The 57,145-nt window shown below is 55.5% G+C and carries 53 protein-coding genes, 1 tRNA gene and 1 pseudogene (2 of these 55 only partly in view); 27 read left to right on the top strand and 28 right to left on the bottom strand.

The genetic code is table 11. The annotated features are described in order from the left end of the window. Together ACEWZM_RS13800 and ACEWZM_RS13795 are read left to right on the top strand one after the other, a co-directional pair. Positions 1-232: the 3' portion of an SMP-30/gluconolactonase/LRE family protein gene (locus ACEWZM_RS13800; protein WP_414006980.1), read on the top strand. Its footprint begins 641 nt before the window's first position; 232 of the gene's 873 nt are visible here — the last part of the coding sequence; the start codon falls outside the window, past its left edge; it ends in the stop codon at positions 230-232. 8 nt (positions 233-240) lie between these two features. Beyond that, positions 241-2,157 (top strand): beta-galactosidase, encoded by a 1,917-nt coding sequence (locus ACEWZM_RS13795; protein ID WP_414006979.1) that lies wholly within the window; start codon positions 241-243, stop codon positions 2,155-2,157. A 93-nt stretch (positions 2,158-2,250) separates the two neighbouring features. Here the strand turns inward: ACEWZM_RS13795 and ACEWZM_RS13790 are convergent, their stop codons facing one another. The 3 genes from ACEWZM_RS13790 to ACEWZM_RS13780 all read right to left on the bottom strand — a co-directional run bounded on the left by ACEWZM_RS13790 (position 2,251) and on the right by ACEWZM_RS13780 (position 5,173). After that, entirely contained in the window at positions 2,251-3,036 is a 786-nt protein-coding gene (locus tag ACEWZM_RS13790) for an ATP-binding cassette domain-containing protein (protein ID WP_414006978.1), read from the bottom strand. A 1-nt stretch (position 3,037) separates the two neighbouring features. Beyond that, the gene (locus tag ACEWZM_RS13785) at positions 3,038-4,159 is read right to left on the bottom strand and encodes an ABC transporter permease (protein ID WP_414006977.1); all 1,122 of its coding nucleotides are present in this window, start codon (positions 4,157-4,159) and stop codon (positions 3,038-3,040) included. Between the two features lie 63 nt (positions 4,160-4,222). Beyond that, positions 4,223-5,173 carry a sugar ABC transporter substrate-binding protein gene (locus ACEWZM_RS13780; RefSeq protein ID WP_414006976.1) on the bottom strand — a complete coding sequence of 317 codons (951 nt, stop codon included), beginning with the start codon at positions 5,171-5,173 and terminating at the stop codon, positions 4,223-4,225. Positions 5,174-5,402: 229 nt separating this feature from the next. Between ACEWZM_RS13780 and ACEWZM_RS13775 the strand changes: the two genes are divergently transcribed. Beyond that, entirely contained in the window at positions 5,403-6,404 is a 1,002-nt protein-coding gene (locus tag ACEWZM_RS13775) for a LacI family DNA-binding transcriptional regulator (RefSeq protein ID WP_414006975.1), read from the top strand. A 66-nt stretch (positions 6,405-6,470) separates the two neighbouring features. Here ACEWZM_RS13775 and ACEWZM_RS13770 read toward each other — a convergent pair whose 3' ends face one another. Genes ACEWZM_RS13770 through ACEWZM_RS13760 form a run of 3 tightly spaced genes read right to left on the bottom strand, consistent with a single transcriptional unit; the run spans position 6,471 to position 9,658 of the window. After that, positions 6,471-7,628, bottom strand: a complete 1,158-nt coding sequence (locus tag ACEWZM_RS13770) for a Gfo/Idh/MocA family protein (protein WP_414006974.1) — start codon at positions 7,626-7,628, stop codon at positions 6,471-6,473. Between the two features lie 11 nt (positions 7,629-7,639). Next, a complete protein-coding gene (locus tag ACEWZM_RS13765; RefSeq protein ID WP_414006973.1) occupies positions 7,640-8,533 on the bottom strand; it encodes a TIM barrel protein in 894 nt (297 codons plus the stop codon). Positions 8,534-8,554: 21 nt separating this feature from the next. Beyond that, a complete protein-coding gene (locus ACEWZM_RS13760) occupies positions 8,555-9,658 on the bottom strand; it encodes a Gfo/Idh/MocA family protein (protein ID WP_414006972.1) in 1,104 nt (367 codons plus the stop codon). 117 nt (positions 9,659-9,775) lie between these two features. Between ACEWZM_RS13760 and iolD the strand changes: the two genes are divergently transcribed. Genes iolD through iolG form a run of 5 tightly spaced genes read left to right on the top strand, consistent with a single transcriptional unit; the run spans position 9,776 to position 15,329 of the window. Beyond that, complete coding sequence (gene iolD / locus ACEWZM_RS13755) at positions 9,776-11,650, top strand: 3D-(3,5/4)-trihydroxycyclohexane-1,2-dione acylhydrolase (decyclizing) (RefSeq protein WP_414006971.1); 1,875 nt, start codon at positions 9,776-9,778, stop codon at positions 11,648-11,650. Then, positions 11,650-12,642: a 5-dehydro-2-deoxygluconokinase gene (iolC, locus tag ACEWZM_RS13750; RefSeq protein WP_414006970.1), complete on the top strand. Its 993-nt coding sequence runs from the start codon at positions 11,650-11,652 to the stop codon at positions 12,640-12,642. Before iolD ends, iolC begins: the two co-directional genes overlap by 1 nt. Positions 12,643-12,655: 13 nt before the next feature. Then, on the top strand, positions 12,656-13,513 hold the full coding sequence (locus ACEWZM_RS13745) for a 5-deoxy-glucuronate isomerase (RefSeq protein WP_414006969.1): 858 nt from the start codon (positions 12,656-12,658) through the stop codon (positions 13,511-13,513). After that, the gene (locus ACEWZM_RS13740) at positions 13,510-14,349 is read left to right on the top strand and encodes a class II fructose-bisphosphate aldolase (protein WP_414006968.1); all 840 of its coding nucleotides are present in this window, start codon (positions 13,510-13,512) and stop codon (positions 14,347-14,349) included. Before ACEWZM_RS13745 ends, ACEWZM_RS13740 begins: the two co-directional genes overlap by 4 nt. Next, positions 14,343-15,329 carry an inositol 2-dehydrogenase gene (gene iolG, locus ACEWZM_RS13735; protein WP_414006967.1) on the top strand — a complete coding sequence of 329 codons (987 nt, stop codon included), beginning with the start codon at positions 14,343-14,345 and terminating at the stop codon, positions 15,327-15,329. Before ACEWZM_RS13740 ends, iolG begins: the two co-directional genes overlap by 7 nt. Before the next feature lie 12 nt (positions 15,330-15,341). Here iolG and ACEWZM_RS13730 read toward each other — a convergent pair whose 3' ends face one another. Further along, positions 15,342-16,526, bottom strand: a complete 1,185-nt coding sequence (locus tag ACEWZM_RS13730; protein ID WP_414006966.1) for a phytanoyl-CoA dioxygenase family protein — start codon at positions 16,524-16,526, stop codon at positions 15,342-15,344. Between the two features lie 95 nt (positions 16,527-16,621). Here ACEWZM_RS13730 and ACEWZM_RS13725 point away from each other — a divergent pair, with 95 nt between their 5' ends. Together ACEWZM_RS13725 and ACEWZM_RS13720 are read left to right on the top strand one after the other, a co-directional pair. Further along, positions 16,622-17,665: a LacI family DNA-binding transcriptional regulator gene (locus ACEWZM_RS13725; protein WP_414006965.1), complete on the top strand. Its 1,044-nt coding sequence runs from the start codon at positions 16,622-16,624 to the stop codon at positions 17,663-17,665. Between the two features lie 219 nt (positions 17,666-17,884). Continuing rightward, positions 17,885-18,847 carry an NAD(P)-dependent oxidoreductase gene (locus tag ACEWZM_RS13720; RefSeq protein WP_414006964.1) on the top strand — a complete coding sequence of 321 codons (963 nt, stop codon included), beginning with the start codon at positions 17,885-17,887 and terminating at the stop codon, positions 18,845-18,847. 392 nt (positions 18,848-19,239) lie between these two features. On the opposite strand, the gene ACEWZM_RS13715 is transcribed toward ACEWZM_RS13720, so the two are convergent. Next, positions 19,240-19,695 (bottom strand): Lrp/AsnC family transcriptional regulator, encoded by a 456-nt coding sequence (locus ACEWZM_RS13715; protein ID WP_414006963.1) that lies wholly within the window; start codon positions 19,693-19,695, stop codon positions 19,240-19,242. Positions 19,696-19,843: 148 nt separating this feature from the next. On the opposite strand from ACEWZM_RS13715, the gene ACEWZM_RS13710 reads away from it, so the two are divergent. After that, the gene (locus ACEWZM_RS13710; protein WP_414006962.1) at positions 19,844-20,278 is read left to right on the top strand and encodes a universal stress protein; all 435 of its coding nucleotides are present in this window, start codon (positions 19,844-19,846) and stop codon (positions 20,276-20,278) included. A 19-nt stretch (positions 20,279-20,297) separates the two neighbouring features. Beyond that, a complete protein-coding gene (locus ACEWZM_RS13705) occupies positions 20,298-21,842 on the top strand; it encodes an alanine/glycine:cation symporter family protein (RefSeq protein WP_414006961.1) in 1,545 nt (514 codons plus the stop codon). Positions 21,843-21,906: 64 nt separating this feature from the next. On the opposite strand, the gene ACEWZM_RS13700 is transcribed toward ACEWZM_RS13705, so the two are convergent. Further along, positions 21,907-24,075 carry a Hint domain-containing protein gene (locus ACEWZM_RS13700; protein WP_414006960.1) on the bottom strand — a complete coding sequence of 723 codons (2,169 nt, stop codon included), beginning with the start codon at positions 24,073-24,075 and terminating at the stop codon, positions 21,907-21,909. A gap of 412 nt (positions 24,076-24,487) precedes the next feature. Here ACEWZM_RS13700 and mscL point away from each other — a divergent pair, with 412 nt between their 5' ends. Next, positions 24,488-24,922 (top strand): large conductance mechanosensitive channel protein MscL, encoded by a 435-nt coding sequence (gene mscL, locus ACEWZM_RS13695; RefSeq protein ID WP_414006959.1) that lies wholly within the window; start codon positions 24,488-24,490, stop codon positions 24,920-24,922. Positions 24,923-25,053: 131 nt separating this feature from the next. After that, positions 25,054-25,860: a mechanosensitive ion channel family protein gene (locus ACEWZM_RS13690; RefSeq protein ID WP_414006958.1), complete on the top strand. Its 807-nt coding sequence runs from the start codon at positions 25,054-25,056 to the stop codon at positions 25,858-25,860. A 64-nt stretch (positions 25,861-25,924) separates the two neighbouring features. On the opposite strand, the gene ACEWZM_RS13685 is transcribed toward ACEWZM_RS13690, so the two are convergent. The 3 genes from ACEWZM_RS13685 to ACEWZM_RS13675 form a co-directional block, all read right to left on the bottom strand. Continuing rightward, a complete protein-coding gene (locus tag ACEWZM_RS13685) occupies positions 25,925-26,452 on the bottom strand; it encodes a GNAT family N-acetyltransferase (RefSeq protein ID WP_414006957.1) in 528 nt (175 codons plus the stop codon). Continuing rightward, the gene (locus ACEWZM_RS13680; protein ID WP_414006956.1) at positions 26,449-26,898 is read right to left on the bottom strand and encodes a YtoQ family protein; all 450 of its coding nucleotides are present in this window, start codon (positions 26,896-26,898) and stop codon (positions 26,449-26,451) included. The genes ACEWZM_RS13685 and ACEWZM_RS13680 overlap by 4 nt, the downstream gene beginning before the upstream one ends. Positions 26,899-27,066: 168 nt before the next feature. Beyond that, on the bottom strand, positions 27,067-27,702 hold the full coding sequence (locus ACEWZM_RS13675) for a class I SAM-dependent methyltransferase (protein WP_414006955.1): 636 nt from the start codon (positions 27,700-27,702) through the stop codon (positions 27,067-27,069). 87 nt (positions 27,703-27,789) lie between these two features. On the opposite strand from ACEWZM_RS13675, the gene ACEWZM_RS13670 reads away from it, so the two are divergent. Beyond that, complete coding sequence (locus tag ACEWZM_RS13670; protein ID WP_414006954.1) at positions 27,790-28,668, top strand: LysR family transcriptional regulator; 879 nt, start codon at positions 27,790-27,792, stop codon at positions 28,666-28,668. 72 nt (positions 28,669-28,740) lie between these two features. On the opposite strand, the gene pheT is transcribed toward ACEWZM_RS13670, so the two are convergent. The 8 genes from pheT to pyk form a co-directional block, all read right to left on the bottom strand. Further along, entirely contained in the window at positions 28,741-31,137 is a 2,397-nt protein-coding gene (gene pheT, locus ACEWZM_RS13665; RefSeq protein WP_414006953.1) for a phenylalanine--tRNA ligase subunit beta, read from the bottom strand. Between the two features lie 89 nt (positions 31,138-31,226). Further along, on the bottom strand, positions 31,227-32,042 hold the full coding sequence (locus ACEWZM_RS13660; protein WP_414006952.1) for a CE1 family esterase: 816 nt from the start codon (positions 32,040-32,042) through the stop codon (positions 31,227-31,229). 131 nt (positions 32,043-32,173) lie between these two features. Beyond that, positions 32,174-32,527, bottom strand: coding sequence for a DUF2513 domain-containing protein (locus ACEWZM_RS13655; RefSeq protein WP_414006951.1), 354 nt, complete (start codon positions 32,525-32,527; stop codon positions 32,174-32,176). A 72-nt stretch (positions 32,528-32,599) separates the two neighbouring features. Further along, positions 32,600-33,673 carry a phenylalanine--tRNA ligase subunit alpha gene (gene pheS / locus ACEWZM_RS13650; RefSeq protein WP_414006950.1) on the bottom strand — a complete coding sequence of 358 codons (1,074 nt, stop codon included), beginning with the start codon at positions 33,671-33,673 and terminating at the stop codon, positions 32,600-32,602. Between the two features lie 216 nt (positions 33,674-33,889). Continuing rightward, positions 33,890-34,255 carry a 50S ribosomal protein L20 gene (rplT, locus tag ACEWZM_RS13645; RefSeq protein ID WP_040181557.1) on the bottom strand — a complete coding sequence of 122 codons (366 nt, stop codon included), beginning with the start codon at positions 34,253-34,255 and terminating at the stop codon, positions 33,890-33,892. Positions 34,256-34,270: 15 nt separating this feature from the next. After that, a complete protein-coding gene (gene rpmI / locus ACEWZM_RS13640) occupies positions 34,271-34,471 on the bottom strand; it encodes a 50S ribosomal protein L35 (protein ID WP_014873788.1) in 201 nt (66 codons plus the stop codon). Between the two features lie 190 nt (positions 34,472-34,661). After that, the gene (locus ACEWZM_RS13635) at positions 34,662-34,883 is read right to left on the bottom strand and encodes a hypothetical protein (RefSeq protein WP_414006949.1); all 222 of its coding nucleotides are present in this window, start codon (positions 34,881-34,883) and stop codon (positions 34,662-34,664) included. A gap of 37 nt (positions 34,884-34,920) precedes the next feature. Then, complete coding sequence (gene pyk / locus ACEWZM_RS13630; RefSeq protein ID WP_414006948.1) at positions 34,921-36,366, bottom strand: pyruvate kinase; 1,446 nt, start codon at positions 36,364-36,366, stop codon at positions 34,921-34,923. A gap of 120 nt (positions 36,367-36,486) precedes the next feature. Between pyk and ACEWZM_RS13625 the strand changes: the two genes are divergently transcribed. Both ACEWZM_RS13625 and ACEWZM_RS13620 read left to right on the top strand, forming a co-directional pair. Next, positions 36,487-37,224, top strand: coding sequence for an N-formylglutamate amidohydrolase (locus ACEWZM_RS13625; RefSeq protein WP_414006947.1), 738 nt, complete (start codon positions 36,487-36,489; stop codon positions 37,222-37,224). Positions 37,225-37,308: 84 nt separating this feature from the next. After that, complete coding sequence (locus tag ACEWZM_RS13620) at positions 37,309-37,626, top strand: DUF1244 domain-containing protein (RefSeq protein ID WP_414006946.1); 318 nt, start codon at positions 37,309-37,311, stop codon at positions 37,624-37,626. Between the two features lie 88 nt (positions 37,627-37,714). Here the strand turns inward: ACEWZM_RS13620 and ACEWZM_RS13615 are convergent, their stop codons facing one another. Continuing rightward, entirely contained in the window at positions 37,715-38,146 is a 432-nt protein-coding gene (locus ACEWZM_RS13615) for a DUF1489 family protein (RefSeq protein ID WP_414006945.1), read from the bottom strand. 186 nt (positions 38,147-38,332) lie between these two features. Here ACEWZM_RS13615 and ACEWZM_RS13610 point away from each other — a divergent pair, with 186 nt between their 5' ends. Next, on the top strand, positions 38,333-40,627 hold the full coding sequence (locus ACEWZM_RS13610; protein WP_414006944.1) for an adenosylcobalamin-dependent ribonucleoside-diphosphate reductase: 2,295 nt from the start codon (positions 38,333-38,335) through the stop codon (positions 40,625-40,627). Positions 40,628-40,920: 293 nt separating this feature from the next. Then, a pseudogene (locus ACEWZM_RS13605) lies at positions 40,921-41,708 on the top strand (IS5 family transposase). Here the strand turns inward: ACEWZM_RS13605 and ACEWZM_RS13600 are convergent. Then, positions 41,700-42,134, bottom strand: a complete 435-nt coding sequence (locus ACEWZM_RS13600) for a hypothetical protein (RefSeq protein ID WP_414006943.1) — start codon at positions 42,132-42,134, stop codon at positions 41,700-41,702. The pseudogene ACEWZM_RS13605 and the gene ACEWZM_RS13600 overlap by 9 nt on opposite strands. A gap of 135 nt (positions 42,135-42,269) precedes the next feature. On the opposite strand from ACEWZM_RS13600, the gene ACEWZM_RS13595 reads away from it, so the two are divergent. Next, positions 42,270-42,452, top strand: a complete 183-nt coding sequence (locus ACEWZM_RS13595) for a hypothetical protein (protein WP_036767062.1) — start codon at positions 42,270-42,272, stop codon at positions 42,450-42,452. Positions 42,453-42,533: 81 nt separating this feature from the next. On the opposite strand, the gene ACEWZM_RS13590 is transcribed toward ACEWZM_RS13595, so the two are convergent. After that, positions 42,534-42,620 (bottom strand) — tRNA-Leu (locus ACEWZM_RS13590). 154 nt (positions 42,621-42,774) lie between these two features. Then, on the bottom strand, positions 42,775-44,448 hold the full coding sequence (locus tag ACEWZM_RS13585) for a peptidoglycan-binding domain-containing protein (RefSeq protein ID WP_414006942.1): 1,674 nt from the start codon (positions 44,446-44,448) through the stop codon (positions 42,775-42,777). Positions 44,449-44,571: 123 nt separating this feature from the next. On the opposite strand from ACEWZM_RS13585, the gene lipB reads away from it, so the two are divergent. Next, positions 44,572-45,243 (top strand): lipoyl(octanoyl) transferase LipB, encoded by a 672-nt coding sequence (gene lipB, locus ACEWZM_RS13580; RefSeq protein ID WP_414006941.1) that lies wholly within the window; start codon positions 44,572-44,574, stop codon positions 45,241-45,243. Positions 45,244-45,294: 51 nt separating this feature from the next. Here the strand turns inward: lipB and ACEWZM_RS13575 are convergent, their stop codons facing one another. Further along, complete coding sequence (locus ACEWZM_RS13575; protein ID WP_414006940.1) at positions 45,295-47,217, bottom strand: alpha/beta hydrolase; 1,923 nt, start codon at positions 47,215-47,217, stop codon at positions 45,295-45,297. 382 nt (positions 47,218-47,599) lie between these two features. Continuing rightward, the gene (locus ACEWZM_RS13570; RefSeq protein WP_414006939.1) at positions 47,600-48,025 is read right to left on the bottom strand and encodes an HIT family protein; all 426 of its coding nucleotides are present in this window, start codon (positions 48,023-48,025) and stop codon (positions 47,600-47,602) included. A gap of 322 nt (positions 48,026-48,347) precedes the next feature. Between ACEWZM_RS13570 and ctaD the strand changes: the two genes are divergently transcribed. The 3 genes from ctaD to ACEWZM_RS13555 all read left to right on the top strand — a co-directional run bounded on the left by ctaD (position 48,348) and on the right by ACEWZM_RS13555 (position 51,752). Beyond that, positions 48,348-50,021, top strand: a complete 1,674-nt coding sequence (ctaD, locus tag ACEWZM_RS13565; RefSeq protein WP_414006938.1) for a cytochrome c oxidase subunit I — start codon at positions 48,348-48,350, stop codon at positions 50,019-50,021. Between the two features lie 159 nt (positions 50,022-50,180). Next, complete coding sequence (locus ACEWZM_RS13560; protein WP_414006937.1) at positions 50,181-50,666, top strand: DUF2244 domain-containing protein; 486 nt, start codon at positions 50,181-50,183, stop codon at positions 50,664-50,666. Positions 50,667-50,966: 300 nt separating this feature from the next. Further along, entirely contained in the window at positions 50,967-51,752 is a 786-nt protein-coding gene (locus ACEWZM_RS13555) for a prephenate dehydrogenase/arogenate dehydrogenase family protein (RefSeq protein ID WP_414006936.1), read from the top strand. Positions 51,753-51,787: 35 nt separating this feature from the next. On the opposite strand, the gene ACEWZM_RS13550 is transcribed toward ACEWZM_RS13555, so the two are convergent. Further along, complete coding sequence (locus ACEWZM_RS13550; protein WP_414006935.1) at positions 51,788-52,261, bottom strand: GatB/YqeY domain-containing protein; 474 nt, start codon at positions 52,259-52,261, stop codon at positions 51,788-51,790. A gap of 208 nt (positions 52,262-52,469) precedes the next feature. On the opposite strand from ACEWZM_RS13550, the gene carA reads away from it, so the two are divergent. Together carA and ACEWZM_RS13540 are read left to right on the top strand one after the other, a co-directional pair. Next, positions 52,470-53,633, top strand: coding sequence for a glutamine-hydrolyzing carbamoyl-phosphate synthase small subunit (gene carA / locus ACEWZM_RS13545; RefSeq protein ID WP_414006934.1), 1,164 nt, complete (start codon positions 52,470-52,472; stop codon positions 53,631-53,633). 255 nt (positions 53,634-53,888) lie between these two features. Then, complete coding sequence (locus tag ACEWZM_RS13540; protein ID WP_414008041.1) at positions 53,889-55,718, top strand: glycosyltransferase; 1,830 nt, start codon at positions 53,889-53,891, stop codon at positions 55,716-55,718. A gap of 6 nt (positions 55,719-55,724) precedes the next feature. On the opposite strand, the gene ACEWZM_RS13535 is transcribed toward ACEWZM_RS13540, so the two are convergent. After that, the gene (locus ACEWZM_RS13535; protein WP_414006933.1) at positions 55,725-56,378 is read right to left on the bottom strand and encodes a GntR family transcriptional regulator; all 654 of its coding nucleotides are present in this window, start codon (positions 56,376-56,378) and stop codon (positions 55,725-55,727) included. A gap of 196 nt (positions 56,379-56,574) precedes the next feature. On the opposite strand from ACEWZM_RS13535, the gene ACEWZM_RS13530 reads away from it, so the two are divergent. After that, a protein-coding gene (locus tag ACEWZM_RS13530; protein WP_414006932.1) for a pyrimidine 5'-nucleotidase crosses the window boundary here: on the top strand, positions 56,575-57,145 show its 5' portion. It continues 71 nt past the right edge of the window; only the first 571 of its 642 coding nucleotides appear in the window; it begins with the start codon at positions 56,575-56,577; the stop codon falls past the right edge of the window.

The following is a 57,145-nucleotide window of genomic DNA, read 5'->3' as shown; positions in this document are numbered from 1 at the left end:
GAATGCCCAATGGGGCGCCGGCCGCGTCGCAGTCTATGCGACCGATGGCACATTGGAAGAAATCTACCCGGTGCCTACCGCTCAGGCGTCTTGCCCAGCTTTAGGCGGGGAAGTTTTCTCGCAACTTTTCATCACAACCGCAGCCTACGGCTTAGATGATCCTGCTGCGGGCAAGACCTATACCGTTCAAACATCGGCCAAAGGCCAACGCGAACACCGCGTCATTCTCTGAGGACCCCCATGCAGCGCACCCTTGGAACCTGCTATTATCCTGAACACTGGCCGGAAGAGATCTGGCACAAAGACGCCACCCGTATGGCTGAACTGGGCCTGACCTGGGTCCGGATCGGCGAGTTCTCCTGGTCAAGGATCGAACCTACTCCTGGCGAGTTGAATTGGACCTGGCTAGATCGCGCTATCGACACGCTGGTATCTGCCGGGTTGAAAATTGTGCTGGGCACCCCGACGGCTACACCGGCCCGCTGGATGGCGGACCGATATCCCGACATGTTCGCGGTGGATCAAGACGGTAAACTCCGTGGCTTCGGCTCTCGCCGTCACTATTGCTTCAGCCACGAGGGATACCGCACCGAATGTCGTCGTATCGTGACGCTGATTGCTGAGCGCTATGGTCGCGGTAGTCGGATTGCAGCATGGCAAACTGACAATGAATACGGATGCCACGATACGGTCCTCAGCTACTCTTCCGCTGCACGCGCCGCATTTACCCGCTGGCTTGAGGCTCGGTATGACAGTGATATCGCTGCGCTGAACCACGCCTGGGGCAACGTCTTCTGGTCGATGGACTATGAGCGATTCGACCAAATTTGCCTGCCGAACCTGACCGTGACAGAACCAAACCCTGCGCATGTACAAGCGTTTCGACGGTTTTCCTCGGATCAGGTGGTCACCTTCAATCGCGATCAGGTCGAGATCTTGCGCGCCCATTCCGACGCACCGATTGCCCATAACTATATGGGCCGGGTGACGGATTTCGATCACTACAAGGTCGGCAATGATCTGGAGATCGCAAGCTGGGATAGCTATCCACTAGGTTTTTTAGAAGATCGAGTGGGTGCCAGTGCTGAGAACCAGCGCCGTTACGCCCGTCAGGGTGATCCTGATTTTCAAGCATTCCACCACGATCTCTATCGTGCCGTTGGGCATGGACGTTGGTGGGTGATGGAACAGCAGCCAGGCCCTGTGAACTGGGCACCCTATAACCCTGCGCCGCTTCCCGGCATGGTGCGCTTTTGGACCTGGGAAGCTTTTGCCCATGGCGCGGAGGCCGTTTGCTATTTCCGATGGCGACAAGCACCTTTTGCGCAAGAGCAACTGCACGCGGGCCTTTTACGGCCAGATAGTGCGGAGGCTCCTGCATTTTCCGAAGCGCAGCAAGTGGCTGAAGAGTTGATAAACGCCCCTGCAGTTGCTCCCTCGCAAGCGCCGGTGGCGTTGATTTTCGACTATGATGCGGAGTGGGCCTGGCAGGTGCAGCCTCACGGTCAGGGATTGAGCTATTTCGATTTGGTGCTTGAGCACTACCGTGCCCTCCGCCGCGCAGGTTTGTCGGTTGACATCGTCCCGCCAACTCTGAGGCATTTTGACGGTTACTCGCTAATCCTTGCCCCCGGACTGATGCATCTAGAAGATGGCCTGCGCACAGCGTTGGCCGCTGCCGAGAGTCAGGTCCTTTACGGGCCACGTACCGGCGCACGGGACGCAGACTTCAACATCCCGACCGACCCACTCCCCCCGGCACTGGCGGATCTGGATATCTGCATCGCCGCCGTCGAAAGCCTGCGACCGGACATGCCTGTGCCACTCGCCGAGGGAAAAGGTGCAGTTACCGGGTATCTGGAAACACTGGATGGACCCGCGGAAGGACTGATCCACGCCGAGAACGGTCCGCGCGTGGCTGTCGCAGCCAACAAAAGTGTCTACTGTGCTGGCTGGCTCGACAGTGCCGGTTTGGACCACCTGATCGCGACGCTCTGCACCCGTGCAGGACTTGCGACACGCAGGATGCCAGCTGGAATACGCGTCCGGCAAACGGGCACCGAAGAGTTCTGGTTCAACCATCTTGACGAACCAGTTGAGACAGAGGTGGGCGTCCTACCACCGGCCGGGGTTCTCCGGCGTCCGCTTGCCGGCTAGGCAAGCCGGATCAAACCCGATCCGATAGCTCGTAACAAAAAGAGAAGACCGCCATAGCATACCATGGCGGTCTTACCGGTTATGAGGCAAATGTTAGACGGTGCCGCCTAGGCTCCCCTCCAGCTTTGCCATTTCCTGACCACCAGCCATCAAATCCTGCAACTCTTCTGGCGTGATTTCGCCTCGTTTCGCTGTACCCAGAGTCTGCCCCCGGTTCAGGACCGTAAAACGATCCCCAACAGCCATTGCATGGCGAACGTTATGAGTGATGAAGACTACAGCAACACCCTGCTTACGAACCTTATCGATGGTTGCCAGAACATTCGCTGTCTGACGTACCCCCAGCGCCGACGTTGGTTCATCCAAGATCAGCACCTTCGCACCAAAATGCACCGCCCGGGCAATGGCTACAGTCTGACGTTCGCCACCGGAAAGGGTGCCAACAGCCTGATCTGGCCCTCGCAGGTTAATCCCCATCTTGCGCATTTCTTCCATGGTCACGCGGTTGGCGTAGTCATGATCGAACAGCTTTAGTGGGCCAATTTTCCTAACTGGCTCATTGCCCATAAAGAAATTTCGACTAACCGACATCAACGGGATCATCGCCAGATGTTGGTGAACTGTTGCGATCCCAGCCGCGATCGCATCACGTGGATCCGCAAAATGCAACGGCAGACCTTCAAACAGAATGTCGCCTTTTGTGGGTTTATGCACGCCGGACATCGTCTTGATAAAGGTCGATTTACCGGCACCATTGTCGCCAAGCAGGCAATGGCATTCACCGGGAAAGATATCCACCGACACTCCCGCAAGAGCAATAACGCTGCCAAAGTGCTTTTCGATACCCTGCATCTGGATCAAGGGTTGAGACATAGACATATCAGCGCTCCCCTGTAATGACGCGGCGGATATAGGTGTTGAGGATGACCGCAAACAGCAAGATCAATCCTAAGAAAACCCGGAACAGTGAGCTCTCAACCCCGGCAAAGAACAGCCCCTGCTGTACAACACCAAAGATCAGAGCCCCAAGTGCAGCCCCAAGAACCGAGCCGTATCCGCCTGTCAGCAAAGCACCGCCGATCACCACGGCAATGATGGCCTCAAATTCTTTCAGAAGGCCACGATCAGACCCGGCACCACCAAATTCCATTACCTGACAAGTCGCGAAAACGGTCGCACAGAAGGCCGTACACATGAACATTAGGATCTTGACCCGGTTCACAGGAACGCCCGAATTGCGCGCGGCTTCTGCATCGCCGCCGGCGGCAAAGATCCAGTTGCCAAACCGTGTCCGGGTCAGGATCACATGACCGATGACGACCAACAAGATAGCCCAGACGATCAGCATCGGCAGGCCATCGACAACCGGCTGGCCCTTGCGTGTGCCACGTTCAAAAACCGCGATCCATCCATTATCACCAAACCACTGGAACAGACCTGTCAGGATTTTGCCCCCGAACAATGCGGCCAGCCAATCGCCTTCAGCAGCGTCTGCAACACCGCCAATAATAGTTTTACGCTCAATGGTTTGTGGCAGGTAAATCGCAAAACCGCGCAGGATGAACAAAAACGCCAGCGTCACGATGAAACTGGGCAATCCGGTGCGTACCACGATGAATCCGTTCAGCGCGCCAATCGCCATCGCCAGTACGAAGGTCACCAGAATGGCCAACCACACAGGCCAGCCAAGCGTGACGCTGAAAATGGCAATCAACATGCCCGCAAACCCGATCATTGAGCCAACGGACAGATCAAATTCACCCGCAATCATCAGCAGGCAGGCACCGACGGCAATGATCATAAACTGCGCCGAGATCTGGCTCCAGTTCATCACCCCTTGGCTGCTGAACATGCCGCTGTCACCGGCAAAAACAAGAAACATTGCGAACACAGAGATGGTACCGATGATACCTCCCAACTCCGGGCGGATCAGGGCTTCGCGGAACTTTGAGCGGCTCTTAATCCGCTCATCATCCGCAAATTGGGTTTGTGCGTCAGACATAGTGCTCTCTCTGAAAAAAAGGGCGGCCGTTTTACAAAGGCCGCCCACCCATAGGGGAGATGATTACCGGTACTCGCCTGCGAACTGTTCCACCTTCTCGAGGCCATCCTTAGTCACGAAACCTGGGCCGGAGTTGATGTTGTTGCCAGGCAGTACACCATACCGATGGTAGTTGGTCAAAACTACGACTGGCAGATACGCTTGCAGGAATGGCTGCTGATCAATGCCCCAGTTAATCACCCCGGATTTCAACCCTTTGACGATTTCCTCGCCCAGATCAAAGGTTCCGAAATAGATGTCGCCAGCCATGCCGTTTTCGTCAAGCGCCAGCATGGTGGGATCTGCGGAAGTCGGCCCGAGGGTCAGAACCGCATCGGTTTCGGGGTTGGTGTTCAGATACGCCAACACGCGGTTTTTGATCTCCGCTGGATCCTGTCCGCTATCAATCATCTGATCGCCAAGCTCAATACCCAAACCGTCGGCAAAACCTTGACAACGCTCGGTCGAAGAAGGTGAGCTAATGTAGTGGTTCACACAAAGGAAGCTGCCAACGCCATCAGCCTTGGCACGCATCCCTGCGGCGTGGCCCGCGTCGTATTCCGGCTGACCGACATACATTAAGGCACCGACTTCACGCGCCTGATCTGGGGTGCCAGAATTCATGATGATCACATCAACCCCACTGTCGACCGCAGCGCGGATCGGACCTGACAGAACGTCGTAGTCAGACAGCGTTGTGATAATTCCGTTGGGACCCGAGGCCGCCGCTTGTTCAATAATCCGGGCCATGTCTGCCAGATCGCCCGTGGGCGGATTGCGATACTCCACCTCAACGTTCATCTGTTCGCCCGCCAAGGCAATACCGTTCTTGATGGTGTTCCACCAGCTATCGCTATCCGGCGCATGGCTGACAAGGATGTACTTCTCACCCTCGGCTGAAGCCGTTGTGGCCAGCATCATTGGCGCTGCTGCTACCGTTGTCGCCAGCATGAATGTTTTGAAGATTGACGTCATTCTTTCCTCCCAAAGTTTTACCGTCATGATCGCGTCCGGGCGGTCCCATTCGCATCGAAGATAAGGATAACCACGATTCCATTTCGTTTGCAACCGGTTGCAATTTGTGTCAGCATTTTTTCTGCTGAAGTCAGGCAGGATCCGCGATAGATGATCTGATCCGGTGCGTGACCGGATGCAAAACATGCGGATGGGCCGATATTGGGCCCCGGCAATGGGAAGATCAGGAATGGCTGTAACGCTAAAAGACGTAGCAGAACGGGCGCAGGTATCGCGATCAGCGGTATCGCGCACCTTTACCGACGGCGCATCCGTATCGGAAAAAATGCGCCGCAAGGTAGAGAAAGCTGCGCAGGAACTGGGCTACAGCCCCAATGCTCTCGCGTCTTCACTAACAACGGGGCGCACCAAACTGATAGGATTGGTTTCCAACAACTTTCACAATCCGATCTTTCTGGAAGTCTTCGACAGATTTACGCGGCGCCTGCAAGACAAAGGACTGCGACCGCTCCTGGTTAACCTGTCAGACGAAACCGATCCGAAAAATTCGGTACGAATGCTGCGACAATATTCTGTCGATGGTGTTGTTGTGGCATCCTCTACGCTGCCACCAGGATTTGCAAAGGCATTTCGCGATGCCGGTGTCCCAGTCGTTCACAGTTTTGGCCGCTCATCTTCCACCCCGCAGGTGCATGTCGTGGGCATCGACAACGTCGAATGCGGGCGCATGGCTGCTCAAACCTTAATCGCGCGTGGTTATCGCAAGCTGGCCTTTATGGGTGGACCGCAAGCCGCGACCTCGACCCAGGATCGTTGTAAAGGGTTCACCAACGAGATGGAGATGCATCCGGAAATCGCGACCTCATACAGCTTTGCCGGCGACTATTCATTCGAGGCAGGTCGCCAAGAAATGTTACGCCTTCTGCAAGAAGACCCGGCAGAAGCCTATTTCTGTGGCGATGACGTGTTGTCCATCGGTGCGCTCAGTGCAATCCGCGAACAGGGGCTAAGCGTACCACAGGATATTGGTGTAATTGGCCTCAACGATATGGAAATGGCGCGCTGGGAGAATATCGACCTCACAACGATCCATCAGCCAATTGAGCAAATCGTCAATTCGTCGATAGAGCTTGTCGTGGCGATGCTTGATGAACCGGACCGCTATCCAGAAGCACGTATTTTTCCATGCCATGTGGTAGATCGAGGCACGCTAAAAGCGCTTGCGACGTAGACAGGGCAAAATAGTAGTAAGAGCACCGACGCCGGCCAGTGTTCTTACATGTTTCAAATTATTCGCTCAACGAAACATCGGTGGGCGGGCATCGACCCAGGCGCCATCCGTTTCACCGCTTTGCGCGACTGCAAAGACGGCTGCCATGGATCGCAACCCGTCCACAGCCCGAGGATAGAGATCTGCAGCAGGATCCATCGGGCGGCCTGCTTTATCCGCACGGATAGCCTCGGCTAGGTCACTGTATATGTTGGCAAATGCGAGTGGCATCCCCTCAGCATGACCAATCGTTACACGGCTGGTACGATCCGCTTCGGAGCTAAGATTTTCTTCACCGCGTTCAATGACCTGCAGCCGCTCACCAAGGGGCATCCAGTAGAGCTGGTTCGGCTGCTCCTGAGACCAGCGCAGGCCGCCTTTTTCGCCGAACACCTGCAACGTCAGCCCGTGCTGACGCCCGATCGCGATCGATGATGTCCAGAGCCGCCCAACCGTACCACCATCAAAGCGCAGATTGACCATAGCATCGTCTTCCAGAACACGGCTTTCGATACAGCTTACCGTATCTGCCGAGAGACGCTCCAACTCCTGCCCGATCACAAAACTAGCCATATGCAGCGCATGAATACCGCAATCGGCAAACTGTGCAGAGACTCCCGCCTGTGCCGGATCATAGCGCCAGCGCACACGTGGGTTATCCGCATCAGCAGCATCTGCGTGGTGCCCATGGGCAAATTCAGCTTTTACAAGCCGGATCTTGCCCAAGTCGCCACGTGTGACCATGGCCTTCATATGACGCACAAGCGAATAACCAGAGTAGCCGTAGTTCACGGCACAAATCTTGTCCTGCGCCTTGGCAATCCTGACGATCTCTTCGCCTTCCTCGACGGTCATAGTCATTGGCTTTTCGCACAAGACGTGAAACCCGGCTTCAAGGAAACTCTTGGTAATTTCAAAATGCGTTGCATTTGGAGTTGCTACCGTGACCAGATCGACCCGGTCATCGCGGGTACGCTCCCCCTCCAGCATTTCCTGCCAATTTCCGTAAGCGCGATCCGCCGCCAGCCCAAGACGCTGGCCATATGCACGCCCCTTCTCTGGACGATGGTCCAAGGCTCCTGCCACAAATTCAAACACGCCATCCAGCCCGGCCCCCAAGCGATGAGCCGGTCCGATTTGACTGCCCTCGCCACCGCCAATCATGCCCCATTTCAGTTTTACCATGGTGCTGTCTCCTAGTTGAAACCGATGGATTCAAGATATTCACGGTTGGCCCCCGCATCACCAAGCGGATCTGGGTCGAGCGTTGGGTCGCAGTCTTGTTCAACAGTGCACCAGCCGGAAAACCCTTTATCCATAAGCAATTGGCCTACCGCAGGGAAATCGACATCCCCGTCTCCGAGATTGCAGAAAATTCCCTGACCACAGGCATCGTAGAAGTTTGACCGATTGGCGATTACATCGGCCTTCACCTTGGGGTCGATGTCCTTGAAATGCATATAGCTGATACGATCAATATGCCGTTTCATAAAAGCTACGGGATCAAATCCAGCATATGAGTGGTGTCCGGTATCAAAACAGATTTTGAGAATAGTTTCGTCGACCTCATTCAGCAGGCGTTCCAATTCCGGTTCAAAGTCCATGAACCCTGCCGCATGGGCGTGGATACCAACCGTCAGCCCGTATTCTTCACTCCCGATCTGTGCGACTGTAGCCAACCGATCTCGAAACGCTATCCATTCTGCAGTCTCCATCTGCTCCGCCTCAGAGGCACGGCCAGCCGTTGGTGCCCGGCGTGCTGAGATGGAATCGATCAGCACCAGATGCTCAGCACCATGCGCTTGCAACGCTTTGCAGGTTCGGTGCGCTCCGTCCAGAACATCATCCCACTGATCAGGATCATGGAAGGCACGAAAAACCACGCCACCAATCAGTTCAAGATCATATTCTGCCAGTGCATCTCGAAGAACAGCGGGGTCTTCGGGCATATACCCGACCGGACCCAATTCGATACCTTTGTAGCCGGCCTTGGCGCAATCCTTCAGAACATTGCGCCAATCAGGATTACGAGGATCCTGCGCAAACTCTACCCCCCATGAACATGGGGCATTGCCAATTCTGATCGTCATTTGCAGTGCTTTCTTAAGTGCTTAATACGTTGATACCGTTTGCCACGACCGTGTCTTAGACGCGGTCATGGCTGCGGCAATCACCTGATTCACGGCCATTCCATCCTCAAATGTTGGCCAAACCGGTGTCTGTGTTTCGATCGCGCGAAGGAAGTCCCGTGCCTCGATCAGGATCTGGTCTTGATATCCGGTGCCGTGGCCGGGGCCCTGGCAAAACGGAAGATAATCAGGGTGCGCTGGACCAGTCAGGATCTTGCTGAACCCTCGCGTAGCGTCGTCTCCTTCGCTCAGATAAAGCCAGAGTGTGTTCTGGTCTTCCTGGTCAAATCGGATCGCGCCTTTTGTTCCCGTTATTTCATAGGCATAACCCATTTTTCGCCCCGTAGCGATCCGGCTGAAAAACATCTGCCCCATTGCACCATTGGCAAAGCGGCACATCAACTGGCCCTGATCATCATTGGTAACGCGCCCGCCGGGTCGATCACTGTGAACGGTCTCCACCTCGGCGATCAACTCAGCAATTGGGCCGATCAATGCCATAGCACCGTTGATCATATGTGGCGCAAGATCCCCCATCGTGCCATTGGCTTCACCCTCGGTCCGCCAGGTCGCAGGGGCCTCCGGATCAGCGTAGAAGTCTTCAGTGTGTTCGCCTCGAAACCAAGTAACATCTCCGATGGTACCGTTTGCGACAAGCTGACGTGCATATTGACTGGCGGGGGTGCGGATGTAGTTAAACCCAACCATATTTGGACATCCCGATGCCTGTGCTGCACCAACCATGGCACGGCTATCGGCTAGTGACGCCCCAAGAGGTTTTTCACAAAACACGGGCTTTCCGAGAGCAAAAGCCGCCTCTGCGACCGCGCGGTGCGTGCTCTGTGGTGTCGCAATAACAATTGCCTCTACATTGGGGTCATTCACTAAGACCTGCCAGTCATCAGTGGCCTTTAGAAAGCCATAGGACTGCCGATACCGCTCGGCACTGTCAGGAGTTGAAGCGCAGACCATTTCCAAACGCGGGCGCAAGGAGGTGTTGAACACGGCCCCCACTGCAGCCATGGCCACAGCGTGGGCCTTGCCCATATAGCCGCCACCAAGAATTCCAATGCCGATTTCGGTCATTCTGGCCTCCCACCCATGAAATTCGATTTGCAACCGGTTGCAAAACTTGTATCTTGGGATTCGACATCTCGCAAGATGAAATCGCTCCGACCACCGACCACCCAGGGATTCCAGCCTATGACCACGCCGCCAAAAACAATAAAACTGACAACCGCTCAGGCCATTATCCGATGGCTCACCAATCAGTTCATTGAAATTGATGGCGAAGAGATGCGTCTGTGCGGAGGTGGCTTTGGCATCTTTGGCCATGGCAATGTCACTTGCCTTGGCGAGGCCCTCTATGAGGCCCGCGACGCGCTGCCACTGTATCGCGGTCAGAACGAGCAAAGCATGGGCTTTGCAGCCGCCGGATATGCCAAACAATGGCTGCGCCAGAGGTTTATGTTCTGCACAGCAAGTGCGGGCCCGGGCACATCCAATCTACTAACCTCAGCCGCATTAGCCCATGCCAATCGCCTGCCGATGTTGATGCTGTGCGGCGATACATTCCTGACCCGCCTGCCGGATCCGGTATTGCAGCAGATGGAGAATTTCGATGATCCAACTTTTGGTGTGAATGACGCGTTCAAGCCGGTGTCGCGCTACTGGGATCGTATCACCCATCCAGCGCAGATCATCCAATCCCTACCAGCCGCCATCGCAACTATGCTAGATCCGGGTGACTGCGGCCCGGCGTTCCTTGGCCTGCCGCAGGATGTGCAGGGCTGGACCTATGACTATCCTGAGGTTTTCTTTGAAAAGAAGACCCATCGCATTCGCCGTGTAACGCCAGATGCTGCCGAAATTTCTGATGCCGCCGTAGCTTTGCGTGAAGCCAAGCGTCCGATGATCATCGCCGGTGGTGGCGTTCAATACAGCCGCGCAGTGGCAGAATTGACCCGTTTTGCCGAAGCCCATCAGATACCCGTTGTTGAAACTATCGCAGGACGTGCGAACCTGCGCGACACTCACCCCCTGAACATCGGCCCGATCGGCGTGACCGGTTCGGACAGCGCAAACGCGATCGCAGCCGAAGCGGATGTCATCCTTGCAGTCGGCACGCGATTACAAGACTTCACCACCGGCTCATGGACCGCATTTGCACAGGATGCGCAATTCATCTCGATAAATGCGGCACGCCACGACGCAGGCAAACACCGTTCACTCCCGATTGTAGGCGACGCCCAGCGCGCTCTTCAGGACCTTGGTGCAGCAAGCGATGACTATTCAGCCCCCTCTGATTGGGTCGCCCGCGCCCAAGAGGAGCGCAGTAGTTGGGTCGCTTATGTCGCTGACAATGTGTCCTACGGTGACAATCGTCCCAATTCCTATGCGCAGGCCATCGGTATCGTAAATGCGCTATGCGATCCAAAAGACCGCGTAGTCGCCGCTGCTGGCGGGCTACCTGCCGAGGTCACCGCGAACTGGAGAACTTTGGAACCCGGAACTGTGGATGTGGAATTCGGCTTTTCCTGTATGGGCTATGAAATTGCCGGTGCCTGGGGGGCTCGCATTGCCCAGTCCGAGCGTGAGCCAGACCGTGATACAGTGGTCTTTGTTGGTGATGGTTCCTACATGATGCTGAACTCAGATATCTATTCCAGCGTGCTCAGCCAGAAAAAACTGATCATTCTGGTGTTGGACAACGGTGGCTTCGCAGTCATCAACAAGCTGCAAAACAATACCGGCAATGCCAGCTTCAACAATCTGCTTGAGGATTGCCCAACCATTCCCGATGCTTTTGGCGTCGATTTTGCCAGCCATGCAGCCTCCATGGGTGCGATCACCGAAACAGTCGCCAACCCAGGCGAGTTGGGCGAGGCTTTCAAACGCGCCCGCAACAATGACCGGACCACGGTGATCGTGATGAAGGTCGATGCCTATGAGGGTTGGACCACCGAAGGTCACGCCTGGTGGGAGGTCGGCACGCCTCATGTCACCAATGACCAAAAGGTGCTGGATGCTCATGTCGAGTGGGAAGCCAGCCGCAGCAAACAGCGACGGGGCGTATAATGAGTACCGCAACGAAGGCAGATACCGATCTGTCGGCTCGCAATTTCCTGGTCATCGGTCGCGTCGGCATGGATCTTTGCCCAACGCCGACGGGCACCGCCACTCGGGATGCTACGGACATGATGGTCGCGATGGGGGGAAGCAGCGCCAACATTGCCGCGGGACTGGTCAGAATGGGATGTAGTGCAGCGCTTGTCACCAGCGTCTCGGATGATGCTGTGGGTTGGTACTGCCTGAACCAATTGGACAACTATGGCGTTGACCGGACTCACGTGAAACGCATCACAGGCGAATACCGAACCTCGCTTGCTGTCTATGAAAGCCGCGTAGAAGACCACCAGAGTGTAATCTACCGTAACAATGCCGCCGATTTTCAGATGACGATCGCAGACATTGAGGCCGTAGATTACAGACAATACAGCGCGTTGATCACCGCTGGTACCGTTTTCGCGGCTGAGCCATCGCGCAGTGCGACGTTCCGATCATTCGAACTGGCCCGTGCTGCCGGCCTGCCAATCATCTTTGATGTTGACTACCGCCCTTACAGTTGGCCCTCACCTGAGGTCGCTGCTGATGTGCTGTCCCGTGCGGGTGCAATGTCCGATATCATCGTTGGCAATGATGAAGAATTCGGTTTTATGGCTGGTGGCATTGACAAAGGGCTAGCTAAAGCTCGGACACTTGCAGAGACCAGCGCGTCTATCGTCGTCTACAAAATGGGACCATTGGGCGCTGTGACCTTTGCCGATGGTCAGGAGATCCGTACCGGCATCTATCCCGTCGAAGCGCTGAAACCCACGGGCGCAGGTGACAGTTTTATGGCCGGCTTCCTTGCCTCACTCTCCGAAGGACGCACTATGCAAGACGCCATTTTGCGAGGCTCTGCCTGTGCATCCGTAGTCGTGGCTAAACCTGGGTGCGCCCCTGCCATGCCCGATCTTGCCGGGCTGGAGGCGTTTCTTGCCGCGCACCCCGGTGCCACCGAAATCTGAAAGGACCCCCGCAATGCATATCGCCCCCCATGACAATCAGAACAAAGCGATCGTCGATGCCGACAATGAACTGGTGCCCCTGAACTATTTTAACATCGTCAAACTCACCAAGGGCCAGAGCTTCGAATACCAGGTGCCTGGCTATGAAACCTGCATCGTACCGGCGACGGGCACTGTTGATATCGAAGTCGAAGGCCTGAGCTATGCGGGTATCGGCAATCGAACTGCCGATGTATGGGGCGGCGAACCCGAAGGTGTCTATATCCCAGTCGGTGCCAAGGTATCGATCACCTGCATCACGGACGCCACGGAGACATTCATCGCCGGGGCGAAATACGACAAGGTCTTGGAGCCTTTTGATGTCCGCGCGGACAATATCGACTTGGTGCAATACGGGTCCGACGACACCAAGACCCACCGCAAGATCAAGCACATCCTTGGACAGAAACAGAACGAAAAGGTCGGACGCCTGCTAGTGTCAGAACTGTTTACCGTCGGTCAGGGTGGCTGGTCCGGTTTCCCCGCGCATAAACATGACACCGACCGCAAAGATGCTGATGGCACCATCATCGAGACCCGCCATGACGAGACCTATAATTTCCGCTTCCGCCCCAACCATGGTTCGGCCGTACAGATCCTACAACGCGAAGAAGGCAAACCCGGCGACGCCTATCAGCTGATGGATGGGTCGACGATTATGATCGACAAGGGCTATCACCCCTGCGCGGTAATGCCCGGCTATGAGATGTATTACTTCACCATCCTGGGTGGCCTGAGCCAACGCAGCCTGATCCAGTATTTTCAGCCGACCCATGCCTATCAGGTTGAAACGATCCCCGGCATCAAAGACATGGTGGCCAAGTTCAAATGACCGTTGCAACTCTTGCTGAAGTCCTGCAACCGGCCTTGCGCGATGGCCATGCTGTCGCCGGGCTGGTGACCTTGGGCTGGGAAGACATGCGGGCATATGTGGCGGCCGCTGAGGTCGAGGGTGTGCCGGTCATCCTACAGGCAGGCCCGTCCTGCCGTGCCCATACGCCCCTACCAATCCTGGGCAAAATGTTCCGTCACTTAGCTGAAGAAGCATCAGTACCGGTGGTGGCGCATCTTGATCATGGGTACACATTGGAGGACTGCCGGATCGCAATCGAAAGCGGCTTTACTTCGGTGATGTTTGACGGGTCGCGCAAAGCTCTGGGCGAGAACATCGCCGAAACTGCGGCCATTGTAGAAATGGCCTATGCTGCGGGCGTTTCCTGCGAAGGTGAAATTGGCTTTGTCGGGTACTCAGGCGGCGCAAGCTCTGCTGGTACGAACCCGGATGAAGCGCGCCGCTTCGCAATGGAAACCAACGTGGATGCCATGGCGATATCTGTTGGGAATGTGCACTTGCAACAAGACAAGGAAGGCGGTTTGGACATTGATCGCATTCGCGCCATTGAAGCCATAACAGAGGTACCGCTGGTCATTCATGGTGGTTCCGGCGTACCTGTGGCGCAACGTATCATGCTGGCACGGCAATCCAGCGTCTGCAAATTCAATATTGGCACGGAATTGCGCATGGCCTTTGGTGCCGCGATGCGCAACGCTGTGAACAGCGATCCGGATCGGTTCGACAGAGTGAGCATCCTGTCCGAAACACATGACCCGGTCGTAGCTGCAGCGCGCCGTGTTCTTCGCGCCTTTAAGGGAGAGACTAAATGTTGAATATCGGCCTTCTTGGTTGCGGGCGCATCGGTCAGGTCCACGCCCGATCTGTCGGACAATTGGACGGGGTTCGCGTTAGCGCCGTCGCCGACGCAATGCCCGAGGCAGCCAATGCGTTGGCCAGCAAGATCGACGCTAACGTGCATGACGCCTCGGACCTGATTAAAAGCGCCGATGTAGATGCGGTCGTGATCGGTACCCCCACCGATACACACTACGACCTGATCCATCAGGCGGCGTCTGCCGGCAAGGCGATCTTTTGCGAGAAACCAGTCGATATGTCCGCCGCCCGCATCCGCGATTGTCAAAAAGTGGTGGCTGAAGCAGGTGTCGCCTTCCTAACGGCTTTCAACCGTCGGTTTGATCCAAACTTTGCCAATCTCCAGCAGCGCTTGCGGGCAGGCGAAATTGGTGATGTCGAGATCGTATCGATTTTGTCGCGCGACCCCTCCCCTCCGCCTATCAGCTATATAAAGACATCGGGCGGATTGTTTCGGGACATGATGATCCATGATTTCGACATGGCTCGTTTTCTCCTAGCCGAAGAACCCGTGCGGGTCTTCGCTGTCGGATCGGCATTGGTTGATCCAGCGATTGGAGAGGCTGGCGATGTCGACACTGCTGCGGTCACCCTGACCACAGCAAACGGAAAGATCTGTCAGATTTCCAATTCACGCCGGGCCACTTATGGCTATGATCAACGCGTGGAAGTTCATGGATCAAAGGGGATGCTTCGCGCCGCGAATATCCTGGAAAACACTGTGGAGGTTGCTGGAGGGCGTGGCTTTCAAACAGCACCCGCACAGCATTTTTTTCTTGAACGCTACGAAGCCGCATATCGCAACGAAATGGCTCGTTTTGTCGATGCGGTTCAGACCGGCACAGCCCCGTCGCCCAGTATCGACGACGGGTTGCGTGCTCAGATGCTGGCCGATGCCGCTGCGAAGTCACTCGAGACTGGCGCACCTGTCGCGCTCTAAGCGAAGGGATTATCAAGCCTGGCGGCGCGTTTCCTGTGCCGCCAGTGCCGCAGTGAAGCGATCAGACGTCCAATCCTCGGCCAGCGCCTGATGAAATAATGCAGCCTGCGTTTGCGGCGCCAGACCACCCATTGGCGGATCGCGATCCAGATTGGATGGGAACGAATATCCCTCGGCGCAGGCCGCAATCGCGGCTGCTTGCTCTGCCCTCGCCATTGCCTCCTTACTGTTCAGTTCGGCCAGCACCGGATAGAGACGTTCCGACATGCCGCGACGGTCCACCGTCTCCATCGCCCGCCCGAATGCTGAAGACACCTGAAGCAGGTTAGCCATGCGCTGGATATCCCTGGATCGGTTGGCACCCGCCGCGTGAAACAACGCCGGATTGAAGAACACCGCATCGCCCTTGCTCAGAGGCAACTGCACACAGTGCTCCTCGAAGTACGCGCGAAAATCTTCGCGACGCCAAGCGGCATAGCCCGCACTGTATAGCTGCGAGAAGGGTAATAGCTTGGTCGGGCCACTTTCGACCGGCATATCCGTGTGTGCCACCGCCCCCTGCAAGGTCAACGCTGGCGAAAGATCATGAACATGAGCCGGATACTGGGCTGATATTTCAGCCGTTTGAAAACCAAGGTGATAGTCACGATGAGCCTGCTGCGCAGCACCGCCAGGACGCACCAGATTGACCTGCGCCGTCATCTGGTAGTTTGGCCCCAGCCATGCTTCGCAGACTGCGGCCAAGGCAACATTTCCAAAGTAGCGCGCGAATACATCAGGCGCAGCGTCACAGAGTTTTTGCAGGGAATTCCAGATCCGGTCATTGGATCCAGCAGTGGTAAAGTGATCCGCACCACCACCATTCCATTGTTTTTCATCAGCAATAATACGGTCATAAACCACGCTGGCCGCATCAATTGGCGAAACATCCTGATAGGCGCCCTTTAGTATGAGAACGCCCGCCCCATGTCGTAGCCCATGTGCCCATTCAGCCATCAATCGCCGACGCGCGCCTGTTTCACTCAGCATCTCGCGAAGTGCGGCCATTTCATAAATTGGTATTTTCTTCTCTATAGCAGCCGCCAGCGGGACGTGACGCGCGTCCAAATCTTGTTGTGTCAAAGCTGTGAAATCATTCAAATCACAGCGCTCTGCCTCGAAATACGCGGGTTCGGTCAAATCTTGAGTGTCTGGCATCGGGAAACATCCTGTTCACGTAGTTTTCAGTGTCACCCACAGACTGCCAATCAGCCCTCTTGTCGTCTGCGATCAGATCCATCAAAAATACATCAATGAGCCATCGCTTCCCGATCAAAGATATCGCCCAGCAGTCCGGTCTGAGCACAGCGACCGTTGACCGTGTTCTGAACCGGCGTGCAAATGCCAGCGCACGCAGCCAGGCGCGGGTGGTCGCGGCCATTGCCGAGCTGGAGGGACAGGAGCAACAGCTGTCAGCACGTGGACGACGGCTCTACTTTGATGTCGTGGTTGAGGCTCCAGAACGGTTCAGTCGGGAAATTCGGCAGGCCACTGAAGCCGTCTTGCCGACAATTGGCCCAGCGGTGATCCGTGCCCGCTATCGCTTTCAGCAGATTATGCCCGCCGACGACTGCGTTACGATCCTACGGAAAATCACTAAACGCGGCAGCCATGGAGTGGTGCTCAAGGCGCGTGATTTGCCGCAAATCAATGCGGCGGTGGCACAGTTACACAACAGCGGCATTCCCGTCGTCTGTGTTTTTACTGATCTGCCTGACGGTGCCCGACGCGCATATTGCGGACCCGACAATTACGCAGCCGGCCAATCCGCAGCCTATATGATCGACAAATGTCTGCCAGACGACCTACCGACGGATGCGACTATACTAACCACTCTCAGCCAGATGGCCTTTCACGGCGAAGATCAACGCTGGCGCGGCTTCAAGCGCCAGATTTCCGAACGCCGCCCTGATCTACGATTGATCACCCTAACCGCCGGTGCAGGTCTGGCTCTGGAGACCGAAGAGTTGGTCCGTGAGCGGCTGTCGGATCCATGCACGGGGCCCATCCTTGGTGTTTATTCGATGGGTGGCGCAAACCGCGCCATTTCGGAACAGCTGGAAGCATTCAACCATCATCCGTGTGCCTATGTCGCGCATGATCTCGACAACGAGAACCTGATCATGATGCGTCAGGGCAAGGTCACGGTGGTTTTGCACCATGATATCGCCAGTGACATGAGAAACGCTTTCCTCAGCTTGTTGCATGCCAACCGTGTCTTGAGTTCTCTTCCGTCGCCGACTCAGAGCCGAATATCAGTGGTCACGCCCTTCGACTGCCCAGAAATTCAACCCTAGCGGCATAACTCCAAAAATTTCCGGACCGTTCAGAAACTCCGGTGCTGACGCATAACATCCCGTCCTAGCCGCAAATGACCTTTTGCATCGGCCCGTGAAACCCATCACCGGCATCCTTTATCGCTTAAGCCAATTTTTTCATCCGAAGCGATGCGATTATTGTTCCTCTTTGGGATCATTCTTGGAATGCTTCCCGAAATAGCCAACAGGGAGAGTGGCATGAAAGTTGGATTTATTGGCCTGGGGAACGTAGGCGGGAAACTAAGCGGCAGCCTGCTGCGCAATGGGATTGACCTTAGCGTCTATGACCTGAACGAAACGCTGGTGGACAATTCAGCCGCGGCTGGTGCAACGGCCGCGAAAGATCCTGCAGAGCTGATGCGCATTTGTGACGTTGTCATCACCTGCTTGCCCTCGCCTGCCGCCTCCGACCAGGTTATGCAGCAGATGCTACCAGAGATCGGCCCCGGCAAAATCTGGATGGAGATGTCCACCACAGACGAGGCCGAGGTCAAACGCCTTGGGGCTCTGGTCGCCGAAGCAGGCGGAGCGACTGTCGACTGTCCGGTCTCAGGCGGATGTCACCGCGCAGATACCGGTAATATCTCAATCTTCGCGGGTTGTGATCGCGGCACCTTTGATCGGGTCGCACCACTGCTAAAGACCATGGGACGGCGCGTTTTGCACACAGGGCCAATTGGCTCAGCTTCGGTTCTGAAAGTGATCACCAACTATCTGGCAACGGCCAATCTACTGACTTGTTGCGAAGCGCTGGTGACCGCCAAAGCCGCTGGCATGGATCTCAATACCGCCTATGAAGCGATCAAAATTTCCTCGGGCACTTCCTTCGTACATGAAACCGAGAGTCAGGTGATCCTGAATGGATCGCGCGACATTTCTTTCACCATGGACCTCGTGTCCAAGGACATCGGTCTGTTTCAGGCCGTCGCAGACCGCCATGATGTGCCTCTGGAAATCAATCCTTTGATGATAAAGATCCTTAAGGATGGGGAAGCCCGTTTTGGCAGCCGGGAACTGTCGCCAAACATCATCAAACGCCTTGAGGAAGCAACAGGGCTGGATATTACTGCTCCCGGCTTCCCGCCCGAAATGACTGATGATGAACCGGAAGAGCCCGGATACGAGGTCATCCCCACAGGTCGAGATAGCGCAACAATCTAATTGGAACCTACGACGTAACAAGGTGGAGCGGCGGATCACCGCCCTCCACCTCTTTACAGTAGTCAATCACCAATGAACTGTTCAGACTTCTCGCTCCACGCGTATAGGGTTCCCCAGATTTGAATGTCCTGAATTGCGCGACGAAAGTTCGTATTCTGGAAAGCACTTGTAGGGACGTCAGCCTCTCCTTCAGGCAGCATTTACCCCGCGTGCCAGCTGATACCGCTATATTGCTCTGCATTTAGAATGTGGAATTCTCAAGTAGGCTGAGACAGCCAACTGCGAGATATTGGACATACGGTCCATCAAGATTGCTCTGACGGGTAAGTCGGGCACAGATGCTATCGCCGCAGTTTTGGCCCTGTTGCGCCGAGCCGCGAGGCTGACCACGCTTAGCCCAGATGATAGCCGCGGAATTCCTTTACCGTGGATACTGCCAGCAACGTCTTCATCTGGGCAACCGATGGAATCTCGGACAATCGATTACGATAGAGGTTCTCATAGGCCTCTGTATTGCTCGCAGCTACCCGCATCAGATAGTCGAACTCCCCCGAAATGAGATGACATTCCAACACCTCTGGCATATGGGCAATCGCACTCTCAAAGGCTTTAATACTCTCACGCTGCTGGCTGACCAGCTTGATTTCGATGAAAATCTGTAGCTCGAGACCGACTTTTTTTCGATCGAGCCGGGCGGCATATCCTTCGATCATACCATTGGCTTCCATCAGCTTGACACGGCGGTGACACGCGGACAAAGACAACCCTACTTTTTCTGATAGGCGAGCCATTGATAACTGACCGTCCTGCTGCAAGGCGGAAAGAATACGGGTATCAAGCGAATCCATCGGAAATTTTCCCAAACAAGGAAACTCACCCACATATTTTTCCGAAATATTCCTGATATGCAAGGAAATCGATAACCTTTCCTATCAAGTGCGCGCTAAAATTGAGACACTTCGTTGCAGGGATGACGTTAACCAAGAGGAGGGGCAGATGGCCTCAAAAATCGTAGTAGGCTACGACGGCAGCAGGAGCGCGCGCACCGCGCTAAATTTTGCGCTGGACGTGGCAAAGGCACAGGGCGGCAGCATCGTTGTCGCGCATGTTCTGGAGTGGTCTCCGTATTCTTTTCTTTCTGCATCTGAGCTGGAAGAGCGCCACAAGCGACGTACAGAAGAGCTGGAACGCGCAAATACAGCGCTAATTCAACCGCTGTTAAAAGACCTGGAAACCAGCGGCGTGAACGTCACTGCGACCGTGAAATATGGCAACATTGCTGAAGTGCTTGTGACAATTTCCAAATCCGAAGGTGCAAACCATCTCGTGATCGGACGCACAGGCCATTCTGCACTGTCGTCGCGCCTTTTTGGTTCCGTAGCAGGCAGCCTGGCACAGGCCGCACCGGTACCGGTTACCATAGTCCCATAACTGATCGACGGGGGTCATCATGAACATATTATCCAAAGCGGCTGTGCTCGCCGTTCCCGGTGCCTTTGCGCTATCGGGCCCACTGATGGCACAGTCCATTGATCAAACGGTCAATGAGCTGTTTGCCAGTTCCACCGGCTGGTTTGTCAATTTCATCTTCAGCCCATTTCCTGGAACCAGTTTTCCGTGGATCGTGGCGTGGCTGGTGGTTGCGGCAACAATTTTCACCATCTATTTTGGACTGATCCAGTTCCGTGCCTTCCCGCATTCCATCTCGCTGGTTAAAGGCGACTATTCAGACCCGAATGACGCGGGCGAGGTCAGCCATTTCCAAGCGCTCGCAACAGCGCTTTCAGGCACAGTTGGCCTTGGTAATATTGCCGGCGTTGCTGTTGCGGTAGGGATCGGTGGACCGGGGGCAACCTTCTGGATGGTCCTTGCAGGCCTAATGGGCATGGCGTCTAAATTCACCGAATGTACGCTGGGCGTAAAATATCGCAATGAATACCCGGATGGCACCGTCTCTGGTGGCCCGATGTACTACATGACCAAAGGCTTTGCCGCGCGAGGCTTGCCAGGCGGCAAATTCATGGCGGTTCTGTTTTCGATTTTCTGTATCCTCGGAGCCTTGGGCGGCGGCAATATGTTCCAAGCTAATCAGGCACATGCGCAGCTGACCAATGTGTTGGGCGACTATCCCGGCTGGATCACCGGCGTCATTTTTGCTGGTGTCGTATTCGCAGTGATTATCGGTGGCCTGAAGTCAATTGCCAGCGTCACGGAAAAAGTGGTGCCGTTCATGGGTGTGCTCTACGTGCTGACCGCACTCGTGATCATTCTGCTGAACTTTGACAAAATCGGTTGGGCCTTCGGCCAGATCTTCGATGGTGCCTTTACTGGTCTTGGCGTTGCTGGTGGCATGGTTGGCGCTCTGATACAGGGCTTCAAACGTGCCGCATTCTCGAACGAAGCGGGCGTTGGTTCAGCAGCAATTGCCCACTCAGCGGTGCGTACCAAAGAGCCGATCACCGAAGGGTTTGTTTCACTCTTGGAGCCATTCATCGACACCGTGGTCATCTGCACCATGACAGCCCTGGTGATCATCATCACTGGTCAGCTGGTCAGTGATCCTGAAACCGGGCTCTATGTGCTGAACGAGGCAGGGAGCGCAATTCAGACCGTTGATGGCAACTCAGGCGTGGCGTTGACTTCTGCAGCGTTCTCTTCATCGTTCGGTTGGTTCAAGTACATACTAGCCATCGCTGTGATCTTGTTCGCCTTCTCAACCATGATCAGCTGGTCCTACTACGGCCTCAAGGCTTGGACGTTTCTGTTTGGCGAAGGCAAGACTACAGAACTGGTATTCAAGGTGATTTTCTGCCTGTTTGTCATTGTCGGCGCAGCCGCTAGCCTTGGCCCGGTCATCGATTTCTCTGATGCCGCAATCTTTGCTATGGCGGTGGTCAATATCGTGGCGCTTTACTTCCTGATGCCCATCGTAAAAGGCGAGCTGAACAGCTACATGGCGCGCCTGAAAATCGGTGAAATCAAGAAATACCAATAAGACAAAAGACCCGGCTGCAATTGGTAGCCGGGTCCCTAAAGACTGCCGCAGATACTCGCGTTGATTAACCTGCCTTGGCCTGCTCAGGAGACAACAGGACACGCGCTTCATGGCTACGCAATGTGCGCCGTGCTGTTGGAAATGCCCTACCCATGGTCACCAGTTCAGGAAAGAGATTGATCAACTCTGATCTCTGGGCCTCGTCCATGCCTGCCAGCGTCAGGTCCCCAGGCTGAAAGCTCTCACTCCAGGCACCATCCACACAGACAATTTCATGGTGATCGAACAAGAGATGAATATAGGTCACGTCCAGTGCCCGGGCGCGGCGAATATTGCGGTCATTAATCAGATGAACCGCAGCCACCAAAACTTCGTTTGATCCGAACAACAATTCAGCACGGCTGCCGGTCAGCAACATCCGGTGCTGTGGCGAAACCGTCAAATCCCGGTTGGGCACGTTTTCTGCACCATCGTTACCCAGCGCCCCAGCTTCGATGACGATTGGCTGGAACTGCGGGCGCCGCGCGAGATCGGCAGTATTGATTGTCCGGCGCGCAGTCCAGCGCACAGTCTGCGGGCCGCCGTCGCGTGTCAGTACACGGTCACCAACTTCCAAGTCCTCAACCGCAACAGTTCCTTCCGGTGTCAGAATACGACTACCCGGCGTGAAGCAAGGAATGACCTCTTCTATGTTGGCGAAGTTCAGTGTGCCAATCAGATCGCCATTGTTGTCTACGACCTCAACCCGACCGTCCTCACGGTCGGCACTGGTATAGATGATCCGAATGTTGCCCATGTCTTTTAGCGCGGAGACATCAAGGCGATCATAGTCGTCGCCGCCTTCGCCGCCGTCGATGCTATCGCCGTTTCCACCAAGGAACAGATCTCGATCATCACCGCCATCAAGGGTATCAGCGCCAGAGCCACCAATCAGCGTATCTGCGCCACTCCCGCCTTTGATGTCATCATCGTCGCTACCGCCATCGAGTGAGTCATTCCCCGCTCCACCACTCAGTTGGTCATAGCCCTCTTCTCCCAACAGCGTGTCATTGCCCACGCCGCTGTTCATCACGTCATCACCTAGGCCACCTTCCCCGTAGAAGGACGATCCTGCAGAACCGCCGTCCAGAAAGTCGTTGCCCTCATCCAGGTAAATGCTGTCAGAATCCTCAGAGACGCCGATAAAGACCAGATCATCCCCGGCGCCGCCGTGAATTTCGTCGTTTCCTTGACTGCCTGCCAGGGTATCGTTGCCGTCGCCGCCCCAGATTGTATCGGTACCTTTGCCCCCGATCAGGGTATCCTCACCAGCTTCACCGTAAATAAGGTCATCTTCATCGCGACCAAAGACATGGTCGTTGCCTTCGCCGGCATGGATCAGGTCGTTGCCATAGAGACCTTCGAGTTGATCGTTGCCATCGCCGCCATAGATCGTGTCATCGCCGTATCCGCCAGTGATTGTATCATTGCCCGCGCCGCCCTCTACGGAATCATCCCCGGTACCGGCGTCAACCGAATCGTTGCCGTCTCCTGCCAAAACCGTGTCATTGCCACCACCTGCTTCAATCACATCATCCTGTGACTGGTCAGCGGCATCATTGTTGTCGACACGGTCGCCCTCTGGATCACCCATATAGGCGACATCAATGACTTCTCCGTCATCAGTGCCCTCAACAATGTAGTCAAGCTCGGGCGGGATGGTGAAGGTCAAGTCAGACAGCCCAGCGCCGCCCGAAATACTCGCATCTTTACCGTTGTCATAGGTCACATCCATCTGCGAGATCGGGCCGTCGATAGACACCCCGATATTGACAGCTGTGCTCCCTTCCCCTTCGACCGAGACCGTGCCATCAGGGTTCACCGTAACTAGATGATGCGTCAGGCCAGTCAGCCCGGCGATCACATCAGAGGCAGGGATCAATGTACCGTTTTCGTCCAGAAAACGAAGCGTCAATTTATCGTCATGCAAGTTGCCGTTGGAATTTACGTGTTCCAACTCAAACTGCAGATCAGTCACAGGGTTAGAAAACCCATAGCTGGCAGTAATCGGCTCACTGACGCCAAAGGCCCCAAAACTTGAAACACCATAGCCATCTTGCGAACTGTCCCACGCCCCCGGCGTAAAGATACCGTTTACGACGGTAGAGTTCCCGCCTTCACTAAGGGTGGTTGAGCCGCTTTGCGCGGTGCTGTTTACGCCGGTCAGCCAGACCGCATTATCAAGAATGGCCATGAGTCATATCTACCTTGTACCAAACACCCACCGCCGTGAGACCAAAGCCCTCCATGACTGCTGATAGGTTCGGCAGTTTGGTTGGAGATATCGGCATCATGCTCTCGCCTGTACGAAGTTGAAACGCGCAGGGCAGTTAAGGTGCACATATCCAGTACTCACTCGCTAACCTTAAAAAATGCTCAACACGGGACCTGACCAAAGCCAGGACATGACGATTTTGAGGTGAGAATATGGCAGGTCGCTTAGAGAGCGCCAAAATGAATGATTTTCAAGACGTATTAGCTTTGATTTTCTATATTAAAATCAATAGCACACACGCAAAAATACGGTTAAAGTGCCGTTAAGCAGCACTGAGGCGAACTCGATAGCTGCTCAATAACAATGTAAATAGTTAACAGGGACAAATAGCATGCTTCAGGAATTCAAAGATTTCATTGCCAAGGGCAATGTGATGGACATGGCTGTCGGCATCATCATCGGTGCTGCTTTTACCGCAATCGTTAAAAGCCTGGTTGGTGATCTGATCAATCCAATCATTGGCCTCTTCATGGGTGGTATCGATTTCACCAATTCCTATCTTGTGCTCTCCGGAAGCGTACCGGAAGGAGCCAGCTTGGAAGCTGCGCGCGAGGCAGGCGCTGCCGTCTTTGCCCACGGAGCCTTTATCATGGCGATCATCAACTTTCTGATCATCGCATTCGTCGTGTTTATGCTGGTGCGCTATGTGAACCAGGTCAAGGAGGCCGCGGCGCGTGAAGAAGAAGCCGCGCCCGCCGAAGAGACACCTGCAGGGCCAACTGAAATTGAGGTTCTGTTGGAAATCCGTGACTCGCTGAAACGCTAGTCAGAGTCAGGCCAACTTCCCGGGTTACAACCACCTCCAGGTCGGTCTATGCCCCTACCCAGTTCACCGGTGACGTTCTGTCATCGGTGATTTTTATTGATACGATACAACAGCAAGGAACACGCAATATCATGGAACAATGGATCGAACAGCTGGGCGCGCTCTGGCCATTGCTGATCAGCGCTGCAAAGGCCCTTGTGGTACTCGTCCTGGGGTGGATTGCCGCTGGTGTCATCAGCGGTGCAGTCCGCCGCCGTATTAACGCCACACCAAATTTGGACAAAACGCTAGGCAATTTTGCCGCCAGTGCTGTGCGCTGGGTACTGCTGGCAATGGTCATTATTGCCATCCTCGGGATATTCGGCATCGAAGCCACCAGCCTGGTCGCCATGCTTGGCGCTGCGACCCTGGCGATTGGCCTGGCCCTGCAGGGCACCCTGAGCGATCTGGCCGCAGGTGTGATGCTGGTACTGTTCCGCCCCTATAAATTGGGCCAGTATGTCGATGTTGGCGGTACAGCAGGGACCGTGGTGGATCTCAATCTCTTCGTTACCGAGTTGGTGACACCTGACAACGTGCAGATCATCATTCCAAACGGCCAAGCCTGGGGCGCTATAATCACCAACTACTCCGCCCACGACACCCGACGTGTTGATATGGTGTTTGGCATCGACTACGGCGATAGCGCCGACAGCGCCAAAGAGGTCATCCTGTCACTCGCCGAAGCCGACCCCCGCGTCATGGCAGATCCTGCTCCTTGGGTGCGCGTCACCAATCTTGGCGACAGTTCGGTCGACCTGACTGCACGCTTGTGGTGCAAAGCTGCAGACTATTGGGAACTGAAATTCGCAATGACCCAGGCGGTAAAGGAAGCCTTTGACGATAAAGGCATCTCAATCCCCTATCCACATAGCGTGGAAATCAAGAAAGAGGCTTGAGCCTTCGACAGCTGCCCCATTTATCAAGATGGGGCAGCTGTCTCGTGTTTAAGGCAACGTCAATCTAACGGACAATCGGTCTGGTCATCACCAGCGATAGTTCACCACGATAGCACGCTTCATGGCTGGCCTTATAACCCTGTTTCTCAGCCACTTTGACCGAGGCCGCATTCTCCTGATCAAGGAGACAACAGGTGCTGGTCCAGTCGGTTTCGATCTTCGCCCATTTATGCATGCGCTGAACAGCTTCTGTGGCGTACCCCGCCCCGTGCTCTGCGGGCATCAAGGCCCAGCCTGCTTCGGGTACCGACCCGAGAGGCGGGTCTATATCGCGTTGGTAGTCCGCAAATCCGACGGTTCCGATGTAACGACCGTCTTCTCGTAGAGTCACGGCCCAATAGCCAAAGCCAAGCGCCTGCCAATGGCCGATATAGCGCAACAATCGGGTCCATGTTGCCTCGCGATTAGCTGGGCTACCGATGGTATGGCGCACCACCACAGGATCCGCCCACAAGGCCGCCAGCACGTCAAAATCTTCCAACACGTAAGGGCGTAAGATCAGCCGATCACTCGTCAGTGTCGGCCCAATCACGTCGGCAGGCTCCCGTTCAGCACATAGCGTAAGATCTCGACCACTTGTTGAGGTTCTTTTGCCACGGCCAAGGCAGCGGCATGCACTTCCTTCAGCGCGTGTTGATGCTCATCCTGTGACAGAATAATAAGCGACTTGCCAAGCGCGGCAGCATACCCCGCATCAAATGCCGCGTTCCACTGTTTGTATTTTTCACCAAACCGCACCACAACAATATCAGCATCTGCCAATCCCTTGCGGGTCCGCATTGCGTTGACCATCGCGCCCTTATGATCGTGCCAGTATTTGTTTGGCTCAGCACCAAGAATTGCCACACCACAGTCATCACTGGCGTCATGATCCGTTACCGGGCTGGCAAAACACACATCCAACCCCTCAGCTCCGCCAATAATCTGTTCCCGCCAATCAGTGTGAATTTCACCTGAGAGATATACATTCAATGTCACGAAATGTCCTTTCTACACCGGCAACATACTTTCGCAGACCATCTATCTGTCCACACCTGATCTGTTGCTGGTCTCGCCTAATGTTCCCTGCCGTGGCCATGGGCTTTAACCCCATCAGCCAGCGGGCAGAGTATCCACCAGTCGAAACAATCCGTCCACCTGCTTCGGTTAGCGCCGCCGAGCTACGATATAGCGACCTGGGGTGGAGACCGGGTAATTTCCAGTCTCTATGATTTCAAACCCAGCCTGTTCTATCGATGTTTCCAGCTCTGCTATGCTCAGAAAATACACATTACTTGGGGCCTTTCCCACCAAGCGCAGCACCGGAATCAAAACCGAATACATCCAATAAGTAAAACTGCCACGCGCCTCACCCAGGCACGGTGTCTTGGAGACAAACAGCTTTCCGCTTCGCACACGCGCAGCCACGGCGGCGAGTGCCGCATCAAGATCCGGTAAAAGATGTAACAGGTTGAATGCCATCACCACATCGTAGGGGCCGTCAGGCAAAGCGTCGTCGCTGCAATGCTGGAAGGTCACATTCCCGACGCCAGCATTCGCGGCTCTGTCGCCTGCGATACTGAGCATACCGCTCGACATGTCAGTCGCCGTGATCTTCGACACCGCGTCAGACAATGTGATAGCAGTCGACCCGGTGCCGCATCCAACCTCCAACACACTGTCATCAGCCTTCAGATAGGATCTCGTACGCGCCAATGTGTATTGATAGGCAGCCTCATCCTTGATTGTGGATTTGGCGTATTTGGGGGCAATCTTGTCCCAGAAACCGGCATCAGTTGTCATTGTTACTCTCCATGAATGGCCACAGTGTACCTATGCAAGAAGCGATGATAAATTGCCGAAATTCGCAGAATGGTTATACGTATTTGTATGGATAACACTGATTGGAATCATATCCGTGCCTTCCTCGCTGCCGCCGACGCTGGCTCCCTGTCTGCCGGGGCGCGAAAATTAGGCCTGACCCAACCAACCCTGTCCCGTCAAGTGGCTGCGCTTGAGGCGGGCTTGGGCGTACTCCTTTTCGAACGATTGGGTCGCAGCCTCGCTCTGACCTCGGCTGGACGGGATTTACTGAGCCATAGTCGCAAGATGGGCGAGGCGGCAGAGGCCCTATCACTGGCTGCTACTAGCCAGACACAGGCCATCGAAGGTACTGTCCGCATAACCGCCAGCGACATCATGTCTGCTTATGTGCTTCCGCCTGTTCTGCGCCAGATCCGTCAACGCGCGCCGGGACTGACCATTGACGTGGTGGCAGCCAACGACATTCGTGACCTGATGCGGCGTGAGGCCGATATTGCCATCCGGCATGTACGCCCCGAGCAACCAGAACTGATCGCCCGATTGGTGAGAGAAGCCCACGCCCATTTCTATGCAGCCTCAAGCTATCTAGGGCACCGTGGTCATCCGGCATCGGTCAAGGACATGCCCAACCATGATTTTGTTGGGTTCGCGGATGTGGAACGATCCATAGACTTTATGGCCCCTCATGGCATCCACCTGACAGCTGACAATTTTCGGATCAAATCAACCAGCAGCCTTGCCGCCTGGGAACTGGTTAAAGAAGGCTTTGGGATCTGCCTGATGATGGAAGAGGTGGCAAGTGCAACACCCGGCATAGAACGGCTATTGCCAAAACTCGCTCCGATCGTCTTTCCAGTTTGGTTGACCACACACAGAGAGCTACACACAAGCCGTCGCATCCGGCTGGTTTTCGATCTTTTGGCAGAGTTTCTTACCCAGAAATGAAAAACGCACCCGATGACGGGCACGTTTCTGAAACATTAGGTTCTACGGGCCGTACGTGTACAGCCCGGTTGCTCAACCGCGCAGGGTACCGCCTGTGGCTTTGGTAACCTTGGTCACGATCTTGGCGCTGACGGCTTCGATATCCTTCTCAGTCAGTGTCTTATCGCTCGGTTGCAAGCGCACTGTGATGGCGAGAGATTTGTTGCCCTCTCCTAGGCTGCCGCCGATGAATTCATCAAAGACACGCACATCGTCGATCAGCGCCTTATCGGCACCAGCTGCCGCATTGACCAATGTCAGTGCCTCGACATCATTCGCCACAACAAAAGCAAAATCGCGCTCAACCGCCTGCAGGTCGCTTTGGGTCAATGCGCCACGATTTGCACCTGAATTGCGCGGCATGGGCACCTCGTCGGGCCAGATGGTAAAGCCCACCGCCGAGCCTTTGATCCCCATCTCACTCAGAACTTTTGGATGTAGTTCACCAAAGACACCCAGCACCTTTTTGGGCCCCAGACAGATTTTGCCGTGACGCCCGGGATGCCACCAGGATTGCGCCCCACGCAGGATCTGAACTTTGGCAGGCGCGCCGATGGCGGCCAGAACCGACTCGATGTCCGCCTTAGCGTCAAAGGTATCAACGGCACGGCTTGCGCCATGAACGTCTTTGGGACCATTGCGGCCGACCAAGAGACCGGAAACAAGGTTATGCTGCTCGCCCGGCTCCCCGCCATGGAATGCGGGTCCAACCTCGAACAGCGCCAGATCCATGAACCCGCGAGCCTGATTGCGCGCAGCGGCCTGAAGCAGACCAGGCAACAAGGCCGGGCGCATATGCGACATCTCAGACGAAATCGGGTTGGCTAACATGGTGGCATCGTCGCCACCTCCGAATAGCGTCGCTGAAGCCTTGTCAATGAAGGTATAGCTCACAACCTCATTGTAGCCGAGGCTAGCGCAGGTGCGCCGTGCAATCTGCTGACGGCGCTGCTGTTGTGTCATTACCGGCGAAGGGATACCATCCGTCAAACGCGGCAGTGGCTTGCCTTCCAGCTTGGTCAGCGATGCAATACGTGCCACTTCCTCAACCAGATCAGCTTCGCCCATAACATCCGGACGCCAGCTCGGAACATGTGCCATGTTCCCTTCCAGACGGAACCCCAAGCGGGTCAATGTCTGGCGTTGTGCAGACTCTGGGATGTCCATCCCGACGAGAGACTGAACCCGCTCCGGATCCAGCTTATAGGCACGCGCATAATCAGGCACAGCACCTACGGTCACAACATTCGACGGCTCACCGCCACAAAGATCAAGGATCATACGCGTGGCATGGTCCAGACCTTCGCGGGTGTATTCAGGATCAACGCCGCGCTCAAAGCGGTAGCGCGCATCCGAGTTGATCTTGAGCGCACGACCAGTGGTGGCGATTTGCACGTGGTCCCAGAACGCGCTTTCGAGGAAGACATCCGTTGTCGCCTCGGTACACCCGGTATTAGCCCCGCCCATAATGCCGCCAATGCTCTCTGGGCCATTGTCGTCAGAAATGACCATCTGGCCCGTGGCAAAGGTGTATTCCTTGTCATCCAGAGCGGCCAGAGCCTCGCCGCCTTCTGCACGGTGGATGCGCAGATTTCCCGCAACCTTGGCGGCATCGAACACATGTAGCGGACGGTTCTGATCAAAGGTGAAATAGTTAGTGATATCCACCAATGTGGAAATCGGGCGCAGACCAATGGCCATGAGACGATCCTGCAGCCATTGTGGGCTGGGGCCATTTTTGACACCACGGATCAGGCGACCGGTGAACAGCGGGCAGCCGTCCAGCGTATCTTCCGCAATCTCTGCCTTGATCGGACTGTCGTAACCACCTTCCACTGGTGTGATATCGATCGGTTTCAACGTACCCAGGCCACGTGCGGCCAGATCCCGCGCGATACCGCGAACACCAAGCGCATCTGGCCGGTTTGGGGTAATCGCGATTTCGATCACGGTATCGACCTTAGCCGCATCATTTTCGGCAAGCCAATCAACAAAACGATCACCAACGTTGCCCGAGGGCAGTTCGATAATGCCATCGTGTTCGTCCGACAACTCCAGCTCACGTTCGGAGGCCATCATGCCATAGCTTTCGACGCCACGGATCTTACCGACGCCGATCGTTATATCGAGACCGGGGATATACATCCCTGGTTTGCAGACCACGACCGTGATGCCTTCACGCGCGTTCGGCGCACCGCAGATGATCTGCATCTCGCCTTCGTCGGTATCTACCTTGCAGACCCGCAGCTTATCCGCATCGGGGTGTTTCTCGGCATGCTTTACATAGCCCAGCGTGAAATCCTTGAGACGGTCCGCGGGGTTAGAAATCCCTTCAACCTCAAGTCCCAAGTCTGTCAGCGTTTCGGTGATGTCCTCGACGGACGCCTCTGTGTCGAGGTGGTCTTTCAGCCAAGAAAGAGTGAATTTCATCGGTCCGGTTTCCTATGGCAAGCCATGCATGTTTCAGCAGGCAATGACAAAGAATGCCCGCATGTGCAAGCCTTGCCACCTCCGAGAGCCTAAGGATAGCTGGGGGTGAGACCCAAAAGCTCATCAAGCTGCCGCCCAATCCAGCCGTGTGGAATAAAATGACCGCCAGGGTGTAAATCCAATACAACAGCGCCCTGATCGCAGGTCCACGTGGTACGCGACAGCGTCAGGAAACTACGCGCCTGCCAGTCGCCACGTGGCTCACTCTCGCTACAGCCCAGCTGCCTGCGCCATAACGCCACCGGATATGTCACATCCCCACCCGGCCCTACCGGGAAATCCATCACTGTATCCGCCAATCCATGCACATGGCGCACCTCTTCAGGTGCCTCTTCGCAGGTCTCAGATTGGTCAATGCTACCAGCGACAGCCAAGAGCGCCGCCACATCCTTTCCGCTGTGGCAGGCATAGCGCCACGCCATCGCAGAGCCATAGGAATAGCCCGAAACAAAGATACGCGCGGCATCGACAGGGTAACGCTTGGCCACATCCGCCAGTACCGCATCGGTAAAGGGTACGTCTTCGGTGCCTGCCGTCCAGAAATTCCAACTCTTGGCACGACCGTTTGGGGTTACCAGCAAGACACCACGCCGCTTGGCCGAGGCCCCGACCCGATCAGAGCGCTGTGCATGTTTTCCCGTCCGCGACCATCCGTGAAAATGCAGCAGAACCGGTAAAGGCGAGACGCCGTTCCAGCCATCGGGTTCCAACACGTGATAAGACCGTTCGCCCAACGCACAGGCCAGATCTGCGCCGCAAGAGGCGTCGTTGCCCTTCCATGGCCCCATCGCGAGGGCGGAGGAAGCGGTCAGGGCCGCAACAAGAGGCAGGAAAAGTAGCACCATTTCCCGACACTAACCAACGTTAGCGCCTTGTCACGTCACATATTTGTGGGAAAATGATCGAATTCGCCCTTAAGGGAAGCCAAGCGAAAGGATCGGTTCGTTAGCCTACAAGTAGCGAGCCCCATTGAAACTCACTCAAGACTAATACCTAGTTTTTCTTTTGCTTCCTGTTTCAAATAAGCAAAAGCTAGATCTCGCATCATTCCCAACGTCATGCCACCTACCTGTGCCGCACCATCTTTTGTTTTCTGCCACACTGTATCGCTTCTGATGGCTTCGACATAGTCATGCCCCGTGTTGGTTAACCTAAAACCGGTTTCAGAAACTTGCGTCACGAACCCCGCATCCGATAGTAGTGACACGTGGTAATTTCTTTCGATTTGCTCCTGAGGCATGCTCAGAGACTTTCGAAAACGCAAAAGTCCGCCTGCGTCTGCTTCGAATTCAAAAAGTAGATCTCTAAGCAAATCGTCGTTGCGCTTCACTAATAGTTCCTCAAAGAAAAAGGCTCACCCATAAGGCGAGCCTAACCGATCAACACACGGCTTCAAGAATTTTCACCTACTCAGACCACCATGCAGCGTCGGCACGTCCAGGCATTGGAACCCATAATGGTGTAGCCAGCGCAGATCACTGTCAAAGAAAGCGCGCAGATCGGGAATGCCGTATTTCAGCATTGCAATCCGGTCGATCCCTACGCCGAAGGCAAAGCCCTGATAAACATCAGGATCAATCCCACCGGCGGCGATCACCTTGGGGTGCACCATGCCGGAGCCGAGGATCTCCAGCCAGTCGTCGCCCTCACCGATTTTCAGCGTGCCGTCTTTCCAAGAGCAGCGAATATCGACCTCTGCAGATGGCTCGGTGAATGGAAAATGCGACGCGCGGAATCGTAAGTCGACGCTGTCCACCTCGAAGAATGACTTCACGAACTCTTCTAACACCCATTTCAGGTTCGCCATGGAGATGTTCTTGTCCAACGCCAAGCCTTCGACCTGGTGGAACATTGGCGTGTGGGTCTGGTCATAGTCAGCACGGTAGACGCCGCCTGGACAGATGATCCGCAGCGGCGCTCCCATCTTCTCCATCGAGCGGATCTGCACCGGTGAGGTATGCGTACGCAGAACATGCGGCGGGCGGTTGTCGCCGTCGGCACGGTGCATATAAAAGGTGTCCATCTCAGCCCGTGCGGGGTGATGGCCGGGGATATTCAGCGCATCAAAGTTGTACCAATCGGTATCGATACGAGGCCCTTCAGCAACCGAGAAGCCCAGTTCAGCAAAAATCGCCGTCAGCTCTTCGCTTGCCTGGCTGACCGGATGCAAGGTGCCGCTGCGTATCGGCCGGGTTGGCAAGGTGACATCTAGCCACTCGGTGCGCAGGCGCGCATCCAGCTCGGCGTCTGCCAGCCCGGCCTTCTTACCTGCGAGAGCCGCGTTGATCTCATCTTTCAGCGCATTGAGAGCCGGCCCTGCGACCTGCCGCTCTTCGGGCGTCATCTTGCCCAGTTCACGCATCTTAAGGCTAATTTCGCCTTTTTTCCCAACGGCAGACAGCCGGATCGCTTCCAACGCGTCAGCGTCGGCGGCGTCGGCAATCAGCCCCAAATATTTGACCTTAAGATCGTCCATGACGGTCCCCTGAATAATGCTGCAGCTCTGCTACCACAGCAGGCACTGAAAGCAAGCATTTGAACCGGATCCCGGCCAATCCTGCTGCAACCGCGGCAATCTGGCAGCCCACGTCCTGGACTGCGGTACGGCCCCTGGCTGTCTTGTCGACCAAACCAAAGCAAAACGGGCCACTCTTTTCAGAGCAGCCCGTTTGAATTCTCTCTGTGCCTGAACTTAAGCAGCCAGAGCGCCCTGTGCTTGCTTCACGATCGCACCGAATGCTTCGGGTTCGTGAACAGCCAGATCGGCCAACACTTTACGGTCCACTTCGATACCGGCCAGGGTCAGGCCGTTGATGAAGCGGGAGTACGTCAGCGCTTCGTCGTGGCTACGCACAGCTGCGTTGATCCGCTGGATCCACAGTGCGCGAAAATTCCGCTTGCGGTTCTTACGGTCGCGAGTTGCATATTGATTTGCCTTGTCAACAGCCTGACGCGCTACCTTGAAGGTATTCTTGCGGCGGCCATAATAGCCTTTTGCGGCCTTAATGACTTTCTTGTGACGGGCGTGAGTTGTGGTACCACCTTTAACGCGGGACATATCTCAGATCTCCTCTTAGCGGTCGTAGGGCATGAAGCCCTTGACGATCTTTGCGTCGGGTGCCGACAGGGTAGTGGTGCCGCGTGCGTCGCGAATAAATTTGCGGGTCCGCTTGATCATGCCGTGGCGCTTGCCGGCCTGACCTGCGAGGACCTTGCCAGTCGCAGTCACTTTGAAGCGCTTTTTAGCGCTCGATTTTGTCTTCATTTTGGGCATTTCCGTCTCCTTCAATGCGGGTTCGGTCTATGCGCGACTCGGCATGCCACATTCGGCCGGCCACGCGAACAGGGCTGCCGTTTACGCAAGCCGCGCGCTGAGAGCAAGTGGTTTCTTGATCCGAGCCGACAATACAGCGTTCCTGAATGCGTCGACCAAACCAAAAGATGCGTTTCGGGGTAACCTGCACTCAGGTAAAGCGGCCAATCACCCGGAATATAGCCTCCGGAATATCGTCGATGCGATACCCACCGGGCTTGATAGTGAACGCGTAAAGAAAAAGACCACAGGCCACAACAAGCAAAACCGCCGACACCCTGGGGGTTCGGCGGTCGCTTGTGGCGGATAAGAGCGCAGGAATTGCCAGAAACGCGAGCAATAACCCAAGAACCAATGCCAGATCCGTATCCATGTTGCGCGTCCTTTTACAAAGTGAAGACGCGCGAAGTTTACTCCGGATCGGTGCTGTAGATCAAACGTTCGTCACATGGTGCAACACGCAGAATATTGGTCGTGCCCGGCACGTTGAATGGCACACCAGCGGTCACAACGATCTGATCTGTCTCACCTGCGAAACCACCAGCACGCGCAGCACGTGCAGCGCCGACGACGGCGCCCTTAAACCGTTCCTGATCCGGCGTGACAACGCAGTTGCAACCCCAGCTCAGCGCCAGGCGGCGCGCCGTGCGATCCAACGGAGTCAGAGCAATAATTGGCACGCCCGGCCGTTCGCGTGCGGTCAACAGTGCGGTGGTACCGCTTTGGGTGTAACAGCAGATCGCCTTAATCTCAGTCTTCTCTGCAATTTCTCTAGCCGCAGCGACGATCCCATCGGCCACGGTATCCCCCTTGGCAGAGCGGGAAGCGGTGATGATTTGGCTGTATGTCGGGTCGACCTCAACCTCGGTTGCGACGTTATCCATGGTTTGAACCGCTTCGATCGGGTACTGACCCGCCGCAGATTCCGCAGACAGCATGATCGCGTCGGCCCCTTCATAGATAGCTGTTGCCACGTCTGAGACTTCGGCACGCGTAGGCATCGGGCTTTCGATCATGCTTTCCAACATCTGAGTGGCGACAATCACCGGCTTGGCAGCAGCACGGCAACGACGCACCAGACGTTTCTGGATGGGCGGGACGGCCGAAACCGGAAGCTCAACCCCCAAGTCACCACGCGCAACCATGATCCCGTCCGATGCATCAAGAATTTCGTCAAAGTTATCGACAGCAGCCGGTTTTTCGATTTTCGACAGAACCGCTGCGCGACCATCTGCCAGTCCGCGGGCCTCGAACACATCTTTTGCCCGCTGCACAAAGGACAACGCGAGCCAATCTACGCCAAGCCCGCAAACAAACTCCAAATCGCCACGGTCCTTATCCGACAAGGCCGCCAACGGAAGCACAACATCCGGAACGTTCACACCCTTACGGTTGGAGATGGTGCCGCCGGTGGTGACAGTACAGTTGGCAAAGTCATTGCCACATGTTTCGACCTTTAGACGGATCTTACCGTCGTTGACCAAGAGATGCGCGCCAGGTTGCAGTGCCTCGAAAATTTCGGGATGTGGCAGGCAGACCCGGTTCAGATCACCTTCCGCTGGATCCAGATCCAGACGGAAGGATGCACCTTCAACCAGTTCTTCTGAGCCGTTTGCAAACACGCCTACGCGCAGCTTCGGGCCCTGAAGATCCGCGAGGATCGCAATGGAGCTGTCCAGATCGGCCTCGATCTTGCGGATGATCGCGTGTTTGGCAGCGATCTCTTCGTGACTGCCATGCGACATGTTCAGGCGGAAAACATCAGCGCCGGCTTCATGTAGGGCGCGAATGGTTTCGTAGGTTTCGGATGCTGGTCCAAGGGTGGCTACAATCTTTACATTGCGCGATCTTCTCATGGGGTCATCCTCTTTATCGTCTGAAACGTTGTTATCGCAAACATTGCTGCGGCGCTTATCGCCTAATTCCCATTTTGTCGCAACTCCCCTATAGCTTCATCATCAAATAGCGACGGACAGATGACATATTCACCTTTCTTTTTACACGGGGCTGAGCGCCCTGCCCGTTGGGTGATCTGCTGCGATCATGCAACCAACTATGTGCCGCCCTTTGTGAACAGCGGAGACCTGGGTTTGCCTTCTGAGGACATGGGCCGCCATATCGCCTATGACATCGGTGCTTATGGGGTCGCAAAACACTTGGGACAACTGTTGGATGCACCCGTTATTGCCTCCAATTTTTCACGTCTTGTGATTGATCCCAATCGCGGCGCTGATGATCCTACACTGTTAATGAAACTCTACGATGGCACACTGATCCCCGGCAACCGTCACGCAGATGAGGTCGAACGATCCGCACGGGTGGCGGCCTGCTATCAGCCTTACCACGATTCGTTGGCAGATCTGCTGACGCGGCCAGAGTCCATATTGATTTCCATCCATTCCTTTACCCGACAACTACGTGGGAGGGCACCACGTCCCTGGCATATCGGAATTCTGTCGCCGGACGGTGAAAAGCTATCGCCTCACATCGTGACCAAATTGCAAGACGAACCCGATCTGTGCGTTGGGATCAATGCGCCTTACACAGGCTATTTGCCGGGCGATACATTGGATCGTCACGGCACCGCCTATGGCCGACCTAATTCACTGATCGAATTGCGGAATGACCTTATTGAAATCCCCGAAGACCAGCACGCATGGGCCACTCGGCTGGCGGACGTGCTACCGCAGGCGCTCGAAGCATCTAAATTGTAACCTAGTACCTCTGGTCACCAAGCGAGTTGCCCGCGCCCATGGCAACTGCTAGTCAGGCTGGTGTTTTACCAGAAGGAGCCCGGCATGGACAAGCAGACCCAGATCGAACTCGAAGCGGCCGCCTTTCGCCGGATGCGTCAGCACCTGATGGAAGATCGCACAGACGTGCAAAATATCGACATGATGAATCTCACCGGCTTTTGCCGCAACTGTCTGGCGCGCTGGTATCAGGAAGCAGCCAACGAACGCGGTATCGATATGGGTAAATCCGAAGCCCGCGAGATTTTCTATGGTATGACTATGGACGAATGGAAGGCCAATTATCAGACTGAGGCCCCCGCCGAGAAACAGGCCGCTTTCCAGACCGCATTTGAAGAGAATGTCGGTAAAGACAAATCATAAAATGTGGTGAGCCGACGCCCAGCCACGCTGGATGCCCCCACTTTGGGGGCTTTTATTTTGGTAGATGAGCAAAGGTCGCTCAGACCGATCAGAGCACGCCAATCTCAGCCAGCGCCTGCGACATTTCCGGTGGTAGCGGTGTTTCTGCGTTTCGTCCTTTAGAAAGATCGGGCGGGCTGTCCTCTGGTTTCAGATACCGCCAGCCTTGGAACGCACGACGTAAAGCGATCTGAGTGCGTTGCACTTCAGGTTCCAACACAATAGCACAGCGCCGGATCCCGTCGCCTCCGATCACCTCGTCAAGACGCAAGATACGCTGGCGACATTGGATTTGCCCCTTGATGACCCAATAGATAGACCCACCGTTCACAATCTCTGCTTCACGCTTGGGCCACATACGCGTCACATGGCGCGGCAAACCTTCGGGCAGCTGCTTTCGATACTCCGCTTGCCAAGCCGCCAAACCGTCAACGGTTTCAGTCCCAACAGAAAGTTTCACAAGGTTGATATAGTTATCCACAAGATACCCACAGAGTCGTCCAGATCATGAACCCTATATTGTAGGCTGCACTGGCCGATCGACAAGGTGTTGTGGTATGATAAGGGAAAATTTACACCTGAACGTGAATTCGTCGTTGAGGACATCAGCGCGGCTGGTGTAGGCAGGCCGCCACCTTAGCCACGACCGACCATAGGGATTCGCCATATGAGCCGCTTTGCCGCCCCGATTGCTGAACAGATCTGGGATATGAAATACCGCTTCAAACAGGCCGATGGCACTCCCATCGACCAGACTGTCGAAGACAGCTGGCGGCGTATTGCGCGTGACCTGGCACGGGCCGAAACCGATCCCAAGACATGGGAAGACAAATTCTACGGCGCGCTCGAGGATTTTCAGTATCTTCCCGCCGGTCGCATCACCGCTGGTGCGGGTACCGCGCGCCAGGTAACGCTGTTCAACTGCTTTGTCATGGGCACCGTGCCTGACAGCATGGGGGGCATCTTTGACATGCTCAAAGAGGCCGCGCTGACCATGCAGCAAGGCGGCGGCATCGGGTATGACTTTTCCACCATCCGCCCTCGTGGTGCAGATGTGAAAGGCGTCGCGGCTGACGCCTCTGGCCCACTCTCCTTCATGGATGTGTGGGATGCCATGTGCCGGACCATCATGTCTGCGGGCTCGCGCCGCGGTGCAATGATGGCCACAATGCGCTGTGACCACCCCGATATCGAAGCCTTTATCACCGCAAAGTCCGACCCAGCTCGCCTGCGTATGTTCAACATGTCCGTATTGGTCACCGATCCCTTCATGGAAGCCGTGAAGACTGATGGGTCCTGGGAATTGCTGTTTGACGGGAAGGTCTACCAAACCGTGCAGGCACGTGATCTGTGGAACAAGATCATGCAGGCGACATATGATTATGCCGAACCTGGCGTGATCTTTATCGACCGCATCAACAAGGCCAACAACCTTTCCTACGTGGAACAGATCGCCGCCACCAATCCTTGTGGCGAACAGCCCCTGCCGCCTTATGGTGCATGTCTCCTTGGCTCCATCAATCTCGCACGCCTGGTCAAAAACCCGTTCGAGAAAGAATCAGAGCTGGATCCTGAGGCGCTGAAGCAACTAGTCGCCACCGCAGTGCGGATGATGGACAACGTCGTGGACGTTTCCAAATTCCCACTGGACGCACAGGCCCAAGAGGCACAAAACAAGCGCCGCATTGGCCTTGGTGTCACCGGTCTCGCCGATGCTCTGTTGATGCTTGGCCTACGCTATGGCTCGGACGACGCCGCGCGTCAGACCGAAAATTGGCTGCACGCAATCGCCCGCGCGGCCTATCTGGCCTCTGTGGATCTTGCCAAAGAAAAAGGTGCTTTCCCGCTATTCGATGCAGAGGCCTATCTGTCCTCCGGTACAATGATGGACATGGATGAGGATGTGCGTGACGCCATCCGTGAGCACGGCATCCGCAACGCGTTGCTAACCTCTATCGCGCCGACCGGAACAATTTCGCTTTATGCCGGTAACGTTTCCTCCGGGATTGAGCCCGTCTTTGCCTACGCCTACACACGCAAGGTATTGCAGAAAGACGGCTCGCGCACCGAGGAAGAGGTTGTGGATTACGCCGTGCAAATGTGGCGCGATAAATTTGGTGACAAGGAACTGCCCGACTATTTCGTCAATGCGCAGACCCTGCCACCCTCCGATCACGTGAAAATGCAGGCCGCGGCACAAAAATGGATCGACTCGTCAATCTCCAAGACAATCAACTGCCCCGAAGACATCTCGTTTGACAGCTTCAAAGATGTCTACATGCAGGCCTGGGATTTAGGCTGCAAAGGCTGCACAACCTATCGCCCGAATGATGTCACCGGCTCCGTCCTTACGGTAAGTGAGAGCGCTGACACCGCACCAGGTGAAACGGCACAGGCACCCCATATCAACGAGATGAATGAGAATGGTGCAGAAGTGGTCTATATGTCCGAGCCTTTGGACCGTCCACAGTCGCTTGAGGGCCACACCTACAAGCTTAAGTGGCCAGATTCCGAACATGCGATCTATCTGACTATCAACGACATTGTCATCAACGGCCATCGGCGCCCGTTCGAAGTCTTCATCAATTCCAAAAACATGGAGCACTACGCCTGGACGCTGGCCCTTACCCGGATGATCTCAGCCGTGTTCCGCCGTGGCGGCGACGTGTCCTTTGTCGTTGAAGAGCTGAAGGCTGTGTTTGACCCCCGTGGCGGCGCCTGGGTTCAGGGTAAATACATTCCCTCAATCCTTGCAGCAATCGGCGGTGTGATCGAGACACATATGATCGCCACCGGCTTCCTGGAAGGGGAAGGCATGGGGTTGAAATCTGACCCGCAAGCCGAGGTCGTTTCACTCAACGCTCCGCGCGGCAAACCCTGTCCAAGCTGTGGCCAATACGACCTACAAATGGTCGAAGGCTGCATGACCTGCCGCAGCTGCGGTCACAGCAAATGTGGCTGAATTCGATTAGGGCCATTGTGGACGTACTGTGAAATGACCCATAGTTTGCCCATTTCGTTCTAACTTGGGACCACTATCTACACATAGGTTGTACATTGAGCGGCTTCACAACGATGCATTCGGTGTGAAGCCATCTCTATTTTGAGCATGAGGGGTGAGTAAATTTTGGACGTGAAAATCATGCTTCGGTCACACCCAAAGCCGCAAAAGCCCTTTGTGAATTGTGTGATTAGGTCATGTTGACAAAAGGGATTCACACCGCGCCGCAGGCATGATTCAAGCTGGTATCTGCTATGGAGACCTGCTTGGCACGAGATCTGATGACGGACGAGGAGTGGACGTTCTTTGAACACTTCATCCTCGCTATCCGCGCCACTAACGGGCGCAAACCAGCCAACCACCGCCTTGTTCTGGGTGGGATTTTCTGGATCGCCAGAACCGGTTCCCCTTGGCGGGACTTGCCCGAGGAGTTCGGCAAATGGTCCAGCGTCTACCGCCAGTTCAGGCGCTGGACCCTGGCGGGGCTTTGGGAGGACATCCTGGATGCTCTGAACCAGAGTGGAGCCATTCCCGACGCCCTGCAAATGGTTGATAGCACCGTCATCCGCGCCCATCATCAGGCGGCGGGCGCGAAAGGGGGACTCCGGAACAGGGTTTTGGCCGCTCAAGAGGTGGGTTTACGACCAAGATCCACCTCCGCGTCAACGCACACGGGTTGCCAATGAGAACCGAAATCACACCGGGGCAAACGTCAGATTACCTTGGCGTTGACCTTGTCATGGTTGACAATCTGCCTGAGCCGAAAGTGCTGCTGGCAGATCGTGGATATGATGCTGATCGCATTCGGAAAAGCATGAACGAGCGCAATATCCAGCCGCAAACCCCGATGCGAAAGACCCGAAAAATGCGTGTTGGTGTGGATCATACGCTTTACCGACTGCGCAACATGGTCGAGCGCTGCTTCAACAAACTCAAGAACGCGCGACGTGTCGCAACCCGTTACGACAAAACCGCCGAGAGTTTTCTGGGCTTTATCGACATTACGTCAATCCGTCTCTGGTTCCGTCATTTGTCAACATGACCTAGTCACCAAACACATGGCTATTTCTTCGGCAATTACCTGACCACAAAGAACACCACCAACGCTCAAACGCACCGGAGGCCGATATGGCAACGCTTCACCTGCCCTTGAAAGGGCACCTACTTCGACCAGATCAAGAGCGGCGAAAAGGTCGAGGAATACCGGCTGGCTAAGCCCTTCTGGGCCAAGCGGATCGAAGGCCGCGAATATGACGGGATCGAACTCGCCAAGGGATACCCGCCGAAAGGCGACACCAGCCGCCGGATCACGCGCCCATGGCGCGGCTATCGCAAGACCACAATCACGCATCCGCATTTTGGCCCCGATCCGGTCGAGGTCTATGCGATCCGCGTCAATCCATAAATCCCCGGAGGCACCATGACAGACAATGACCTGCCCAAAATGCGCTAACTGCGGCGCTGTCATGACTGACTATGACGCGCTGCATGACCGGGACGATGCCGACCCGGAGAATGACGTTCCCGACTACGCCAAATGCAAGGTGTGCAGGGAAGTCGACCACATCGAAGACTGATCCAGAAATAGCCGGAGAAACGCACCATGAGCGAACAACCTATCTATGTGCCGGTGACCGATTCCAAGAAAGTGTTCTCGGTTTCCCGCGATACGATCTATCGGGCTGCGAAAAAGGGCTTGATCACAATTCACAAGGCGCAGGGCCGGTCTCTGCTGAAAGTGTCCGAGGTCTGCGCTTGGATCGAGGGTAGCGCCGAAAGCACCTAAACGCTTGTGGGGCTATTTGTGGGGCCATTCTAGGCCCGCCACCAGCAGCGCCAATAAATACAGGTACTTAAGTGAAAGTTTTGGTGCGGTCGAGAAGACTCGAACTTCCACGGGTGTTACCCCACAGCGACCTCAACGCTGCGCGTCTACCAATTCCGCCACGACCGCACTGTCTTGACTTGGTGTAGCGGCGTATAGACGAGCTACGCGGCGATGTGAAGATGCAAAATGCGGCAATTGCCGCCTTTTCCATACCGGTTATGAGAAAGAGGCCGGGACAGGGTCCCAGCCTCTCATCGATTCAATACTGCACCCATAAAACTTAGTCAGTTGAGAAGCTTGGCAGCGCAGCAGCAGTACTGGAGGCTGGAACAGGTTGGGCCAATCCTCCGGTCAACCCAGCTGATGCTGCTTTGATCAAGGCGATCCGTTCCGGTTGTCCTGGAGCAAACACCGCGTCCGCTCCGCCTTCCAACGCGGTAACCGCAGTATGATACCAAGATTGCGCTTGCTCCGGTGATTTCACCGCGCCAAAGCCCTGTGCCAGATGATGGCCGATTAGTTCAGCGTAGGGGCGCTGCCCGACACCAACCATGATTAGTGCGGCACCAAGAGCTACATCCATACTGTCACGGCGGTAGCCAGAGAACAGGCAAATGCCGGCTGTGTTGGACAATTGCTCAATCGACATATTGGATTGCAGAACGAATTTCTGAACCTCAGAGATCAGCTCCGCGCTGTCCGTGTTTCCAAGCCTGGCCAAATAGGACTGCACCGCAGGGCCAAAAGCGTCACACTGGCTGTCGACCTGTGCCTGGCTCACCCCCTGAACTTTGGCCACAAGTGCCTCACCCGTATTGATCGCATATGAACGCGTCAGGCAAAATTGCTCGCCCAGCGCTAGCTCTGGATCACGCAGCTGAGCAACGGTCGTATAGCCACCGTTCGAGCTGGTCAGCAGGCTCACCTTGCTGCAATGGCTTGTAAGCGATGCGGTATTCACGGTGGGCGCGGGTTGCTGAAAAAGCTGTATCCCCGCCAAGCCAGCTGTGGTCTGGGCCGGTGCTGCTGCGGGTGCAGGCGCGACCGCCTGCGGGGCAGAGGCAAGAACGGTGCCGCCCGGAGCTGGAGCTGGAGCCGGAGTGGGCGTTGGAGCCGTCGCTTGAACTGTACCACCAGCGGGTGCATCGCTCATGCGGCAAATTCCCTGATGACAAGAGAAATTCGCAGTCGTCACTCCACGTGCTGTGAAATCATTTCGTTGATAGCCCTGGGGTGTAGAGGCAAAGACCATGACCGAGCAATGAGACGCGCCACACCAGAATGAACTGCCAGACACCGACGTATCGATCAGGTAATCGTTTTTGCCGTCTCCATTAAGATCCGCGAGCTGCATAAATCCAGACCGCTGCAACAGCTGTTCGGCACTGGGGTCTGCGCTGGCAGCGATTTCATCTACGGCCTCGCTGACTTCAAATGGCAAACCGCCATAGCTGCCATAGCCAACGGCACTTGCGCTTCGGGTGCCGTTTGCTTCGTCCCGCCAGGTACGAAGAAGACCGCGCACACCATTCGGGCCCTGCATCGCTTTTATCACTTGCGGTCCGCCGATCTGTGCCCGGCTGTAGGATGACACCAGAAAATCGCGCTCGTATTGGGTCAGGCGGCCAGTTGTCGGAAAGCCCATATAGCCCTGATACTGAGCCACCGCCGCGCGGGATTTACGCCCCATGACACCATCAGGAGACCCGGCTGGGAATCCGAAATAGTTAAGCGAGGTTTGTGTCTCACGATTCTGAGCGCGCGCTGGAGAATAGGTCCGCTTGCGCGTAACCGGCTGTTTACGCGCCCGGTTTTTATGCGCTTCATTGACGATGACACCGCCGATGATACTGCCGACCAATGCCGCGCCAAGATTGTCAGCCACAGCGGGTGCTGCTCCCGATGTGGCCAGAATCGATGCTGTTAATGTGGTTTTAAGTGACTTTGAGAACATATTACGCGCCCCCCTATTGATGAAAACATGCAATCACGATAGCGCACGGTTCGCAAAGCAGGCCAGAAAAATCCCACAACTCCTGCCAGCCCGCTTAAAATATCATAGCAGAGGACATCGTTGATGGTTGAATGGATCACCACCTCCGGCCTGACAGGCTATGAAGACGCCGTTGCCTTCATGGAAGATCGCGCGGCAGGAATTGCGGCAGGTACCCAAGAGGAATGCATCTGGCTGGTTGAACATCCGCCGCTTTATACTGCCGGAACATCGGCTCAGCCCGGCGATTTGACGGATCCGGACCGGTTTCCGGTCTATGGTAGTAAACGTGGCGGCCAGTACACCTATCATGGACCCGGCCAGCGTGTGGTCTATGTTATGCTTGATGTCGCCACGCGCGGTCGAGACGTTCGCTGTTTTGTGCGCCAACTGGAACGTTGGGTCATTCTGGCACTGGACCGCTTTAACGTGACAGGCCACATCCGAAACGGCCGCGTCGGCGTCTGGGTTGAGCGCGATGACAAGCCCTTACGACCCAACGGCGAAAAGACCGAAGACAAAATCGCTGCCATTGGCATTCGCCTTCGCAAATGGGTGAGTTTTCATGGCATCTCAATCAACGTTGAGCCTGATCTCACCCACTTTGACGGGATTGTCCCCTGCGGCATTACCGAGTTCGGTGTTACCAGCTTGGTCGATCTGGGACTGCCCGTGACGATGATCGACGTGGATGTGGCTCTAAAACAATGTTTTGAAGTGGCTTTTGCGACAACGGACACTTGTCAAACCGGCTAGGTCGACCTCTCAGGCACTCTCAGCTTTCACAAAGGGTACCCACTCAGATATCTAGAGTGTCTTCTGACGCAGATCGTTGATTGCTGAAAAAACCAACTCCGGTTGTGAATACAACAACATGGCACCAGCACGCTTGCTGACCCGGATCTGAAAGTTGGCACCGCCGCCAAGTGCGGCCTGCAACTTATCAACCGATGTTAGTTTATCCGAGCCACCATGCAAATAGATAGTCGGTGCGGCATTGGTGCTATGTCGTGTTTCTCGCGGTCGGACCGCCAGCTTCAGGTCAATCTCAAAGCCGCCACGGCCGCGCTGCATCATCATCCTATGGCTCTGATCCAACACCGCACGCAATGCCGGATCCGCAAGCAGTTCGCTATCAGTACTGTCACGCGCGATCTGACGTGCCACAAGGACCTGTGGCCCCTTTTGCCGAACCGAACGAGACCAGCTGCGCACCACAAGCGGCAACATAGCACTTGCATGTGCCGCACTCAGTGCAAGCGCGCGCTGATGGCCCCGCAGCGCTCGAACATGTCCGATACTTGGTGAGGGTAATGTCGTGCCGACGCAAACAACCCCACCAAGCCGATCTCGCAGGCGGCGTCCGGCAGCAGCGGCAAAAATACATCCACTGCGATGCCCCAGAAGAATCGGGTTTTCCAGTTTCTCCGCTTCGATCAATGCTTCCAGCTGCGTGACGAACACATCAACCGGATCTACACCGCGTGGCAGACGATGAGACGCGCCATAGCCACAGCGAATTGGTGCCAAGACGCGCAGCCCCTGTGCCCTAAGCATTGGTTGCAGGCGTTGGACCCCGGCGATACCGTCGAAAATACCGTGGACAAAGATAACCGGTTGCCCCCTGTCAGCACCTAGGCTCAAATACTGAGAACGCAGCCCCGATGGCAGCACCAGTTCCTGTTGAGCGACAGATTTAACACCTGTCGCGATACGCCCGTCACACACCGTCTGGCTCACTAAACAGGTCAAAAACCGTAACATCTCGGGGCAATTCGGTGCGCCGGTCTTGTTCAGCATACGTCCCAACAACGCGACTTCGGAACTGCGTTGCGTACCTGTACCGATGCTCAGCTCTATCCACCCCGTTCCTGTCAGCAAACGGCGTAGCAACGAAATTTCGTCCTGATCGAAGCCAAATCGCCGTGCCACACGATTTGCGGCAGTTTCAGTCCAAGCAGTTAGCAGTTTCTCCAACAAAAAAGCAGGCGCGGTTCGGTCAATCAGACCCAATTGCGGCTGCCCGGCTGGATGATAGGGCCTGCCACCGGTATCCTGCACTACCGCCAACGGAGTGCTGACCTCCGAGAAACCCGTCCGAGCGCTAAGTGATTGAGACATCAACAAGACGCCGTTTTCCTGTCGAAACAACGCAAGCGCTGGCCGCTGGTCGTGGGCCGCGAAGGCCTCCTGCCATTGCGACAGATCTACCCCGTCAACATCCAATTTTTCGGCTAAATTCTCATTCGTAACCCGCCCGCTGGTCGGCCAGCGGCCACCTGCTGCAAGGATCTCACCGTCAAGCGAGGCCAATAGCCAATCATTGCCACTGCTGGGAATGCTGGTTTGAAGCTCAGGCCAGGATCCATGGCTTCGCGCTGCAGTCAGGCGGCTTCTTAAAAAGATCGCGCGGCTAAAATGATGCGCGACCAAAACAGGCCCGGGAACATCATCATGTGCCTGAGGTACGGATTGATGGCGAACGTCCTGCGACGTAGTTTCATTGGCGACTGAAGCCTTTTGACTAGTGCCCGAAATCGTTGCCAAAGACAGTAAGCCAAGTCTCGAACCAGCCGTCACGTTGGCAGCCTTATCGGAGTCGACCCGTTCCAACTTGTCCCGCCATTCGAGCGCCTTGGCCACCCCCAGAACCGACTGGTAAACAGCCGCAGTTACCGTTTCGTTCGACAATCCATCGGAATCAGCTATTTCGTCTGCCGTATTAACCACGGCTCCTCCTCAGCAACACACACACGCAAATCGCACGCACTCTTGCAAAAAACGGCAAGCAACATGCTTACCAAGTCACCAATAGCACCTCGACAATTCAACGGTCACATTCAAATTCTATGAAACCATGGTTCCGGGCCGAGAAGTCGGTCCAGAGGTAATATGCTAGCCTAGTCTCCCTCACCGAGACCGGCCAAATTCCCATTTTGCTACTCTCGCAACTAAGATTTCGAGAAACCTAGAATAAAGGGGGCACACTTATCAACATGTTTTTCACGCAGAGGTAGAGGGTGCAAAAAGAATAATCTCCTTGAGGGCAATTTGTAGTCAAGCGACGTGGCGAATAGTCCACAGTAAAAGCCACGTGCGCCACAGGCTACCCCTAGCCTATTTCTAACGTTGCGCGCATCTTCTCTGCATGCGCCTGTAACACGGCAGGGTCTGCCATTTCCCCCGGCGGACGCACGGTATCACCGTCATGACGCGGCAGAATGTGGAAATGCAGGTGAAACACCTCCTGCCCGCCTGCCTCTTCGTTGAACTGCTGCAAGGTGATGCCCTGGGCGTCAAAGGCTTGCATGGCGGCGTGGCTCATTTTCTGAACGGTTGCCAAAACCGATGCCAACTGTGCAGGTGATGCATCCAGAACATTGCGGCAAGGCGTCTTCGGGATAACCAGCATATGACCGTCAGACCGCGGCATTATATCCATAAAAACCAGCGTATCGTCATCTTCGTAAACTCTGTACGCAGGCAGTTCTCCGCGCAGAATTTTTGCAAAGATATTGTTTGGATCGTAATGCGCCACTATCTGACCTCCGAGGTTACGAGAGGAAGTTGTGCGTCGGCCCCGCGGCGACGTCAAGCGTGCTCGACCCTCATGATTGACAAAACAGTGCCTGCTGGCAACTTGGCGATGCAGATCGTCGCATATCGTTTCCAGTTGCACAGGATCACGCCCTAAAGGGCCAGCCCGGTAGCCCAAAAGGGACTGCCCGCGACAATTATTCTTGATCCATATCAAACTCCGGCATTGAAGGCCTGTAGCGGGCGAACTAAAACCCAAGATGAGTCTAGGCCCACCGGGAACGGTTTTCAGGGCCTTTCGTTATGCAACAGGAGGCACCTTAATGGCAGATGCAGCCATTCATGGTCACGGCCACGAAGACGAGCGCGGTTTCTTTACCCGCTGGTTCATGAGCACGAACCATAAGGATATCGGCATTCTCTACCTGATCGTTTCGGCGATCGTTGGTTTCATCTCCGTCGCGTTCACCGTCTACATGCGGCTTGAACTGATGGATCCCGGCGTTCAGTACATGTGCGCGGAAGGCGCCCGCTTTGTTGCGGATGCTTCCAGCGAATGTACCCCGAACGGACATCTTTGGAACGTGTTGATCACCGCCCACGGCATCTTGATGATGTTCTTCGTGGTTATTCCGGCCCTCTTCGGCGGCTTCGGTAACTACTTCATGCCGCTGCAAATCGGCGCGCCTGACATGGCGTTCCCACGCATGAACAACCTGTCGTTCTGGATGTATGTCGCAGGGACATCTCTGGCGGTTGCCTCGGTTCTGGCACCCGGCGGCAACGATCTGGCCGGGTCAGGGGTTGGCTGGGTTCTGTATCCACCATTGTCCACCAACGAAGGTGGCTTCTCCATGGACTTGGCAATTTTTGCCGTACACGTCTCTGGTGCGTCTTCGATCCTGGGTGCGATCAACATGATCACCACCTTCCTGAACATGCGCGCCCCCGGCATGACCTTGTTCAAGGTGCCGCTGTTCAGCTGGTCGATCTTCATTACGTCTTGGTTGATCCTTTTGTCCCTGCCCGTTCTGGCCGGCGCAATCACCATGCTGTTGATGGACCGCAACTTCGGGTTCACCTTCTTTGACCCCGCAGGCGGCGGCGATCCGATCCTGTATCAGCACATCCTGTGGTTCTTCGGCCACCCGGAAGTGTACATCGTGATCCTGCCGGGCTTTGGTATCATCTCGCACGTAATCGCAACCTTCTCGCGTAAACCTGTCTTCGGCTACCTGCCGATGGTTTGGGCAATTATCGCGATTGGTGTTCTGGGCTTCGTCGTCTGGGCGCACCACATGTACACCGTCGGCATGTCGCTGAACCAACAGGCCTACTTCATGCTGGCAACCATGGTCATCGCGGTACCAACGGGCGTAAAGGTCTTCTCGTGGATCGCCACCATGTGGGGCGGCTCCATCGAGTTCAAGGCACCGATGATGTTTGCCTTCGGATTCCTGTTCCTGTTCACCGTTGGCGGTGTAACCGGCGTGGTCCTGTCGCAGGCAGCTGTGGACCGGGCCTATCACGACACTTACTATGTGGTTGCGCACTTTCACTACGTGATGTCGTTGGGCGCTGTATTTGCGATCTTCTCGGGCGTTTACTTCTACTTCGGCAAGATGACTGGCCGTCAGTACAATGAACTTGGCGCACAGATCCATTTCTGGATGTTCTTCATCGGTGCAAACCTGACCTTCTTCCCCCAGCACTTCTTGGGTCGTCAGGGCATGCCGCGCCGTTACATCGACTATCCTGAGGGCTTTGCCTACTGGAACAAGATCTCGTCCTATGGCGCGTTCCTGTCCTTTGCATCATTCATTCTGTTCTTTGGTGTGGTGATCTACTCGCTGCTACGCGGCGCCCGTATCACCCAGAACAACTACTGGAATGAATATGCGGATACGCTTGAGTGGACTCTGCCTTCTCCTCCACCAGAGCACACCTTTGAAATCCTACCAAAACAGGAAGACTGGGATCACTCCCGCTCTCACTAAGGTGCAAATCATTTAAGATCAGAGATCAGGCCCCCAGCATCTGCTGCGGGGCCTTTTCTATCGGCCACAGCTGCAGCCCCTTGACCATCTTGTGCCTGTATATGGATATTGCGCCAGACCCATCTCGACAGACCAATAGCCCAAGCTAAATTTCAAACCATGCCCTATCAATGGATCTCCGCCCAAGCCGACAGCAATCAAGAGCTGCACCTATGGCCGCATCAATCGCTGCCGCCTCAGGGCTATCTACGATTTATGGCTGTCCTTGCTGCACTTATCACCATCCCTCTGATACCGCTGTTAGGTAGTGCGGCACTCTGGGGCGTTCTTCCTTTTGTGACGGCCACTCTCTTTGCAGTTAAATGGGCGCTGGATCGCAGTCGACGCGACCGCCACGTGCTGGAGGTTCTTACGCTGGATACGAACGAGGCCCATCTGGAGCGTATAAACCCAAGCGGAGAACGCCAGAACTGGAGCTGTAACCGGTATTGGACAAAGATTGAACTGCACAGCGACGACGGACCAGTACCCAACTACGTCACACTCCGAGGCAGCGGGCGACAAGTCGAAATTGGTGCCTTCCTATCAGAAGATGAGCGCAAAGCTCTCTATGAAGATCTGAAAAGCGCATTTAACAGCCGGTAATTCGACTCCCGAAGCATGACCAAAATGCCTTCCGCTGACTGTGTGCCTATGGCGTTCACACCTTACGCCACCAGTGCTTCGCAGACTTTCAAATCCATCTTTGACATTGACCAAGACACGCCGTATCAAAACGCCATGTTCAATGCGCATGCATCTTCTTCGATCCAGTATTATCCGCTGTTTTCATAACGGCGGACGCATTCTCATTTCTTGATGTTCATCCCGCCGCGATCCGGCGGTCAGAGACATCATCTCCCAAAATCTCCATCGGTTTCGCGGCCCAGACCGGAGCCAGTTTCCATGTCACTTCTCACTGAATTTCCCCGTATTGGCCTGATCGGATTTGGTGCCTTTGGTCAGCTTATAGCCCGCCATCTTTCCTCATTTGTGCCAATCTTGGTGCATGACCCAGCGTTAACATGTGACAGGCCTCAGCACCCGTCACTGCGCCCTGCAACCTTGGCGGAGACCGCAGCCTGCCCGCTTGTCATCCTCGCGGTGCCCGTCAACGCAATGGAAACGCTCTGCCGTGATATCGCACCGCTGCTAATCCCCGGTACATTGGTGGTAGATGTCGGCTCAGTCAAAGTAGCCCCTGCCAGAGTTATGCTGCGAACCCTGCCCAAAAAGGTAGATTTACTGGGTACACACCCGCTCTTTGGTCCAGAAAGCACGCAAGACGGATTGGCTGGCCGAAAAATCGCGCTCTGCCCGTTGCGTGGGCACCGTCCACTGCGGTTGGCCGCATTTCTCCGACGTGCGCTACAGCTGGATGTGATCTGGACCACTCCCGAAGAACATGACCGAGAACTGGCCACAGTTCAGGGGCTGACCCATCTGATCGCGCAGGCTCTCAGTCAGGTCACGCCGGAACGGCTGCGCATGACAACGGCCAGTTTCGACTTGATGCAACAGGCCAGTCAGATGGTGATAGGTGACTCCCGCAGTGTATTGGAGGCGATTCTGCGCGACAATCCCTTCGCCGCTGAGGTTCGCACCGACTTTCTGCGATGCGCCAGCGATCTCAGCCAGTCGCCATCTTGGTCAAAACCACAAAAAAACCCGCCAATAGTGGCAGGCTTTTGATCGCTATCGCAGGTATCTCTCTATTCCGAGACCAGTCAACAGTCGCCACTCTGGCAGAGCTGATCTTTGACCAGCGGACCAACTTTGCCGAAATCCACTCGGCCGGTGTATTTGCCTTTAAGCGCGCCCATCACCTTGCCCATGTCACGGATCGACTGGGCGCCGGTATCAACTACCGCTGCCTTGACGGCTTCGACAACTTCGTCATCGCTCAACTGTTTCGGCAGGAATTCCTCAATGATGGCAATCTCGCTAAGCTCACGTTCAGCCAGATCAAGCCGGCCACCCTCTTCATAAGCGCGTGCACTTTCATTGCGTTGCTTGGTCATCTTGCTAAGGATGGAGAGGATTTCCGCATCACCAATCCCGCCACCTTCACCGTCCACACGATCGGCAATCTCGCGGTCCTTGATCGCAGCATTGATCAGACGCAGGGTCGCCAGTCGGGCCGCAGCACGGTCCTTCATAGCTTGTTTCAGGGCCGTATTGACCCGAGTTCGCGTATCCATATATCTGTCCATTCCCACGGAGTCGGAAACCAGATCTTTACCTAAAGTGGTAGGGCAGTTCAAGTTGCGCCAATTCAAATGACGTTGGGGCATTTCTCTGGGATCAGAACACCTCGCTAGCCAGTCAGAACAGCGCTACACAGGCTTGACGGCTTGCCCTCTGCCCCTTACATACCCGTGAATTTTGCCCATATTGGAGAGTCGCGCCATGGCCGATACCGTCCCACCCAAGCCCACCGCATGTTTGGCGCTTGCAGATGGCACCATCTTTTATGGAACCGGATTTGGCGCCACCGGCGAGACCGTCGCTGAGCTTTGTTTCAACACCGCCATGACGGGCTATCAGGAGATCATGACAGACCCGTCCTATGCGGGCCAGATCGTGACTTTCACCTTCCCTCATATAGGGAACACAGGTGTAACCCCGGAAGATGATGAAACCGCGGATCCGGTTGCAGCTGGCATGGTCGTCAAGTGGGATCCGACGCTCGCCTCCAACTGGCGCGCAACCGAAGAGTTGAAAACCTGGCTCACCCGCACAGGCCGTATCGCCATCGGTGGCCTGGATACGCGTCGCCTGACCCGTGCGATCCGCCAGCAAGGCGCGCCACATGCAGCGCTCGCCCACGACCCCGACGGCAACTTCGACATCGAAGCCTTGGTCGCAATGGCTCGCGAGTGGTCCGGTCTTGAAGGTCTGGATCTGGCCAAAGACGTAACCTGTGCGCAGAGCTATCGTTGGGATGAAATGCGGTGGGCGTGGCCCGAAGGATATACCCGCCAGGAAGATCCCAAACACAAAGTGGTAGCCATCGACTATGGCGCCAAACGCAACATCTTGCGTTGTTTGGCATCCGCAGGTTGTGACGTGACCGTCCTCCCTGCCTCTGCCACCGCGGGAGAGGTGCTCGCCCATAGTCCTGACGGTGTATTCCTCTCAAACGGCCCGGGCGATCCCGCCGCGACTGGCGAATATGCCGTGCCGATGATCAAGGAAATTCTGGATACGACCAATCTACCCATGTTCGGTATTTGCCTTGGCCACCAGATGCTGGCGCTCGCCTTGGGTGCCAAAACCGTCAAAATGAACCACGGCCATCATGGTGCAAACCACCCGGTGAAAGAAAACGCCACCGGCAAGGTTGAGATCACATCGATGAACCACGGGTTTGCAGTCGATGCTCAGAGCCTTCCTGACGGCGTGGAAGAGACCCATGTCTCGCTGTTTGATGGCTCCAACTGCGGCATCCGAATCTCGGATCGCCCGGTCTATTCCGTCCAGCAGCACCCCGAAGCAAGCCCGGGCCCGCAGGACAGTTTCTACCTGTTCGAACGCTTCGCCGAGGCAATGGCCGAGCGTAAATCTGCGTAAATCCACTGCAGCTGAAATAAGCTTGCGCAAAAAACACAACTCCCATGGCAGGGTTTTGCCATGGGAAACAAGCATTTGGCTATTGCAGCCATCAAATTACTTCTTGTCCGAATCCATGACCGCATAAACTGTAGCGCCATGGCAGAACACAATCTTGAATTGCTAAAAGCCGCGCGCCCTCTCATTCGGCGCGATCAGACGACGTCGTTTGAGCGCCGTCTTGTCGAGGATCATGCCGTCAGCAAAGATCACCTGATGCGGGCACTGGTTCTGCGCCAGCATCAACGCGCTCCTATTGATCAAATTCTTGTCTCCGAAGGATGGGCCAGTCAGGAACAGGTTCTGGATGCGTTATCGTCCCAGCATGGGATGCAGCGGGTTGATCTGGGCGGTCATCGCCCTCAGGCGCGTCTGCTCGCGCGCAAACCCGCTAGGTTCTGGCTACGCCGCTGTGCGCTGCCTTACATGCAGCTTGGACAAACCACGATGCTGGCGGTAGCGCATCCGGATGATTTTGCTGATCTAAAACGCGACCTCACCCAAAGCTTTGGGGATGTACAACCCGTGATCGCCAGCGAAGTACAGATCATCGAATGCCTCACAGCACATTTTCGTGACGATCTCGCCCTTGAGGCCAGTACCCGCGTGCCACTTGCCTATAGCTGCCGCACGTTGCGACAGCCCAATTGGACCGGTTTTCCTATGATAGCCGGCGCAGCGACAGCCTGCACGCTGACCGCCATGGCGCCCCGACAGATTTTCACCTGCCTGTGTGCGTTGGCTCTGTTTGCACTTTTTCTGTTCATCCTGTTGAAATGCGCGGGCTTCCTGTCGCATCTGCAAGGTCAGCGTGCGCGACGTGCCACAGAGGATTGCTCGACATCGGAACAGCCCGGCACCCGAACAGACGCTGTACTCAATATTGCACACCAGCGGCGCCTCCCCAGCATTTCCGTATTGGTACCTTTGTACAAAGAGGCCGAAATCGGTCGCGCTCTACTGTGTCGTCTCTGCAAGCTCACCTATCCGCGCAGTCTATTGGAAGTGTTGTTGGTGCTTGAAGAAGATGATGAGGTCACCCGGAAGGCCATCCGCTGCGCAGATCTGCCGGATTGGTTCAAGGTGATAGAGGTCCCGGCCCATGGAGGCCTAACGACCAAACCACGGGCCATGAACTACGCGCTAAACTACTGTCATGGCGACATTATTGGCGTCTGGGACGCCGAAGACGCACCTGACCCCGACCAGTTGGAGCAGGTGGCCCATGCCTTTGCTCAGGGCGACAATAATCTGGCCTGTCTTCAAGGGGCGCTGGACTACTACAATCCCGGCCAGAACTGGATTTCGCGTTGCTTCACATTGGAATATGCTAGCTGGTTTCGCATCGTTCTGCCTGGCATTGCGCGTCTCGGTTTGGTTGTTCCCTTAGGTGGCACAACACTGTTCATCCGCCGCGACATCCTAGAGCAATTGGGCGGGTGGGACGCCCATAACGTAACAGAAGATGCTGATCTCGGCGTCCGTCTCAGTCGCCTTGGGTATCGCACGGACATGTTTCCGACCACCACCTATGAAGAAGCCAACTGCAAACCCTGGCCTTGGATCAAACAACGGTCGCGTTGGCTTAAGGGGTTCATGATCACCTATCTGGTCCATATGCGCCGCCCTGCGGTCTTGGCCCGCCAATTGGGCTGGCGACAGTTCCTTGGCCTTCAGGCTTTCTTCATCGGAACAGTTGGCCAGTTTATGCTCGCCCCCTGTCTCTGGACGTTCTGGCTGATCAGCCTCGGGTTCACTCACCCCAGTGCGCCGCTACTGCCCCCCGGCGCGCCCTTTCTGGCGGCTGCTGGACTGGTGTTCTTTGAGCTGCTGGGCATCGTCATTGCCATTGCTGCTGCCTTCGCCAGCGGCCGGCGATCTCTGGCGTTTTGGGCCCCAACCATGATCCTGTATTTTCCGATGGGCGTGATCGCAGTTTACAAGGCGCTCTATGAGCTGATCTTCAAACCGTTCTACTGGGATAAAACCGCACATGGCCATACGCAGACTACACCTAAGCGCACAGTCTACCAGAGCGACCCCTAGTTACGCCTAGCCTTTGCTGCGATCGCCTGCATCCTGTTTCAACCGGGTCATGAACGCGACCGAGATATGATCCTTCAGCGCGTTCCCTGCAGCCTCTTCATCGCGGTTTTCAATAGCATTCACAATGCTCTTGTGCTCCGCTTGCGCGATCTTGCCCCGCCCCTCGGCCGCCAGAGATGTGGTTGCCATCAACGCCATGGTGCGATGCACGAGGTTGAGCTGCTGCACAAGATAGCGGTTATGCGATGCCAGATGGATCTGTTCATGGAAACGGCGATTGGCCTTGGCCAACTCGGTCGGGTTGTCGACAAAAACATCATCCGAGGCCACCATCTCTTGCAGAACACGAATCTCTTCCTCCGTGGCATGCCGCGCTGCCAGACTGGCAGCCAATCGCTCCAGCTCACGACGCACGACATACAGTTCTGCCATCTGGTTGTGATCCAGTGACGCGACAATGAGCGATCTGCCATCACGTTCCAACAAGGATTGCGTTTCCAGCCGTTGCAACGCCTCCCGGATAGGGGTGCGCGACACGCCGAAGCGTTCGGCAAGGTCGCTTTCAACCAACCGGTCACCGGGACGATAGACCCCGACATCAATAGCTTCGAGGATCAACGCATAGGCGTCTGTCTGGTTTGTACTGCGGTTCAGGCCCATGATGATCCTTGGATTGTTAGTGCCCGATATCTACATGGCTCGCGTTGGTGCAATCAACCCCACCCCAAACAAGAGGTCAAAATCAAAGGCTCCTTTCAAGGGATCCGACCGGCTTTTTCTCCGTCGGGACCAGATGAAAGAAACCAAATGTCGGCGACAGTTGCATTCAAGAGCGAAGCCGCCTAGGTCTCCACTCATGGTACCGCAATCCTTTTCCCACGTCCGCAATTGGGTGTTCGACCTCGACAACACCCTTTATCATCCTTCGGCCCGGTTGTTTGATCAGATCGAGGTCAAAATGACCGACTATGTGATGGCTGCACTTGGCGTTGACGAACAGAAGGCCAATCAACTACGTGATAGCTACTGGCAGGAACATGGCACCACGCTCGCAGGATTGATGGCCCACCATGATCTCGACCCTGACCCGTTTTTGATCGAGGTCCACGATATCAACTTAGATCATCTGCAACCCGACTTGATATTGGCTGATCGGATCAAGGACCTGCCCGGAAAGCGTATTATCTACACCAATGGCACGGCGCCCTATGCCGAACGGGTGCTGGCAGCCCGGGGATTGCATGGTTGTTTTGATGAAATCTACGGCGTCGAACACGCAGACTACCGTCCAAAACCTGAGCGTGAGGCCTTTGAAATCATTTTTGACAAAGCCGGTATCGTCACAAAACAAGCCGCAATGTTCGAAGATGACCCCCGCAACCTACAGGCCCCTCATGATCTGGGAATGCGCACCGTGCATGTTGCGC

Source organism: Phaeobacter cretensis (genome assembly GCF_047372505.1).
In the GTDB taxonomy this organism is placed as follows: Bacteria; Pseudomonadota; Alphaproteobacteria; order Rhodobacterales; family Rhodobacteraceae; genus Phaeobacter; species Phaeobacter cretensis.
Note: the sequence above shows the minus strand (reverse complement) of the source record. Positions and strands in the feature narration are given on the sequence as shown.

What these genes read in the sequence shown, in the direction of transcription:
- ACEWZM_RS13705 (WP_414006961.1), top strand. Translation starts at nt 20,298, where the DNA reads ATGAACATATTATCCAAAGCGGCTGTGCTCGCCGTTCCCGGTGCCTTT.
- ACEWZM_RS13715 (WP_414006963.1), bottom strand. Translation starts at nt 19,695, where the DNA reads ATGGATTCGCTTGATACCCGTATTCTTTCCGCCTTGCAGCAGGACGGT.
- ACEWZM_RS13635 (WP_414006949.1), bottom strand. Translation starts at nt 34,883, where the DNA reads ATGGATACGGATCTGGCATTGGTTCTTGGGTTATTGCTCGCGTTTCTG.
- iolC (WP_414006970.1), top strand. Translation starts at nt 11,650, where the DNA reads ATGAGTACCGCAACGAAGGCAGATACCGATCTGTCGGCTCGCAATTTC.
- ACEWZM_RS13775 (WP_414006975.1), top strand. Translation starts at nt 5,403, where the DNA reads ATGGCTGTAACGCTAAAAGACGTAGCAGAACGGGCGCAGGTATCGCGA.
- ctaD (WP_414006938.1), top strand. Translation starts at nt 48,348, where the DNA reads ATGGCAGATGCAGCCATTCATGGTCACGGCCACGAAGACGAGCGCGGT.
- ACEWZM_RS13540 (WP_414008041.1), top strand. Translation starts at nt 53,889, where the DNA reads ATGCGGGCACTGGTTCTGCGCCAGCATCAACGCGCTCCTATTGATCAA.
- ACEWZM_RS13560 (WP_414006937.1), top strand. Translation starts at nt 50,181, where the DNA reads ATGCCCTATCAATGGATCTCCGCCCAAGCCGACAGCAATCAAGAGCTG.
- ACEWZM_RS13600 (WP_414006943.1), bottom strand. Translation starts at nt 42,134, where the DNA reads ATGACAGCGCCGCAGTTAGCGCATTTTGGGCAGGTCATTGTCTGTCAT.
- ACEWZM_RS13765 (WP_414006973.1), bottom strand. Translation starts at nt 8,533, where the DNA reads ATGACGATCAGAATTGGCAATGCCCCATGTTCATGGGGGGTAGAGTTT.
- iolD (WP_414006971.1), top strand. Translation starts at nt 9,776, where the DNA reads ATGACCACGCCGCCAAAAACAATAAAACTGACAACCGCTCAGGCCATT.
- ACEWZM_RS13795 (WP_414006979.1), top strand. Translation starts at nt 241, where the DNA reads ATGCAGCGCACCCTTGGAACCTGCTATTATCCTGAACACTGGCCGGAA.
- ACEWZM_RS13620 (WP_414006946.1), top strand. Translation starts at nt 37,309, where the DNA reads ATGGACAAGCAGACCCAGATCGAACTCGAAGCGGCCGCCTTTCGCCGG.
- carA (WP_414006934.1), top strand. Translation starts at nt 52,470, where the DNA reads ATGGCCGATACCGTCCCACCCAAGCCCACCGCATGTTTGGCGCTTGCA.
- rpmI (WP_014873788.1), bottom strand. Translation starts at nt 34,471, where the DNA reads ATGCCCAAAATGAAGACAAAATCGAGCGCTAAAAAGCGCTTCAAAGTG.
- lipB (WP_414006941.1), top strand. Translation starts at nt 44,572, where the DNA reads ATGGTTGAATGGATCACCACCTCCGGCCTGACAGGCTATGAAGACGCC.
- ACEWZM_RS13790 (WP_414006978.1), bottom strand. Translation starts at nt 3,036, where the DNA reads ATGTCTATGTCTCAACCCTTGATCCAGATGCAGGGTATCGAAAAGCAC.
- ACEWZM_RS13740 (WP_414006968.1), top strand. Translation starts at nt 13,510, where the DNA reads ATGACCGTTGCAACTCTTGCTGAAGTCCTGCAACCGGCCTTGCGCGAT.
- iolG (WP_414006967.1), top strand. Translation starts at nt 14,343, where the DNA reads ATGTTGAATATCGGCCTTCTTGGTTGCGGGCGCATCGGTCAGGTCCAC.
- ACEWZM_RS13595 (WP_036767062.1), top strand. Translation starts at nt 42,270, where the DNA reads ATGAGCGAACAACCTATCTATGTGCCGGTGACCGATTCCAAGAAAGTG.
- ACEWZM_RS13550 (WP_414006935.1), bottom strand. Translation starts at nt 52,261, where the DNA reads ATGGATACGCGAACTCGGGTCAATACGGCCCTGAAACAAGCTATGAAG.
- ACEWZM_RS13670 (WP_414006954.1), top strand. Translation starts at nt 27,790, where the DNA reads ATGGATAACACTGATTGGAATCATATCCGTGCCTTCCTCGCTGCCGCC.
- ACEWZM_RS13745 (WP_414006969.1), top strand. Translation starts at nt 12,656, where the DNA reads ATGCATATCGCCCCCCATGACAATCAGAACAAAGCGATCGTCGATGCC.
- ACEWZM_RS13710 (WP_414006962.1), top strand. Translation starts at nt 19,844, where the DNA reads ATGGCCTCAAAAATCGTAGTAGGCTACGACGGCAGCAGGAGCGCGCGC.
- ACEWZM_RS13585 (WP_414006942.1), bottom strand. Translation starts at nt 44,448, where the DNA reads ATGTTCTCAAAGTCACTTAAAACCACATTAACAGCATCGATTCTGGCC.
- pyk (WP_414006948.1), bottom strand. Translation starts at nt 36,366, where the DNA reads ATGAGAAGATCGCGCAATGTAAAGATTGTAGCCACCCTTGGACCAGCA.
- ACEWZM_RS13610 (WP_414006944.1), top strand. Translation starts at nt 38,333, where the DNA reads ATGAGCCGCTTTGCCGCCCCGATTGCTGAACAGATCTGGGATATGAAA.
- rplT (WP_040181557.1), bottom strand. Translation starts at nt 34,255, where the DNA reads ATGTCCCGCGTTAAAGGTGGTACCACAACTCACGCCCGTCACAAGAAA.
- ACEWZM_RS13785 (WP_414006977.1), bottom strand. Translation starts at nt 4,159, where the DNA reads ATGTCTGACGCACAAACCCAATTTGCGGATGATGAGCGGATTAAGAGC.
- ACEWZM_RS13675 (WP_414006955.1), bottom strand. Translation starts at nt 27,702, where the DNA reads ATGACAACTGATGCCGGTTTCTGGGACAAGATTGCCCCCAAATACGCC.
- ACEWZM_RS13725 (WP_414006965.1), top strand. Translation starts at nt 16,622, where the DNA reads ATGAGCCATCGCTTCCCGATCAAAGATATCGCCCAGCAGTCCGGTCTG.
- pheT (WP_414006953.1), bottom strand. Translation starts at nt 31,137, where the DNA reads ATGAAATTCACTCTTTCTTGGCTGAAAGACCACCTCGACACAGAGGCG.
- mscL (WP_414006959.1), top strand. Translation starts at nt 24,488, where the DNA reads ATGCTTCAGGAATTCAAAGATTTCATTGCCAAGGGCAATGTGATGGAC.
- ACEWZM_RS13780 (WP_414006976.1), bottom strand. Translation starts at nt 5,173, where the DNA reads ATGACGTCAATCTTCAAAACATTCATGCTGGCGACAACGGTAGCAGCA.
- pheS (WP_414006950.1), bottom strand. Translation starts at nt 33,673, where the DNA reads ATGGACGATCTTAAGGTCAAATATTTGGGGCTGATTGCCGACGCCGCC.
- ACEWZM_RS13770 (WP_414006974.1), bottom strand. Translation starts at nt 7,628, where the DNA reads ATGGTAAAACTGAAATGGGGCATGATTGGCGGTGGCGAGGGCAGTCAA.
- ACEWZM_RS13700 (WP_414006960.1), bottom strand. Translation starts at nt 24,075, where the DNA reads ATGGCCATTCTTGATAATGCGGTCTGGCTGACCGGCGTAAACAGCACC.
- ACEWZM_RS13720 (WP_414006964.1), top strand. Translation starts at nt 17,885, where the DNA reads ATGAAAGTTGGATTTATTGGCCTGGGGAACGTAGGCGGGAAACTAAGC.
- ACEWZM_RS13660 (WP_414006952.1), bottom strand. Translation starts at nt 32,042, where the DNA reads ATGGTGCTACTTTTCCTGCCTCTTGTTGCGGCCCTGACCGCTTCCTCC.
- ACEWZM_RS13760 (WP_414006972.1), bottom strand. Translation starts at nt 9,658, where the DNA reads ATGACCGAAATCGGCATTGGAATTCTTGGTGGCGGCTATATGGGCAAG.
- ACEWZM_RS13730 (WP_414006966.1), bottom strand. Translation starts at nt 16,526, where the DNA reads ATGCCAGACACTCAAGATTTGACCGAACCCGCGTATTTCGAGGCAGAG.
- ACEWZM_RS13625 (WP_414006947.1), top strand. Translation starts at nt 36,487, where the DNA reads ATGACATATTCACCTTTCTTTTTACACGGGGCTGAGCGCCCTGCCCGT.
- ACEWZM_RS13555 (WP_414006936.1), top strand. Translation starts at nt 50,967, where the DNA reads ATGTCACTTCTCACTGAATTTCCCCGTATTGGCCTGATCGGATTTGGT.
- ACEWZM_RS13690 (WP_414006958.1), top strand. Translation starts at nt 25,054, where the DNA reads ATGGAACAATGGATCGAACAGCTGGGCGCGCTCTGGCCATTGCTGATC.
- ACEWZM_RS13535 (WP_414006933.1), bottom strand. Translation starts at nt 56,378, where the DNA reads ATGGGCCTGAACCGCAGTACAAACCAGACAGACGCCTATGCGTTGATC.